This is a genomic window from Microbacterium sp. NPDC090281, assembly GCF_044769635.1.
GTDB lineage: Bacteria > Actinomycetota > Actinomycetes > Actinomycetales > Microbacteriaceae > Microbacterium.
This window is the reverse complement of record NZ_JBIVYH010000001.1, coordinates 1,123,942-1,179,694: the sequence shown is the minus strand read 5'-3', so window position 1 is coordinate 1,179,694 and position 55,753 is coordinate 1,123,942. Positions and strand designations below refer to the sequence as shown.

The following is a 55,753-nucleotide window of genomic DNA, read 5'->3' as shown; positions in this document are numbered from 1 at the left end:
CCTCCTGCGTGAGGGTGTAGGTGATAGGGGCGCAGGAGACCGTCTGGCCGGGCGCGAGCGAGACACCGCCCAGCTCAGCGCAGACCACGGTGCCGCCGAGCATCGCGTCGGTGATCACGGCGTTCTGCAGTGTCGTGGTCCCGTTGTTGGTCACGGTGAACGTGTAGTCCACGGTGTCACCGGCGCCGACGGCCGAGTCGCCGTCCACATCGACGACCGTCGCGGGCGTCTTGGCGAGGTTGATGCTGTTGGTCGCCGCGATCGTGACGTTCGCCTCGGCGTCGTCGCTTGCGGGTCCCTGTGTCGACTGCGCCACCACCGAAGCGGTGTTGTGCACCGTTCCGGCGTCCACGTCCGCCTGGGTGAGCGTGTACGAGACCGGAGCGCAGGTGACCGAGCCACCCGGCACGAGCGGTGTGGCGAAGGCGGCGCAGGCCACGGCGCCGCCCAGGAGCGGGTCGGTGATCGCGGCGCTGGTCAGGGTGACGTCGCCGGTGTTGCGGATGGTGAAGGTGTAGGCGACCGTGTCACCCGCGCCGATCCGACCATCAGCGTTGCTGTCGATCGGGGTGCCGACGCTCTTCACGAGCTCGACCTGCGGGGTGCCTGACACCGGGACCGTCACGTTCGACGTGTTGTCGCTCGGGTCGGGGTCGGGAGTCGTCGAGGTCACCGTCGCCGTGTTCGACAGCGTCGTGCCCGCAATCGACGGATCGACCGTTCCACTCACGGTCGCCGTGAAGGTCGCGCCGACAGCGAGGGTGGGCTGGGTGCACTCGAGCTGCGAACCCGTGATCGTGCAACCGGGGGTGGTGCTCGTCGGGCTCAGCAGTCCTGCGGGAAGGGAGTCGGAGACCGCGACGGCTGAGGCGATGCTCGGCCCGTTGTTGGTCACGACGAGCGTGTAGGTCACGAGACCGTTGAGCGGCGCCGGGTTCGCCGAGATCGTCTTCACGATCGCGAGGTCTGCCGACGGGGTCACGGTGACGGTCGCCGTGTCGGTGTTGTTGGACAGGTCGGGATCCGGCGTCCGCGAACTCGCCGTCGCGGTGTTCGTGAGCGCCCCCTCCAGGTGGACGGATGCCGTCACCGTGATCATCGCGGATTCACCGGGCAGGAGGGTGCCGACGGTCCAGCGTGCGTCCTCCGCAGACCAGGTGCCGATGGACGGGGTGGCGCCGGTGAGCATGAAGCCCACGGGCAGGAGATCTTCGACCACGACGCCGGCAGCGGCCGAGGGTCCGCCGTTGGTCACGGTCACCTCGAACGTGGCCACACCCCCGAGCGGCACGGTCGGGGTCGACGTGGTCTTCACGACACTCACATCGGCGTTCGGAGCGAGGGTCACGTTGACCGTCGAGGTGTTGTTGCCGGTGTTCGGATCGGGCGTCGACGAGGTGGTCGTCGCCGTGTTCGAGACGACGCCGGTGGCCGTCGTGCTCCACGTGCCCGTCACCTGGACGACGACGGAGCCGCCCGGAGCGATGTCACCGAGTTCGCATCCGACCGTTCCACCGACGATCGAGCAACCGGGGTCGTTGACGGTGGCATCGAGGAAGCCGGCCGGGAGGGTGTCGGTGAGCGAGGCGCCGCGAGCGACGGACGGACCGCCGTTCGCGACCGTGAGCGTGTAGGTGAAGGCGCTGCCGGGTTCACCGGTCGCGGGTGCCGTCTTCAGGATGCTCAGGTCGGCGCTCTGGACGACCTCGACGTCGACGGAGCTCGAGTTGTTCGTGGTGTCGCGGTCAGCGGCGGGAGCAGCCACCGACGCGGTGTTCGTCACGGTGCCGGCGGGGGCGTCAGCGGCCACGACCGCATGCACGACGACGTTCGCCGGACCGCCGACCGGGAACGAGGCCCAGTTGCACATGATCGAGGTTCCGGTGGAGGTGCAGTTCACTCCGGGCGGACCATCGACACCGGTCACGCTGAATCCGGCGGGCATGGTGTCGACGAGCGCGACGTTGACAGCATCCGACGAACCGAGGTTGCGCACCGCGAGGGTGAAATCGATCGTGTCGCCCGCGGAGACCTGGGCCGCAGATGCGGTCTTGACGACGGCGATGTCGGCGATCACGTCGGGCTGGAAGCTGACCGACGACACGTTGTTCGCGGGGTTCGTGTCCGTGGTGCTCGTGGTCACCGTCGCGGTGTTCTGGAGAACGGCGGTGGCACCGGGGTTGATCTCCACCACGACGAAGGTCTCGACGGAGCTCGCCCCTGGAGCGAGCGTGCCCACCTGACAGGTGAGCATCGACGCCTGGGCTGTACACGTTCCCTGTCCAGGGTCGGCGCTGATGAAGGTCGTGTCCGGGTCCAGCGGGTCGGTGACCACGACGTTGCGCGCTTCGGACGGCCCGGCGTTGAAGACCGAGAGCGTGTAGGTCACCTGCTCGCCGGCGACCGGGGTCGACGGGGAGAAGGTCTTGACGATCGAGACGTCGGTCACGGCCGACATCGTGCTCATGACGCTCGCGGTGTTGTTCGCGAGGTTCGGATCGGTGCGGGTGCCGGAGACCGTCGCCGTGTTCGACAGCGCGGCACCGGGGTTGCCCGAGGGCGACAGCGTGCCGGTCACCTGGATCTGCACACTCTGCCCGACCGCCATGTCGGGAACGGCACAGGTCACCGTTCCCGTGACGGTGCAGGTTGCGCCGGGCGAGGTGGCGGTGACGTTCGAGATGCCGGCGGGCACGGGGTCGGTGACCGTCACACCGGTCGCCGTCTGCGGGCCGATGTTGGTGACGCCGATGGTGAAGTTGACCGGCTGTCCTGCGACGATCGGATCGGTGTCGAGCGACTTCGTGATCGCGAGGTCGGCGGCCGCGTTCACCGGCGTCTGCGTCTCCTGGCTGATCGAGGTGCGGTCCTGGCCGACGACGTTGTCTCGGAACGCGACCCGCGCCTCGTTGATGATCGTCCCTGCCGCGGCCGAGAGATTGACCTTCGCATCGAAGGTGTAGCTGGTGCTCGCTCCTACCCCGATGGATCCGCCAGCGGTGGCGGTACCACCGTCGCCGAGGCGCACCTGCACCGTGCGGTTGCCCGATGTGTAGGAGCCGCGGTCGTCGCCGGCGGCATCGGTGAGGTTGCCGGTGCCTGCGCCGCTGATGATCTTGAGCGAGCCGGGGACGAAGTCGATCCCGCTCGCGAGGATGTCGGACGACACCGACTGCAGGGCGGGGTTTCCGCCGCCGTTGTTGGTCGTGACGGTGTAGCGCAGCGTATCGCCGACCTCTGCGGTCGTGCCGGCGCGGTTGAGGTTGGTCACCGACTTGGTGGTGATGAGGCAGGGGCCGGTACCGAACGTGATGTCGTCGAGGAAGTTGCCGACGGACGCATTGCCCCCAGCCGAGCTGACCGCCTCGAACCCGAATCGTGTCACTGTCTGGCCCGCCGGGACGGTGTAGGTGCCCGTGTGGGTGCCCCAGGCCGCCGTGCCGTCTGAGAGGTTGGGGCCGTTCTGGACGAGGGTGCCCGTGGGAGTTCCGATCACGACGCGCATGACATCGGTGCCGGCACGTCCGCGGTGCTTGAGCGACCAGGAGAGCGTCTGCCCCGGCGTCGTCGCCACATCCTGAAAGAGCCTGCTCGGACTGTAGGCGTTGAGCTCGGCGAACTGTCGGCCTGCGGCTGCGCTGACACCGTTGAACCCGCTGCTCCAGATCTCGATGGCGCTCTGCGTGTCCGTCGTGAACCACGCGGGGACCTGAGACTGGTTAAGCAGCGACACCGAGGCGTTCGGGATCACCGGCGCCTCGAAGCCACCGTTCTGAAGCGCGACCGTTCCCTGACAGCTCGTCGGATTCTGCGCTGCCGATGCCGATATCGGTGCGACCACTTCGGTCACCACCGTGAGGCCTGCTGCCAGCAACAGTGCTGATGTGGCCCCGGCGATTGCACGACGGATGGACAGACGTGTGTTCGCACGCATGTGAAGACTCCCCGGTTACCGGAAGGCTCCCCGCCTCCCCCGTTGGCAGGGTAACCCGATTCGGAGGTAATCAGGTAGCCCGAGCCGGAGCCCGAGCCCGAACCGTGACCGCGACTACGCTCGAAGGACCGCTGTTCCTGAGGAAGGTCTCGACATGCCCGTCACCCCCACAGCCCTCGCCCACGCCGAGGATCTCGCCGACTTCGTCGCCGCTTCGCCGTCGAGCTACCACGCGGCCGCCGAGGTCGCACGACGCCTCGAGGAGACCGGGTTCACCCGCCTGCACGAAGAGGACGGCTGGCCCGCTCCGAACGGCGGTCGATACGTCGTCGTCCGCGACGGCGCGGCGATCGCCTGGGTCGTGCCGACGGATGCCGCAGCGATCACCCCGGTGCAGATCTTCGGAGCGCACACCGACTCCCCCGGCTTCAAGCTCAAGCCGCAGCCGACCACGGGTTCGCGCGGCTGGCTGCAGGCAGCGGTCGAGGTGTACGGCGGACCGTTGCTGAACTCGTGGCTCGACCGCGAGCTGCGTCTCGCCGGGCGACTCGCGCTGGCCGACGGCCGTGTCGTGCTGGCTGACACCGGGCCACTGCTGCGGCTTCCGCAGCTGGCGATCCACCTCGACCGCGGCGTGAACAACGGCCTGGCCCTCGACAAGCAGACCGAGACGCAGCCGGTGTGGGGGCTGGGAGACCCGACCGAGGCCGACATCCTCGCCGAACTCGCCTCCTCCGCCGGCGTCTCGGCGTCGGACATCCGCGGCTACGACGTGGTCGTCGCCGACTCCGCACGCGGAGCGGTGTTCGGCAAGGACAACGCGTTCTTCGCCTCGGGCCGCCTCGACGACCTCGCATCCGTGCATGCCGGAGTCGTGGCCCTCGCGGGGCACGAGCCGAAGGCCGGAGGTCCGATCGCCGTGCTCGCCGTCTTCGACCACGAAGAACTGGGCTCGGAGTCGCGCTCCGGCGCGGCGGGCCCCTTCCTCGAAGACGTGCTCGAGCGGGTGTATGCCGGGCTCGGCGCCGACGGGTCTGCGCGTCGCCAGGCCTACGCCTCGTCGTGGTGCCTGTCGAGCGACGTCGGCCACTCCGTGCACCCCAACTACGCAGCCAAGCATGACCCCGTGGTGCAACCGGTGCTCGGCTCGGGTCCGATCCTCAAGATCAACGCCAACCAGCGGTACGCGACGGATGCCATCGGCACGGCATCGTGGCGGAACTGGTGCGAGCGCGCCGGGGTAGCGACGCAGGAGTTCGTCTCGAACAACAGCGTGCCGTGCGGCTCGACGATCGGGCCGATCACCGCGACCCGCCTGGGCATCCGCACGGTCGACGTCGGCATCCCGATCCTGTCGATGCACTCGGCGCGCGAGCTCGCCGGGGTCTCCGACCTGCACGACCTGACCCGCACGACGCAGTCGTTCTTCGCCGGCTGACCGGTTCGGCCGTCATCCGCCCTGCGAAGTCCGCGCGGCGGCGGCGCGGCAGTGCCAGGATGTCAGCATGACGGACATCAAGCCGGGCCTCATCGAGCGCGCGGGCATCGAGATCATCCCCGAGTCGGAGCGCACCGCGAAGCCTCGAGACCTCTTCTGGCCGTGGTTCGCCGCCAACGTGTCGGTCTTCGGAATGTCGTACGGGTCGTTCGTGCTCGGTTTCGGCATCTCGTTCTGGCAGGCGACGGTGGTGTCGGTCATCGGCATCGTGGTGTCGTTCCTGCTGTGCGGGCTCATCGCGATCGCCGGCAAGCGCGGCTCGGCGCCGACCATGGTGCTCTCCCGAGCGGCCTTCGGTGTGCAGGGCCAGAAGGTGCCGGGCATCGTCTCGTGGCTGACCTCGATCGGCTGGGAGACCTTCCTCGCGATCCTGGCCGTGCTCGCCACTGCGACCGTCATCACGCAGCTCGGGGGCGACGGCGACAGTGTGTGGCTCAAGGTCGTCGCGACCGCGATCGTCGCCGCACTGATCGTCACGGCATCCGTGCTCGGCTATCACACGATCATGAAGCTGCAGTCGGTGCTGACGTGGGTCACAGGCGCCGTGACCGTGCTCTACATCGTCCTCGCGGCACCGGAGATCGACTTCGCCGCCGTGCTGGCTCGCCCCGACGGCGGCATCGGCCAGGTGATCGGTGCGCTCGTGATGGTCATGACCGGGTTCGGCCTCGGCTGGATCAACATCGCCGCCGACTGGTCGCGATACCAGAAGCGCACGGCATCCGACGGGGCGATCGTCGCCTGGAACACGATCGGCGGATCGGTGGCACCCGTGATCCTCGTGGTGTTCGGCCTGCTGCTCGGCGGCTCCGACGAAGACCTCATGAACGCGATCGCTGCTGACCCGATCGGTGCGCTCGCCTCGATCCTGCCCGTGTGGGTGCTCGTGCCGTTCCTGCTCACGGCCGTGCTCGCGCTCGTCTCCGGCGCGGTGCTGGGCATCTACTCCTCCGGGCTGACGCTGCTCAGCCTCGGCATCCGCATCCCCCGCCCGTCTGCCGCGGCCATCGACGGCGTGATCCTCACGATCGGCACGATCTTCGTGGTGTTCTTCGCGACCGACTTCCTGGGTCCGTTCCAGAGCTTCCTGATCACGCTCGGGGTGCCGCTCGCCTCGTGGGCGGGCATTCTGATCGCCGACATCCTGCGCCGGAAGACGGACTACGACGAGGAAGCCCTGTTCGACCAGAACGGACGCTACGGAGCCTGGGACTGGACTTCGATCGGCACCATGGTCGTGACGAGCGTGATCGGCTGGGGCCTGGTCGTGAACAACTTCGCCGAGGATGCGGCGTGGAACAACTGGCAGGGCTACCTGCTGTTCCTGATCGGCGGACGCGACGGCGAGTGGGCGTACGCGAACCTCGGTGTCTTCTTCGCGCTGGTGCTCTCGTTCGTCGTGACCTACTTCGCCAGGGCCGGGAAGATCCGGCGCCAGGAGGCTGTATGAGCGCTCAGGCGCCTACCGACAGTTGGCTCGTCATCATCGACCCACAGGTGATCTTCGCCTCCCCCGATTCCGCATGGGGCTCGCCGTTCTTCGCCGAGGCGCTGCCGCGCATCCGCGCCCTGGCGGATGCCTTCGGCGACCGCGTGCTCGTGACGCGCTGGATGCCCACCGCCGACCGCACCACCTCCTGGGGCGCCTACTTCGCCGCCTGGCCCTTCGCTGATCAGCCGCCGACCGATCCGCTGTTCGCCCTCGTCCCCGAGGCGACCGGCCTCTCACCGCACCCGAGCATCGACCTGCCGACCTTCGGCAAGTGGGGGGCCGACCTCGAAGCCGTCGTCGGGCACGGAGCCCACGTCGTCCTCGCCGGCGTCTCGACCGACTGCTGCGTGATCTCGACGGCGCTGGCCGCAGCCGACGCGGGCGCTCATGTGACGGTCGCCGCCGACGCGTGCGCGGGCTCGACGGCCGAGAACCATGCGGCCGCGATACAGGTGCTGGGCCTCTATCCTCCGCAGATCACCGTGAGCGACACCGCGGCGGTGCTCGCCGCGCGCTGACCGCTTCAGGCCGCAGCGGAGGCGCGCACGGCCGCCGCGATGTCGGCAGGCGAACCGTGCCAGGGCGCTCCATGCCCCGGCAGCACCCACGACGCCGAGATGGCGCCCAACCGGTCGAGCGAGGCGAGCGCCTCCTTCGGCTCATCCGTGAACGGGGCGGGCTGAGCGCCGGTGCGACCGGTGAGCACATGTCGGGTGGTCAACGCATCGCCCACGAACACGGCATCCACCGCCGGCACGTGCACCGCGATACTCCCCGGCGAGTGCCCCGGCATACCGATGACGACCGGAGCGCCCGGCAAGTCGAGCACGTCACCGTCGGCGACCTCCGTCACCACGGAGACATGCGGCGTCTGCAGCGCGTTCTTGCGGAGACCGTAGGCGAAGAACCCGAGGGTCGGTCCGATCTTGGCCGGCCCCATCGCGGTCTTGGGCTTCTCTCCGGTGCGCACCCGATGGCTGTCGGCGGCGTGGATGAACACCGGAACGCCCGTCTCTTTACGCAGGCGTTCGGCGAAGCCGATGTGGTCGCCGTCGCCATGGGTCAGGACGAGGCCGCGGATGTCGGACAACGGTCGGCCGATCGCCTCGAGTTCCCGCTTCAGGTCATGCCAGTGTCCGGGAAGACCGGCGTCGATCAGGGTGATGCCTTCGGGTAGATCGATCAGGTACGAGGCGACGATGTCGTTGCCGAGGCGGTGCAGGTGCGGGGCGAGTTTCATGGCGGATCCTCTCGGAATGATTGCGATGGCTACGTTACGTAGCTATCATGGCTATTGTCAATAGCCATCCAGGAGGGCCCATGCCGACACCGGAACGCACATCCACCGAGGAGATCGTCGCGGCGGGGCGCGAGATCCTCGAGGTCGCCGGCCCCTCCGGCCTCACGATGCAGGCCGTGGCGGAGCGCGTGGGCGTGCGGGCCCCCTCGCTGTACAAGAGGGTGCGCGATCGAGACGCCCTGCACGCCGCCGTCGCGGCCGCCTCCATAGATGCGCTCACTGCCAGACTCGAATCAGCCGGCGACGACATCGCCGCACTCGCGTACGCCTATCGCCGCTTCGCGCAGGAACATCCGGAGGGCTTCCGGATCATGTTCTCGATCGCGGCTCCGCACGACGCGCTCGAGCGTTCGGCCGCACCACTCATCCGCGCCGCTACCGCCCTGGTCGGCGACGACGACGCGCTCGACGCCGCCCGCCTCTTCACCGCCTGGGCGACCGGTTTTCTGCAGATGGAGCTCTCCGGCGCCTTCCGCCTCGGAGGCGACGTCGACCGCGCCTTCGAGTACGGCGTGCGCCGGCTCACCGCGGGGATGACCGGCTGAGCCCCGTGGCGGTGGCTCGGGCCGCCTTCGAATCGCGCAACTGGTCGCATTCCACCGTGATTTGCGGCAAGTTGCGCGATTCGAACGACGAGATGAGCACCGGAATACTGGCACACTGAGCGGTGGAGGGGTCCATGAGCATCGACGCACACGCCGAAGAATCCGCACGCCCGAAGCACGTCCGACGCCCCTGGCATCGGACGAAGATCGCGGTGGGAGTGGTCGTCGCCGTGGTGGCCGTGGTGGCGATCGTCGGGTCCCTCACCCCGTGGCCATCGGCCATGATCATCCGCGCTGTCTTCACGAAGGGCGGCGAGGAGACCGCTGCCGAGATGGACAAATACGTCTCCGACACGAAACTCACCGAGAAGCTCGACGTCGCGTACGGCGATGACGGTGCGGACACCACGATGGATCTGTTCCGTCCGGCATCCGCCACGGGCCCGCTGCCCACGGTCGTCTGGATCCACGGCGGTGCCTGGATCTCCGGGGCGAAGGAGAACGTCGACCCGTACCTGCGCATCCTCGCCGCCGAGGGGTACACGACCATCGGCGTGAACTACACGATCGGCCCTGAGGGCGTGTACCCGCTCGCCGTGCACCAGCTCAACGAAGCACTCGCCTACATCGACGCGCATGCCGAAGAGCTCGGCGTCGACGCCTCGCAGATCGTGCTCGCGGGAGATTCCGCCGGCGCGCAGCTGGCCAGCCAGATGGCGACCCTGATCACGAGCACCGACTATGCCGAGATCATGGACATCACACCGGCTATCTCATCCGGCCAGCTCGTCGCGACCGTGCTGAACTGCGGCGTGTACGACCTCGCAGCGCTCGCACGGCTGCAGGGCATCGCCGGATGGGGATTGAAGACCTCGATGTGGGCGTACGCGGGCACGAAGACGTGGGCCGAGGATTCGACCGGATCGACCATGTCGACCGTCGACTGGGTCACCGCCGACTTCCCGACGACCTACATCTCGGGCGGCAACGGCGATGGCCTCACCTGGCTGCAGTCGATCCCGATGGCACAGCGGCTCGACGAGCTCGGAGTCGATGTGACGACCCAGTTCTGGCCCGCCCCGCATGAGCCGCAGCTGCCACACGAGTACCAGTTCCACCTCGACCTGCCCGACGCGCAGACCGCCCTGCAGAAGACCATCGACTTCCTCGACGCGCACACCACGCGCTGAGTCGGCGCGGCGCTCCGACGCCCGCCTTCTACTTCATCGTGTCGAGGATTCCGACGAGGTCTTCGAACGTGGTGAGCGGGTTCAGGATCGCGAAGCGCGTGTTCGGACGCCCGGCGTGCGAGCTCGGCACCACGAACGCCCGCTGCGAGTCGAGCAGTGCCGCCGACCACCGGTCGTAGTCGGCGCGCTCCCACCCTTCCCGCTCGAAAACCACGATCGACAGCTGCGGGTCGCGCACCAGACGCAGCTCCGGCCGTCGGGCGATCTCGTCGGCGATCCGTCGGGTCAGTGCGAGTCCTGCGCTCACGGCCTCGCGGTAGGCGTTCACCCCGTAGGTCGCGACCGAGAACCACATCGGCAGACCGCGCGGTCGCCGGGTGAGCTGGATCGAGTAGTCCGAGGGACTGAACTCGTCGACGTCGGTCAGGATGTCGAGGTACTCGGCGTGCTGCGTGTGCGCCCGGCGCCCGCTGTCGGGGTCGCGGTAGATCAGGGCACAGCAGTCGAACGGCGCGAAGAGCCACTTGTGCGGGTCGACGATGACCGAGTCTGCACGCTCGACGCCCTCGAAGATGTGCCGAGCCTCAGGGGCCAGCATCGCGGTGAGGCCGTAGGCGCCGTCGATGTGCAGCCAGAAGTCGAACTCGTCCTTGAGTGCGGCGATGCCCTTGATGTCGTCGACGATGCCGAAGTTCGTCGAACCTCCGGTCGCGACCACCGCACAGATCTCGTCACCGTGCTCGAGGAGGGCCTCGCGCACGCCCTCTGCCCGCAGCACGCCGTCGTCGCCGGCCGGGACCAGCAGCACATCGACGTCCATGATCTTCGCGGCCGACTTGTTGGAGGAGTGCGCCTCGACGCTGCACAGGATCTTCCACCGGGTCGGCAGATCTCTGCCGGCCGCGACCAGACGAGCCTTGGCGGCCTCGCGCGCGGCGACCAGTGCCGACAGGTTTCCGATCGTGCCGCCCTGCACGAACACCCCGCCCGCAGTGTCGGGCAGCCCGAACTCGCTCGCGAGCCAGGACAGCACCTCGTTCTCGGCGTGCACGGCACCTGCGCCTTCGAGCCAGCTGCCGCCGTAGAGCCCGGATGCCGACACGACCAGGTCGAACGCGATCGCGGCCATGGTCGGCGCCGTCGGGATGAACGACAGATACAGCGGGTGGCTCGTGGTCAGGCACGCCGGCGCGAGGACGTGCTCGAACACGCTCAGGGCGCGCGCGGCGCCGAGCCCCGAGTCGGTGATCGTCGGTCCGACGAGACGGTTGAGCTCGGCCTCGGACTGCGGCTTGTCGAGCGGCACGTCGGCTGCGAGCATGCGGCGGCGAGAGTAGTCGAGCACGGCATCGACGATCGCCGTCGATTCGGGCGAGGCCGCGTGCATGCGCACAGCATCCATGGGCGTTCCTTTACTTGTCATCAGATCGGGAGTCATCAAATCGGGAGTCTGTGGATCGGGCGTCTGTGGATCGGGAGTCGGTGGCGAGCGCATCGGACGTCGCGCTGTCGAGCACAGCGGACAGCGCCCGTCTGGCGAGGTCGGCACGGTCGCGAGGCGCCCACTTCACCAGCGAGTGCGCATTCATGCCGTCGACCATCGCGAGCAGCAGCCACGCGGCGGTGTCGGCACGGCCGGCGGCGATCGCGCCTGCGACGGCGGCACGGGCGAAGATCTCCTCGAGCGCGCTCTGCCACCCGTCCATCTCCTGCCGCACGCGCGCCGCGAGCGCATCGTTGCGGGCACCGAGCGCCCAGGCCTGCACCCAGATGAGGGTGACATCGTCGCGGTCGGCGTCGAGCAGGGTCTCGATCAGGCGCAGCAGACCGGCCCGCAGGTCGTCGGCGTCGTCGAAGGCCGTGTCGTCGAAGGCGGCGATCACCTCGTCACGCTCCGCCGCCACGATCAGCCCGAAGACGTCGGCGACGAAGGTGTCCATCCCCGGCCGGTAGTGCGCGACCAGCGCGGGGGTGACCCCGACGCGGGCAGCGACCGCCCGCACGGTGAGGCTCTCGAGTCCGCTCTCGCGGGCAAGACCGAGCGCACCGTCGAGGATCGAGTGATCGCGCTCCTCCGGCGACATCCGCCGAGCGGCGGTACCTGTTGACGTGGTCTTCATCAGGGGTTACCGTAACACCTGTTGATCGCATGTTCAATAGACGAACGGCAACAGCGAGGAGAACACGATGAGCTGGCGCATGCCCACCGAGACCGCCCGTCACGAGCGCACCTGGATGGCGTTCCCGGCCGAGGGCGAGACCCTCGGCGCGAGCGACGCCGAGCGCGAGGAGGGCTACGCCACCTGGACCGCCGTCGCCCATGCGGTCGCCGAGTTCGAGCCCGTGTCGATGCTGGTCGACCCGACCGAGATCGCGAGAGCCCGGCGCATGCTCAGCGGCAGCATCGAGATCGTGGAGGCACCCGTCGACGAGTTCTGGATGCGCGACTCCGGGCCGACGTTCGTGGTCGACGACGAGCGGCCGGGGGTTCTCGGCGCTGTCGACTGGATCTTCAACGGCTGGGGCGCGCCGGAATGGGCCGAATGGCGCAAGGCCGCGCAGCACGCGCGCATCGTCGCCGGTGCCGTCGGAGCCGAGCTCGTGAGCTCCACGCTCGTGAACGAGGGCGGAGGCATCCACGTCGACGGCGAGGGCACTGTGCTGCTCACCGAGACCGTGCAGCTCGATCCACGACGCAACCCCTACGCCGACAAGCAGCGGATCGAGGCCGAGATGGCCCGCACGATCGGTGCGACCAAGGCTGTCTGGTTGCCCCGCGGGCTCACCCGCGACTATGACGACTTCGGCACGAACGGCCACGTCGACATCGTCGCCACGATCGTCTCGCCCGGACGACTGCTCCTGCACGACCAGCAGAACCCCGATCACCCCGACCATGCCGTCACCCGTGAGCTACGCGCCCTGCTCTCGGAGCAGACGGATGCCGCCGGCCGCCGCTTCGAGGTGATCGGGTTGCCAGCTCCTTCGACGCTGAGTGACGACGAGGGTCCTGTCGACTGGAGCTACGTGAACCACCTGGTCACGAACGACGGAGTGGTGGCGTGCGGCTTCGGCGACGAGAAAGCCGATGCCGCGGCGCGCGAGATCCTCGCCGATGCCTATCCCGGACGCCGGGTCGTCACCGTCGATGCGCGCCCCCTGTTCGACCGCGGCGGCGGCATCCACTGCATCACCCAGCAGCAGCCCGCGCTCGACGGAAGCCGCTGATGTTCGACGTGGTCGAGGCGTCCATCGCCGACCTGCGACGCGCCCTCGAGACGGGCGAGACGACCGCGGTCGAGCTGGTCGATGCGTACCTCGCCCGGATCGCCGCCTTCGACGCGCCCGACACCGAGACCGCTCTGAACGCCGTCGTGGTCGCCAACCCGGAGGCACGGCGGGAGGCCACGGAATCCGACGCGCGCCGCGCCCGGGGGGAGACACGGGGTCCACTCGACGGCATCCCGTACACCGCGAAGGACAGCTACCTGGTGCGCGGACTCACCGCCGCCGCGGGGAGTCCTGCGTTCGCGCAGCTCGTGGCCCAGCACGACGCGTTCACTATCGAGCGGTTGCGTGCGGGCGGCGCCATCTGCCTCGGACTGACGAACATGCCCCCGATGGCCAACGGCGGCATGCAGCGCGGCGTGTACGGCCGAGCCGAGAGCCCGTACAGCACCGCCTTCCTCACCGCGCCCTTCGCCTCCGGCTCGTCGAACGGATCCGGCACGGCGACGGCGGCGAGCTTCGCGGCCTTCGGTCTGGGCGAGGAGACCTGGTCGTCGGGTCGGGGCCCGGCGACCAACAACGCCCTGTGCGCCTACACGCCGTCGCGTGGAGTGATCTCGACCCGCGGCAATTGGCCACTCGTACCGACGATGGACGTCGTGGTGCCGCACACCCGCATCATGGCCGACCTGCTCGAGGTGCTCGACGTGATCGTCGCCGACGACGCCGAGACCCGCGGCGACTTCTGGCGCGTGCAGCCGTGGGTGAAGCTGCCCGCTGCATCCGCCGTCCGCCCGAAGTCGTATCGCGCCCTCGCCGCGGGCGCTGCGCGTGCCCTCGTCGGCGCACGCATCGGCATCCCCCGCATGTACATCAACGCCGACCCGGATGCCGGCAGCGCCGAGAGCCCGGGCATCGGCGGCCCCACCGGCCGGCGCATCGAGACGCGCGCCAGCATCATCGAGCGCTGGGAAGCAGCTCGCCGCGACCTCACCGCCGCCGGAGCGACAGTGATCGAGGTCGACTTTCCCGTGGTGTCGAACTACGAGGGCGATCGGCCGGGCGCCCACACCATCGCCACTCGCGGCCTCGTCTCGCCCGAGTACCTGCACCGCGAGATCGTCGACCTCTCAGCGTGGGCGTGGGAAGACTTCCTCGGGGCGAATGGCGACCCGGCCCTGCACTCGCTCGTCGATGTCGACGGGGCCACGATCTTCCCGCACCCCGATGGCGCACTCCCCGACCGCTACACGGGCTTCGACGACGACATCGCCGAGTATCCCGACTGGGTGCGCGTCAATCCCGACGCCTCGTTCACCGACATGCCCGAGTTCGAAGATGGCCTGCGCGGCCTGGAGGAGACCCGTCGCCGCGACCTCGAAGTGTGGATGGACGTACTGCGGCTCGATGCCGTGGTCTTCCCCGCGGTCGCAGATGTCGGCCCGGCCGACATGGATGTGAACCCGGAGTCCGCCGACCTCGGTTGGCGCAACGGCGTGTGGATCGCGAACGGCAACCTCGCCGTGCGCCACCTCGGCATCCCGACCGTCACCGTGCCGATGGGCCTGATGAGCGACATCGAGATGCCGATCGGCCTGACGTTCGTCGGGCGGGCCTACGACGACACGAAGCTGCTCGGTCTCGCGGCAGCCTTCGAGGCTGTCGGCAGCCCGGGAACCCGTCGCACGCCACCGCCGCGCACTCCCGCGCTCTGAAACTCAAAGCAGAATTCCGGGTCCGCGCCCTAGGTTGATCGCATGGACAACGGCGCGATCTTCTATGTGCTGCTCTTCGGGCCGATGCTGCCGCTGGTCGTGATCATCGCGGCCGTGGTGCTGTTCGGCGTGGGATTCGCGCTCCATGGACTGACCGGCGCGGTGATCCGCACGATCGACGAGACGAGTCGACCACACCGCGAACGTGCGTACGTCAGAAAGCACCAACGTGACATAACACTCCTGTGACGATCGCCACGAAAGTGATATGTTCGGCACATGCACACCGAGAACGAACGCGCCCTCGAATCCGGCATCGTCACCGACCTCTCGGGCCGGATGACGTACGGCTCGTACCTGGCGCTGGACCAGCTGCTCACGGCGCAGCATCCGGTGAGCGAACCCCAGCACCACGACGAGATGCTGTTCATCATCCAGCACCAGACCACCGAGCTGTGGCTCAAGCAGCTGCTGCATGAGCTGTCCTCGGCCCGCGAACTGCTCGCCCGCGACGATCTGCGCGAGGCCCTCAAGCGCATCGCCAGGGTCAAGCGCATCCAAGACGTGATGACGCAGCAGTGGTCGGTGCTCGCCACCCTCACCCCCACCGAATACGCGCAGTTCCGCGGTGCTCTGGGCAACTCGTCCGGGTTCCAGTCCGTGCAGTACCGGGCGGTGGAGTTCGCCCTCGGCAACAAGAACGAGAAGATGCTGAGCGTCTTCGCCGACCACCCCGCCAACCTCGCCCTCCTCACCGCCGAGTGGGAGAAGCCGACGCTGTACGACGAGTTCCTGCGCTTCGCCGCTCGACGCGGGCTGCCGATCCCGACCGAGATCCTCGAACGCGACGTGCGCGAGCCGTACCGGGAGACCCCGGAGCTGGTGCCCGCGATCCGCGAGATCTACCAGGACCCGAGCCGGTACTGGGACCTGTACGAGGCGTGCGAAGACCTGGTCGACCTCGAGGACAACTTCCAGTTCTGGCGCTTCCGGCACCTCAAGACCGTCGCCCGCACGATCGGCATGAAGGTCGGCACCGGCGGCTCCAGCGGCGTCGGGTTCTTGCAGCGCGCGCTGGATCTGACCTTCTTCCCCGAGCTCTACACCGTGCGCACCGAGATCGGCCGCTGATGCACGCCGCGACGTTCTTCGACGGGTTCGGGTGGCGCGAGGGCGTCGTCGAGCTCGTCGACGGGCGTGTGCGGCTGCGCGAAGAGGTCCCGACCGCCGGACTCTCCCGCATCGAAGGCGTCATCATCGGAGGGTTCACCGACCACCACGTGCACCTGCAGCTGGTGGATCACGCCCTGTTGGCGGGCTCCCGTCTCGGCCGCGTGGTCGACCTCGGCGGAAACCCCGAAGTGCTGCGCCGGCTCGCCGTGCACAACTCCGGAGGAACACCCTCCGACCGGTCCGCCACGGGCGAATCCGGCCCGGCCTGTGCTCGTGCTCCTGAGATACCAACGCGGCAGGCGGTAGAGATCGACTTCGCCGGCGCGTTCCTGACCGCTCCGGGCGGTTATCCCTCCGACCGTGACTGGGCGCCAGACGGTTCGGTGCGTGAGATCGCCGACGTGGATGCCGCGGTCGAAGCCGTGGCGGAGATGGCGGATGCCGGCGCCTCCTGTATCAAGGTCACCAGCAACAGCACCGCAGGACCTGTCTTCACCGACGACCTCTTCCGCCGGATCGTCGGACTCGCCGCCGACCGCGGCCTCCTCGTCGTCGCGCACGCCGAGGGTGCGGGCGAAGCGCAGCGCGTGGTCCGTCTCGGCGCGGCACGTCTCGCCCATGCCCCGTTCACGGAGCGCCTCGACGACGACGAGATCGCGCGCCAGGCGGGCTCCGCCTCATGGATCTCGACCCTGGCGATCCACGACGACCCGGAACGTGCGATCGCGGTCGACAACGTGCGCCGCTTCCACGCCGCCGGCGGCACCGTGCTCTATGGCACCGACCTGGGCAACGGGCCGATGCCGGTCGACCTGAACTCGCTCGAGGTCGCCGCCCTCCGCGAAGCCGGACTCGACGACGCCGCTCTCCTGCGAGCGCTCGCCCCCGTGGACCCGCTCGACCCCACCTCCGCTCTCCTGCTGCTTCCCGACGGAACCCCCTCGTCGGCCGATCCGCTCGACGCCCGCCCCCTCACCCCCGCAGACCTGAAGGTGTGACATGACCACGACGCCCGCCGACTCCCTCCTCGAGCATGCCCGCGCTCTCGACGCGGCCGACCCGCTGCGCGCGCACCTCGATGCATTCGCCGATGCCCCCGGCGTCACCGCCTACCTCGACGGCAACTCGCTCGGTCGCCCGCTGCGGGACATTCCGGAGAAGCTCGCGGCCTTCGTGCGCGACGACTGGGGCACGCGGCTGATCCGTTCCTGGGACGAGCAGTGGATGGCGCTGCCGATGGAGCTCGGGGATCGCATCGGACGGGTCGCGCTCGGCGCGGCTTCGGGTCAGACCGTCGTGGCCGACTCGACCAGCGTGCTGATCTACAAGCTCATGCGCGCCGCCGCGGCAGCGGACCCTGACCGGACCGAGCTCGTGATCGAGGCGGGCAACTTTCCCACCGACCGGTTCCTGGCCGAGGGCGTGGCCGCCGAGACGGGGATGACCCTGCGCTGGCTCGAGCCCGACCCCGTGCACGGGGTGACGATCGCCGATGTCGAGGCCGTGGTCTCCGCACGCACCGCGCTGGTGTCACTGAGCCACGTCGACTACCGCTCCGGCGCCCTGGCCGACATGCCGGGCATCACCGCGGCCGCGCACGAGGCCGGCGCCCTGATGATGTGGGACCTGTGCCACTCGGTCGGGGTGATCCCGATGCAGCTCGACGAATGGGGCGTCGACCTGGCCGTCGGCTGCACCTACAAGTACCTCAACGGCGGACCGGGCTCCCCCGCCTTCGCCTACCTCCGCCACGGACTCCAGGGTGTGCTGCGTCAGCCGATCCAGGGCTGGTGGAGCGCGGCCGACATCTTCGCGATGGGGCCGGAGTACGTGCCGTCGGGTGACATCCGCCAGCTCCTCAGCGGCACCCCGCCGGTGACCTCGATGCTCGCGATGCAGGGGATGCTCGACCTGATCGAGCAGTCCACGATCGAGGGCGTGCGGGCGAAGTCGCAGTCGTTGACCGATCTCGCCGTGCGCGCCTACGACGAGGTTCTCGCTCCCCTCGGCGTGCGACTGCTCAGCCCGCGCGATGCGGATCTCCGCGGCGGCCACGTCACGATCGGTCACCCGGACTTCCGTGATGTCACGCGGCGGCTGTGGGCCGACGGCATCATCCCGGACTTCCGGTTCCCCGATGGCATCCGCCTCGGGCTCTCCCCGCTGAGCACCTCGCACGTCGAGACGATCACCGGCGTGCTCGCGGTGCGCGATGCCCTGGAGTCCGGTGACTTCTGATCTCACGGCCGCCCCCGTGCTCGACGACATCGATGCGCGCCCCGGCAGCACCGCATCGCTGCTGCGGACCTTCATCGGTGTGTTCCTGCGCCCGCTCGGTGGCTGGATCTCGGCGGCCGATCTGGTCGCGCTCACCGGAGACCTCGGCATCGATACCGGCCCGGCGCGCACCGGCATAGCCCGCCTCAAGCAGAAGGGGATGCTGCTCGCCGAGCGCGAGGAGCAGATCGGCTACCGTCTCAACCCGGCAGCGATCGGGATGCTGGAACGCGGCGACCGTCGCATCTTCGAGATGCGGGAGATGACGGATGCCGCCCACTGGTGCCTCGTCTCGTTCTCTATCCCAGAGAGCGCGAGGAGCGTGCGCCATCAGCTGCGTCGACGGCTGCAGTGGATCGGCGCCGGCGTTGTGTCGCCGGCGCTGTGGATCTGCCCCGGTCACCTCCAGGACGAGGTGCTGCAGATCCTCGATGAACTCGATGCGCGCAAATGGGCGACCCTGTTCCAGGCATCCGCTCCCCTCCCCGACGGCTCTCTGATCGAGGCCGCGGCGCAGTGGTGGAACCTGGAGGCTCTGCGCGCGGAGCACGTCGCCTTCCAGGCCTCGCTCACCACCCTTCCCGCCGAGCCCTTCGCTGCCTACGTGCAGCTCATCGACCGCTGGCGGGTGCTGCCCTACACCGACCCGGGGCTTCCTCCGTCGATGCTGCCGGCCGATTGGCCCGGCCGTCGCAGCTTCGACGAGTTCGCCCGCCGGTCGACGGAGCTGAGAGCACCCGCCTGGGCGCACGTGCGCGCCCGGATCGCCTGACCTGGCTGCCCCGAGCCCCTGTTCCGGTCGCACTTCCTGTCGCCTTCGCGACCCGCGAGCGGCAGGAAGTGCGACCGGAGCAACAGCAGTCGGGATCAGCCGGCGACCTCAGCCAGGAAGCCGGCGACGTGCTCCTGCAGTCTCAGGATGCGCAGGTCGCGTGCGAACTCGCGGTCGAAGCCCTGGTAGGCCAAGGGCGGCAGGATCCGCACGTTCCGATTGCAGCCGAACTCGGCGCAGGTGAGCACGCCGATGGAGTCGCCCTTGCGGCCGGCGGCTCCGGCCTTGCGGGCCACGAACAACTGCACGTCGTTGCGGAGAGCGACATCTTCGCACCACGAGCACTGTGCCCTGGCGATCACGCGCTGCTCGGCGCGCTGCAGGAAGACGCCGACCGGGGCGTCGTCGACCCACGTGACGACGTACGCCCGGCGGGGCATCTTCGGGTCTGCCCAGCCGAGGAAGTCGAGGCGATCGAAGTCGATCTCGGCGAAACCGGGAGGCAGGGTGAGGTCGGAGACCTCTTTGCGGGAGGCGTTGAGGAAGGAGGCGCGGATGGCGCGCTCATCGATGGGGCGCATGAGAGAAGTGCTTTCGGAGTGGTCGCCGCGAAGGCGAGTCGATCGGAGGAAGGATCCCGGACGCAGACGCCGGGTACGACACGACACCGGGGACGGGGGTTCCGCCTCCGGTGAGTCTTCAGCCTCTGTCTGCGGCGCGGAAGGCGCCTGCAGCTCCGCTCTGCGCCCCGAGGGCGCTCATCGACGACAGCACCCGGCGAGCCTACACCCGTTTGTTTCACTCCGTGTCGGTGGGCCTCGGCGCCACCGAGAAGACGACTTAGTCTTTCCGGAACGTCGAACCAGAAGGAGACCATCGTGTCCACGCCGCTGAACCGCCTTTCGCCCCTCCCGGTGCGTGAGCGTGCGGCGTGCATGTGCAGCGAGGGTGGCCGGTGCTCCTCGTTCGCTCCCGGACACGCGCTGCATCTGATCCAGGCGCGCATCGCCTCGGCGACGCCATCGGAGTGGGTCGACGCTCTGGTCGATCAGGCCGACGCGGTCTCCGGAGACCTGGTCGTGCGCACGCTCGACGGCGAGGCGCATGCCCTGTGGAACGGAGCCGGTGCCGCGCTCGAAGCCGCTCCCGGCACGCCCGTCGCACTGCACGCGCGCTACGGAGTGCTCGCCGTGGGCAGCACCCAGTTCAACGTCGCCGCGGTCTGAAGCCAGCTTCTGAGGAGACCCTGAACCCGAGCTGCGGGTCAGGCATTCACCATCAGCATGTCCTTCATCGCGGTGCAGGCATCCATGCAGGCCTGGCACGCCTGAGCGCACATCCGGCAGACATCGCTCTCGTCCGCGTGCCGCACGCACGCGTCCATGCACGTCTTGCACATCGCGATGCAGGCGTTGAGCATCGCCATCATCGACGCCGGGGTCATGCCCTGCATCCGCATCATCGACCGCATCATGGTGTTGCACATGTCCGCACAGTTCATGCACGCGGGCGAACAGTCCATCATCTGCGTCGAGCACACCGTGCAGGCTTGCTCGCACGCGGCGCACGCATCCATGCAGGCCTGCATGACGGACATGTCCATCATGCCCATGTCGGGCATCGACTCCATGTTCTTCGACATGGCGCCCATCATCATCGAGTCCATCGCACACCGCTTCCTTGGTCGAGGTCCGCGGGCAGGACCACCCGCCTGGCGCCAGGCTAGTCCTTCGGGAGGCCCGAGTCGATGGGGCGGAACGTTGACATGACCCGGCCGGATTGTCAATCCCGTGGCCCCTTCGACGGCCGCGTGAAAGGGTCGGGATCAATCGAATCCGCCCACGAGAGGAGCAGAACATGAGTGCTGCAGACGACATCAAGAACGCCGCTGAGAAGGCTGCCGGAAAGGTCAAGGAAGGCGTCGGAAAGCTCACGGACAACGAGCGCCTCGAAGCCGAGGGCCAGGCGGATCAGGTCAAGGCCTCCGCCAAGCAGGCCGGCGAGAACGTGAAGGACGCCGCGGGCAAGGCCGGCGACAGCGTCCGCGACGCGTTCGACAAGAAGTAGCCCCTCAGACACAGAAGAGGTGAGGCCCGCCGATCGGCGGGCCTCACCTCGATGGGGTCAGACGAGCTGTGTCGTCAGACCTTGCGGCTGCCGCTGATCGCTCGGATCAACCAGGCGATCACTGCGATCGCGAGGAGGACGAGCCCGACCCACAGGAGGAACTGGAGCGACTGCACCAGTCCTCCGGTGATCGCAAGGATCACTGCGACGACGATGACGATGATCAGGAGGATGTTCATCGGTCTTTCCCTTCTTTCGGGGCGCGAACGCCCGACTGCGGTGCCCCCACGCTAGCCGCGGGGGCTCATCTCTCCGAGGGGGTTGACTTCCACCCTCCGAGTGCGCGAAGGAGAAGAAACATGCCAGGACGACGCAACAATTCGCTGAAGGATCCCGAGCTGTACGAGGAGCTCCGGGACGACGGCGCTTCCAAGGAGAAGGCCGCGCGCATCTCGAACGCTGCGGCCAAAGAGGGGCGCAGCACGGTCGGACGCCGCGGCGGTGAGCACGGCGACTACGAGGAGTGGACCGTGCCCGAGCTGCGCAAGCGCGCGAAGGAACTGGGCCTGACCGGGTACAGCGGCAAACGGAAATCCGAGCTGATCTCCGCGCTCAGGAACCACTGAGGCTCCGGATGACCCGCTTCGGCATCGAGGAGGAGTTCCTCTTCCTCGATGTGCATTCGCTGGTGCCTGTGACGCTGGCCGCCGGCACTCGCGAGCGCATCACGCGCCTGCGCACCGGCGGTGAGGTCACGAAGGAGTACCTGACTTCGCAGATCGAATGCCTCACCGAGCCGGTTTCGACCGCCACGGACGCCGAGGCGCAGCTGAATCATCTGCGCGCGCTCATCGGCTGGCACGCCCAGGAGCAACGCGCGATCGCAGCGGGAACCGGCACGCCTTTCGCCACGACACGCTCCTCGGCGGTCTCCCCTTCACGTCACTATGACGACGTCGCCGCGCAGCTCGGGCACCTCACTCGCGATCACGAGGTCAACGGCCTCCACGTGCACATCGAAGTGGACGACGACGAGGAGAGAGTGCGGGCGATCAATCGCGTGCGAGGCTGGCTGCCGACACTGCTCGCGCTCACCGGCAACAGCCCGTTCGTCGACGGCCGGGACTCGGGGTATGCCAGCTGGCGCAGCATCCTGATCCGTCGCCTACCGGCGTCCTGGTCCCCACCGCGGTTCCACGACTTCGATGACTACCGCACCCAGGTGCGACGTCTCATCGACCTGCAGGCGATCACCGAGGCGTCATCGCTGGCGTGGGCCGTACGGATCTCGGAGCGCTATCCCACGATCGAGGTACGGGTCTTCGATGCACAGCTGACCGCGGAGGACTCCGTGCTCGCCGCACTGCTCTCACGAGCGATCGTGCTGACCGACGACCAGCCTCAGGTGGACGTCGGGGTCGACGGCCTCGACGCGTCGCTGTGGACGGCGGCTCGCCGAGGGATGGATGCGCGCGTGATCGATCCGACGACCGGCGACATCGACGACGTCCGGGCGGTCGCCGACCGAATGCTGACCATGATCGCTCCCGCACTTCGGGAACTCGGCGACGAGGAACGAGTCGGCGCGGGCATCGAGCGGCTGCGCACGGTGGGTACCGGTGCCGACCGACAGCGCGGCTCCATCGACGAGGAGGGAACACCCGGACTCGCACGACTGCTCCTGGCCGGGACACCGGCGCCGCACCCCGCCCCGCCGCCGTCGCTGCCGACGGGCTGACCGGCATCGGCCCGCACCCTCCCGCCCCGGGAGTAGGGTCGGGCTGTGGCAGCATCTTTCGCCCCGCTCCAGCGGCTCGTCATCTCGATCGCGGTGCTCGCGTCGTTCGTGACCTTCCTCGACGGCACGGTGGTGAACGTCGCGCTGCCCGCGATCAGTCGTGAGCTCGGCGGCGGCATCACCACCCAGCAGTGGGTCGTGGATGCGTATCTGATCACCCTGAGCGCCCTGATCCTGCTCGCGGGATCGGTGTCCGACGCCTACGGACGCGTGCTGGTGATGCGCATCGGACTGATCGCCTTCGGGGTGGCATCCATCGCGGTCGCCGCAGCGATCGATCCCCTGATGCTGATCATCGCCCGTGCCGCGCAGGGAGCGGCCGGAGCACTGCTGGTGCCGAGCTCGCTCGCGCTGATCACCGCGACGATGCGCGCCGACGTGCAGTCCAGGGCGATCGGGGTGTGGACCGCCTTCACCACCGGAGCCCAACTGGTCGGCCCGCTGCTCGGCGGACTGTTCGTCGACTACCTCTCATGGCGCTTCGTCTTCCTCATCAACGTCATCCCGATCGGGATCACCCTCCTGCTCCTCGCCCGCCTGCATCTGCCGGAGCATCCGCGCGGCATCAAGGTCGACTGGTGGAGCGGGGCTCTGTGTGCGATCGGTCTCGGCGCTGTCGTGTTCGCACTCATCGAGCAGCCCAACATGGGGTGGCAGTCGCCCGCCATCTGGATCCCCGCTGTCGCCGGTGCTGCACTGTTCGCGCTGTTCCTGTGGCGACAGCAGCATTCGACGTCGCCCCTCATGCCGCTGTGGCTGTTCCGCGTGCGTGACTTCGGCTGGGGCAACCTCGCCACCTTCTTCGTGTATGCCGCGCTGTCACTGAACGGCTTCGTCGTGGGTGTCTATCTGCAGCAGGGGGCCGGGCTCAGCGCCACGGCCGCAGGACTTGCGAGTCTGCCCATGACGATCCTGATGATCCTCGTCAGCTCGCGCGCCGGCCAGTGGGCAGGCAAGTGGGGGCCGCGCATCTTCATGACGGTCGGCCCGCTGCTCATGGCCGTGGGCGCCCTGATGCTCCTCTTCGTCGCCGCCGACTTCGACTACTGGTGGCAGGTGCTGCCCGCCATGATCGTGATGGGGCTCGGGCTCTCGCTCACTGTCGCCCCGCTGACCGCCGCGATCCTCGGGGCGATCGATGAGAACCACTCCGGTATCGCCTCAGCCGTGAACAACGCCGTGTCCCGCGTCGCCGGCCTGCTCGTCGTCGCGATGCTCTCGACGATCGTCGGCGGCACCCTCGACCTCGACGGATTCCACAGCGCGGCTTGGGTCACCGCGACGCTGCTCGTGATCGGCGGCGTGGTGTCGTGGATCGGCATCCGCCGCAATCCCGCCGAGCCCGTGCCGGCCGACGTCGCCGCGTCCGGCCCCGACCCGCATTGACCGTGTCGGCGGCCGCGCGCAGACTGGACGCACCGTCGCTCAGCAACCGGAGGTCATCGTGAGCACAGGACAGACAGCCCTTCCGCCGGTCGTCGACGCCGAGACATGGCGCCGCGAGCTCGACGCTCTGCGAGTGCGCGAGAAGGCAGCGACCAGGGAACTCGATGCCATCGCCGCGCAGCGACGCCGTCTGCCCATGGTGGAGCTGCCCGAGTACACGCTCGTCGGCGCCGACGGTCCGGTGCGTCTCGCCGACATCTTCGACGGCGCGTCGCAGCTCATCGTCTACAACCACATGTGGTCGGACGGCAGCGAGTGGCAGTGCCCCGGCTGCACCGGCTTCACCTCGCAGTTCACGCGGCTCGACGTGCTCGAGCGCTACTACGACGCCCGCTTCGTGATCGTGACGAACGGTCCGATCGATGAGGCTCTGGCCTACCGCGACCGCGTGGGCAACCGGATGGCCTGGTACTCGAGCGCCGACAGCACGTTCGGAGCCGACGTGGATGCCCCACCGAACGCGGGCTTCGGGGTGAACGTCTTCCTGCGCGACGGCGACACCGTGTACCGGACCTGGCACACCGAGGGCCGTGGCACCGAGCGGCTCAGCTACCTGCAAGGACTCGTCGATCTGCTGCCGTACGGCCGGCAGGAGGAGTGGCAGGACGTGCCGGAGGGCTGGCCCCAGCACCCGACCTACTCCCAGGGGATGGGCTCGAAGGAGATCGCGGAGCTGTACGGGGCGACACACTGAACCGGATGCTCCGCGGCGCGCTGCTCCCCGCCGTCGCGGCGCTGCTGCTCGTGCTCGGCGGATGCGCGGCTCCGGCGGAATCGTCACCATCCGACTCCGTATTCGACCTCCCGCCCGCCGGTGCTGTCCCCGACTATCAGCTCGGCGGCGCCTACGACCCGGCGCCCGAGGTCGGCATCGTCGGCCGTGACCGTGGCGCACCGCCCGCACCCGGGGTGTACTCGATCTGCTACGTCAACGGCTTCCAGACCCAGCCGGGCGAGCTCGACTCCTGGCCGCAGGAGCTCCTGCTGCACGCGGACGGCGAGGTCGTCTTCGATCCGGACTGGCCGGACGAGGCGCTGCTCGACACGTCGACCGCCGAGCGCCGTGACCGAATCGCCGCCACCGTGGCCCCGTGGATCGCCGGCTGCGCCGACGACGGCTTCGACGCGGTCGAGTTCGACAACCTCGACTCGTACACCCGCTCGACCGGGGCGCTCTCCCTCCAGGACAACCTGACTCTGGCCACCCTGCTCGTCGATGCCGCCCACGCCGCCGGACTCGCCGCCGGGCAGAAGAACGCCGCCGAAGATGCGGCCGTGCTTCGTGAACAGGCCGGCTTCGACTTCGCGGTCACCGAGGAGTGCGCGGTCTACGACGAATGCGGGGCGTACACCGACGTCTACGGCGAGCACGTGATCGACATCGAGTACACGGATGAGCTGCCGCGTCCGTTCGCCGAGATGTGTGCGGACGACGACTCCCCCGCCTCGATGGTGCTGCGCGACCGCGACCTCGTCACGCCCGCCGATGACGGCTATGCGTTCGAGGTCTGCCGCTGATCCGACCGGAGGATCACTGCGGCGTGAGCACGATCACGCGACCGCCGATCACCCATTCCGACACGGCGATGGCCCCCGACGCGTCGACCGCGATGCCGTGCGGGCTCCGGAAGACGCCACCGACGAGCTCGGACCGCTCCAGTTCATCGCCGACGATCGTGTTCGGCCAGCCTGGTGCATCCGCTCCCCCGGTGTCGCCCAGTCGGGCAGCGACCCGCTCGTCGAGCCCGAACGCCACGATCGCGCCGTGCAATTCGGTGACCCACACGAGGTCGCCGTCGAACGCGAACCCCGAAGGACTCGTCAGCTCGCCTTCGCCGTACGAGCGCAGGAACCGGCCGTCCGTGCCGAGCACGACGATCCTCTTGTTGCTCCGATCGGCGACCAGCAGCTCCGGTGCCGACCTGCGTGTGTCGAGGATGATGGCATGCGGCGAGGCGAAGGCCATTCCGCCGTCGCCGCCGTCGCTCGTCCAGAGCGGTTCTCCACCGCGGCCGAAGCAGTGCACCCGGCTGCGGCCGTAGCCGTCTGCGACCCAGATGCGCCCGCCATCCGCCTCGGACTCGCTCGTCACTCCGGTGGGGCGCCATCCACGGGATTCTTCGTCGAGCGCACTGTCGTCGATGACCTGCTGGGTGTGCCCGTTCACGTCGACGCGCACGACCCGTCCACGACGATCGGTATCGAGGTGGTCTCCGCGCTCCCGGTGGTCGTACTTCGTGCCGTTGTCGGCGATCCAGATGGCATACTCCGCGCCGAAAGCGTCGACACTCATGCCGTGGCACTCGGTCACCGGGAGGTCGGCCGTGCGCCGCCCGCGTCCGTCACGGAGGTGCACGAGAGCCCGACCATCCGGCGACGCCGTCACGAGACCCGCACCACCGGGACCGACGACCACGCCGTGGTGCGCCCATCCCCTGACGATCTCCCGGCTGGTCAGGAACTCGCGCCAATCGTAGCTCCGGCCGCCGATGTCCACGGTCGTCCGCGCATCCACGTTCTCGGCGTCCCAGATCCCGGTGTCCATGTCGTCCTTCATGTCGTCCTTCATGTCGCTCACAGACCGTCGTCCTCGTGCCAGTGCTCCTGCCAGCGCCAGTCGATGGGCTCGGACGCCCGCTGGTATCGGATGTCGGTCGAGAGCCGGATGCGGTCCAGCGGATCGACGTTGTCGGTGCTGGCGTGCACCACGTACGACGAGTGGACCATCACGTCGCCGGCACGGTAATTCGCCAGCAGCCAGCGGGCGTCGTGCTTGTCCGCGAGTCCGGGGAGGTCTGCCGTGATCGAGGCGGCAGGGCGCTTGTCACCCCGCGCGCGTTCCTCCGCCAGCGACCAGTGATGGCTGCCCTCGAGGTAGGCGAGGCCGCCCTGCTCAGCGGGGCAGTCGCCGAGCGGGATCCACATCGAGAGCACGCGCTCGCTTCCCTCGCGCAGGTAGACGAGGTCGTAGTGCGCCTGCGTCGCGGTGCCGATCCCCGACTCCCCCGGTCGGATGTGTCGGATGATCTTCCGCTTGTGCAGATGCACGTCGTCACCGAGGAACCACTCGAACCACCCGCGGACGTCGGGATGGCCGGTCAGCGCCGCATAGCGCTCACCGGGCACGATGTCGTCGAACAGCGCGGAGCGGATCTTCGCCCTGTCGATCTCGCCCTGCGCGCCGATGCCGACAGCGGGATCGGAACCGGGTGCCACGATCCCGGTGTCCGACATCGCGGTGAAGTAGTGCTCGCGGAACGCCGTGACGACCTGAGGGTCGAGCTGCTGCGGCAGGAACAGATACCCGTCTCGGCGCAGCCGGCCCCACAGCGCAGCTTTGTCGGTGCGGATGGCGTCGGGCACCGGCTCCATCCAGCCCAGCCGTGACGGCGAGTCGTCGAGCGTGTATCCGTTGGACGTGAACATGACTCCATGTTCGGCGACGCTTGGACTTCAGTCCATGGACTTTAACGCGGGATTGTTGGATTTTCCGCGGCGATTTCCGGGCGGATTGGATGATTCAGTCGAGCTGTGTGCGCGCCTGCTGCCGCCGGAACGTGGTGGGCGAGACTCCGGTTCGCCGACTGAAGATGCGCGAGAAGTAGGCGGCGTCGTCGTAACCGACCCGCGCGGCGATCTGACCGACGTCGAGTCGCGTCTCCGCCAGGAGGGCCTGTGCTCGGGACAGACGCACCTCGATCACGAAGTCGTTGACCGTGAGCCCCGTCGCTGACCGCACCGCCTCGCCGAGCTCGCGTGTCGTGAGACCGACCTCCGCCGCACGGTCGGTGACCGAGAGCGAGCGGGCCGCGCTTCGGGCCACCAGGTCGACGACGGTCGCGCCGTCGACTCCCGCCTCGGCCGGATCGACCGCATCGAGGATCGCGAGCAGAAGGGCCTGCGCGCCGACCGACGCGGCGATCTCCGACCGTGGCCCCACCGCCGAGACCGCAGCGCGCAGTGTTGCGAAGAGCTCCTCCGCATCATCGACGGGACGGGCCAGCGGCTGCACCGGGCGATGACGCCCGCCCAGCCCGCTCGCCTCGAAGGCATCGTAGAGCTCGCCCTCGAACAGCACCCAGTGCTCCGACCAGCCGGCGGCATCCGAACCGTATCCGTGCGCGACTCCGGGCGTGAGCCAGATCACCGCAGGGCCCTCGACCGGCAGCTGCAGGCTCCGCGGCGCATACTCCTCGTACGTCCCGCGTCCTTCGGAGATGTAGACCAGACCACGGGTCGGCAGCGTCCGCCGACTGAACGGCGGCTGGCGCCCCGACTGCTCCCCGGCGCCGTGGCACGAGATCAGGAGCCGCCGCATCGCATGACGCGGTGACGCGTAGTGGGACCAGGTAGCCGGCGGGGACATCGTCGTCAGCCTAACGGCGCGGGTGCGCGCGCGTTCCGCATCGAACAGATCTCCGCGCGTGGCACATGCCCGGCGTTCGGGTCCGCGTCAAGTCCCTGTACCCCTCTCTTTCCGCCGAGCAGGATCGAGTGTCCGCAACGATTGGGAGCCCGACACATGACCGCATCCGCACCGGTATCCGCCGCCACCACGTCCCTCGCCTTTCGCGACCGCGGTCCCGTGAGTCGCGCGGTCATCGCGCACCTCACGGGCGGGGAGGCGTCCGACCACACCACTCTCGCCGTCGAAGCCGTCCCGGCGAGCGCCGACATCGCGCGCGACGACGACCTCCAGCTCACGCTCTTCGTCCTCTACGCCTCCGCCTACGGGTCGCTGCCCTCGCTGGATGCCGACCTGGAGTGGGATGCGGCGCTGCTCGCCACCCGGCGTGTCCTGGAGGAGGCATTCGAGCGGTTCCTGCGGGAGAACGTGCGGACGCCGGAGCCGCCCGAGCCGACCGTGGACGCTGTCGGCCGTGCCCTCTTCGCGCTCGCTGAGGTCGACGCGGGGCCGAGCCTGTCGCGGTACTTCGCGAAGAAGGCCACCAGAGAGCAGGCGGCGGAGATGCTCATCCAGCGCTCGACCTACACGCTGCGCGAAGCGGATCCGCATTCCTGGGCGATCCCTCGACTGGAAGGGCGCGCGAAGGCGGCGCTCGTCGAGATCCAGTCCGACGAGTACGGAGGCGGGCGACCGCAGCGCGTGCACGCCGTTCTGTTCGCCCGTGCGATGCGGGCGGCGGGTCTCGACGACACCTACGGCACATACGTCGACGACGTGCCGGCCATCACCCTCGCGTCACTCAACATGATGTCGATGTTCGGACTCAATCGCCGTCTGGTCGGATCGATCGTCGGGCACCTGGCCGCTTACGAGATGACCTCGTCCATCCCGTGCCGGCTGTACGCCGACGGCCTGCGCCGCCTGGGCTTCGACAAGGAGGTCGCGGAGTACTTCGACGAGCACGTCGAGGCGGATGCGGTGCACGAGCAGATCGCCGCGCGCGATCTCGCGGGCAGTCTCGCCGAGGACCACCCGGAGCTGCTCCCCGACATCCTCTTCGGCGCGGCCGCATGCCTGACCGTCGACGGCTGGGGCGGCGCGCACATCCTCGAAGCGTGGTCGGCCGGTGTCTCGTCGCTCCGCCCACGGGACGCGTCGTGAGCGACCGGCCGGAGCGGGCGACCATCACGCCCTACCCCGACGGCCCGCTGCTCGTTCGCGGCGACATCGACCTGCGCACGACCGACGGGGAGCAGATCGCACCGCGCCGCCGCACCGTCGCCCTGTGCCGCTGCGGGCTCTCCGCACTCAAGCCGTTCTGCGACGGCACCCACAAGGCGGCAGGCTTCCGCACCGACGACTGAGCAGGCGCGAGCTTTCCGGCGAGCGCGATCTCACCGAGCGAGGAGCGGATCGACCCCGACCGCGATGAACAGCACCGCGAGGTAGATGATCGACGCTCGGAAGACCAACATCGGCCGCAGCTCGCCACCTCGTCGATCGCGCACGCGCATGCGGTGCGCCGAGAAGAGGAAGCCCGCGCCGGCTGCCAGCGCCGCCGCCCCGTACAGCCAGCTGACCTCTGCGACGAACGGGAGCACGAGGGAGCAGACGACCGTCGCCCAGGCGAACCCGATCACCCGCACGGCGACGTAGCCGGCATCACGCGTCGCACCGAGCATCGGCACACCTGCTCGACGATAGTCGTCGCGGTAGCGGATCGAGAGCGGCCAGTAGTGGGCGGGGGTCCAGAAGAAGACCACCAGGAACAGCACGATCGCCGGCCACTCGACACTGCCGCGCACTGCACTCCAGCCGACGAGGACGGGAACGCACCCGGCGATGCCACCCCAGACGATGTTCTGCTCGGTGCGACGCTTCAGGAGCAGCGTGTAGAAGACGACGTACAGGACCAGACCCGCCGCCGAGAGCGCCGTGGGGAGCGGTCCGACCGTCACGAGCATCCAGATGACGGATGCGGCGGCGAGCACCCATGCGAAAGTCAGGCCCGCCCGCGGCGAGATGACCCCGGTGACCAACGGGCGCTGCGCCGTGCGCTCCATCAACGCATCGCTCTCCCGCTCGATGTACATGTTGAAGGCCCCTGCCGAGCCCGCACTCAGCGCGCCCCCGAGGAGCACTGCGGCCATCAGGCCGAGGTCGGGCAGTCCGTCGGCTGCGAACACCATGACCGGGATCGTGGTGACGAGCAGCAGTTCGAGGATCCGGGGCTTGGTGAGTTCGAGGTACGCACGCAGGATCCTCAGCACGTGCGCTCAGGCCTCCGGCCAGTAGTAGCTGTCCGGCAGTGCGCGGGCGCCGAAGATCGCTTGTCCGACGCGCACGCAGGTCGCGCCCTCCTCGACGGCGATCTCGTAGTCGCCGGACATTCCCATCGACAGCTCGCCTGCGCCGATCAGGTCGGGCGCGTCTTCTCTGGCCTGATCGCGCAGCGTGCGCAACAGCGAGAAGCACTCCCGCACACGCGCGTCGTCCGGAGTCAGGATGGCGAGAGTCATCAGGCCCCGCACGCGAAGCGTCTCGTAGGAGGGCATCGCCTCGAGGAATGCGGGAAGCTCTTCCGGCGGCATGCCGAACTTGGAGTCCTCCGCCGAGGTGTTCACCTGCACGAACACGTCGAGACTGCGCCCCGCAGCCTGGAGTCGGCGGTCGAGCGCCTCGGCGACCCGCAGTCGATCCAAAGCCTGGAACTCGGTCGCGAACGCGGCGACATCTCTGGCCTTGTTGGTCTGCAGGTGTCCGATGATCGACCAGGACACATCGAGGTCGGCCGTCTCGCTGTTCTTGCGAACGGCTTCCTGCACCTTGTTCTCGCCCAGCAGGCGCATGCCCGACTGGATCGCGACACGAACCCGGTCGGTCGGCACGGTCTTGCTCACCGGGAGCAGCGTCACATCTTCCGGCGAGCGGCCCGCCCGCCGTGCGGCCGCGGAGATGCGGGCCTGGACGCCGGCGATGTTGTGGCGGAAGTCTTCAACCGTGAACGCAGTGGGGTAGCGATCGTCAGCCTCGATCGACTCTTCCATCTTTGACATAGGTCAAAGACTAACATAGTCTTAGGCCGATTCTGCCGAACAAAGGAGCCATCATGCCCACCCACGTCGCGCTTCCCGACCTCTCGTCGGCTCCGTCCGTGCGCACCGAGATCCCCGGCCCGATCAGCCGCGCGATCCACGAGCGGCGCATGCGAACGGTCGCGCGCGGCGTCGGCAGCGTGCTGCCCGTCTACATCGAGCACGCCGACGGCCCCTGGGTCACGGACGTCGACGGCAATCGGTTCCTCGACCTGGGAAGCGGCATCGGCGTCACCACGATCGGACATGGAAACCCTGCGGCGACCGCTGCCGCCGCAGCACAGCTCGAGATGGTGACGCACACCCTCTTCACCGTGACCCCCTACGAGGGGTACGTACGGTTGGCCGAACGACTCGCGGAGAAGACCCCCGGCGACCACGAGAAGCGCTCGGTGTTCGTGAACTCGGGCGCAGAGGCTGTGGAGAACGCGGTCAAGATCGCCAGGAGGTACACCGGTCGCCGTGCAGTGGCAGCCCTCGACCACGCCTTCCACGGGCGCACCAACCTCACCCTCGCGATGAACCACAAGGCGGCGTATGGCACCGGCTTCGGCCCGTTCGCCCCGGACATCCATCGGGTGCCCAACTCCTACCCCTACCGCGACGGCCTCACCGGCGAGCAGGCGGCGCAGCGCACGATCGCTCACCTCGAGCAGCGCATCGGCGTCACCGACCTTGCCGCCCTCATCGCCGAACCGATCCAGGGCGAGGGTGGATTCGTCGTCCCGGCCGAGGGCTACCTGCCCGCGCTGCAGGAATGGTGCACCCGTAACGGCATCGTCTTCATCGCGGACGAGATCCAGACCGGCCTCGGGCGCACCGGCACCTGGTTCGCGAGCGAACGCTTCGGCCTCGTGCCCGATCTGGTGCTCACCGCCAAGGGCATCGCCGCTGGACTGCCCCTGGCCGGAGTCACCGGCCGCGCCGAGATCATGGATGCGCCCGATCCGGGCGGGCTCGGTGGGACGTTCGGCGGCAACCCGGTGTCCATCGCGTCCGCCCTGGCGGTCTTCGACGAGCTCGAGCACGGCGACTACTTCGCTGAAGCGCTGCGCATCGGAGGTCGACTCCAGCACCACCTGACCGACCTCGCCTCACGCCACCCGCTGATCGGCGACGTCCGCGGCATGGGCGCCATGTACGCATTCGAGCTGAGCGAACCGGGCACTTCACTCCCGGCAGCCGGCGCCGCCTCCGCGATCGCCGCGTTCGCCGCGCAGCACGGCCTCCTGCTGCTGACCGCCGGCAGCGATTCGAACGTCATCCGCTTCCTGCCGACGCTCACAACCACCGATGACCAGATCGACATCGCGATGGACGTGATCGACCGCGCACTGACGACGCTCGGCTGATCGACTGATCGACTGACCGGCTGACCGGCTGACCGACTCAGCCGAGCGCGGCGGCCGCGTCGACGACGAGGACTCCGGCACGCCACCGCACGCTGCGGAGATCGGCGACGATCAGGTCGGGGTCGCCGTCGGCAGACCCCGCCCCCACTCCGATCACGACACCGACACCTGCCGCTCGCGCTGCCCGGATTCCGGGAACGGAGTCCTCGAACACCACGCAGTCCTCCGGAGCGCGGGCCAACCGGTGCGCGCCGAGCAGATACGGGTCGGGCTCGGGCTTTCCCCGCAGCACGTCTTCGGCGGCGACGAGGACCTGTGGGCGAGCGATGTCCGAGCTCCGCAACCGCGCCATCGCGACGGCTCGATTGCTGCTCGTCACGACGGCCCAGGCGTCGCGGGGCAGCGCGGCGACCAGTCGTGCAGCGCCCGGGATCTCACTCGTATGCACTGCCGCCTCGATCTCGAGCGCGATCAGCTCGGCGGTCGCATCGATCGCGGCCTCAGGGCCGACGAGGCCGGCGACGACCTCACTCGGTCTCATGCCGTGCGGCGCATCCCGCAGGAAGTCGAACGACGGAGCGTGCCTGCTCGCCCACGCAGCCCACGCCGGTGCGGCGGCAGCTACCGAGTCGACCAGCACGCCATCGCAGTCGAACAGCAATCCGGCTCCCGTGAACTCCCAGGATTCCCCGTTCCGCACATGTGATAATTTTGGCATAGGCCAAAAGTATCATCCGGCACGGGGGGACCGCGCCGCGGAGGGGAACACCATGCCAACGAGAATCGCCGTCAATGGACTCGGTCGAATAGGTCGCAACCAGCTTCGGCTGCTGCTGGCGCGCAGATCGGATCTGGAGCTCGTCGCCGTGAACGACCCGCGCGGCACGCGCGCCATCGTCGAGCAGCTGAAGCGAGATGGGGACAGCGGCCCATCGACACGAGGAGTGCGGCACGACGAGAACCACCTCTTCCTCAACGGCCATGCGCTCCGGATGTTCTCCGAGCGTGATCCGGAGCGCCTGCCCTGGGCGGAGCTCGGCGTCGACATCGTGATCGAGGCCACCGGCTCCGACACCCGCGCCGACGTCGCCAGGAAGCACCTGATCGCCGGAGCGAAGAAGGTGATCATGACGGCTCCCTCCGCGGGCGACGACGGAACCTTCATGCTCGGCGTGAACGAGCAGGCGTACGACCCGGACCGACACCATGTCATCTCCAGCGCCTCGTGCACCACGAACTGCCTGGCGCCGGTCGCGAAGGTCTTCCACGAGGCGTTCGGGATCGACGCGGGCCTGCTCACGACGATCCATGCCGACTCGACGGACCAGCTCTTCCCCGACGTCCCGCACACCGATCCTCGCTCGACGGCGAAGAGGCACGGGAAGATCACCTCGAGCAGCGCGGGCGTGGCACTGGCCATCGGCCGCGTCCTTCCCGAGCTCGACGACGGTCGCCTCGACGGCTACGCCGTGCGGGTTCCTGAGATCAGCGGCTCGATCACGCACCTCACCGTCACGGCTTCCCGCCCCGTGACCGCCGCCGAGGTCAAGGCCGCGTATGAGACGGCTGCCGACGGCTCCCTCAAGGGGATCCTGCGGTGCGCCGACGACGAGATCGCCGTCACCGACACCATCATCGACCCGCACTCATCGATCCTGGATGCCGGGCTGATCCGGGTGATCGGATCCCAGGTGAAGATCTCCGCCTGGTACGACGACGAATGGGGATACTCGCACCGTCTCACCGAACTCGCCGAATTCGTGGCAGAGAGGCTGTAAAGCATGACGACCCTCGACACGCGTCCGCGCACCGCGCTAGCGTTCCGGCATGTCCATTTCGAAGACCTGGGGATCATCGAGCCTCTGCTGATCGAACGCGGATACCGAGTGGAGTACACCGACCTCGGTATCGAGGCCATCGACATCGAGCAGGTGGACGAAGCCGACCTGCTGATCGTGCTGGGCGGTCCGATCGGCGTGAGCGACACCGACGGCTATCCCTTCCTGCACGCGTCGAAAGAGGCCGTCGCGCACCGCCTCAGCAGTGGCCGCCCCCTTCTGGGAGTCTGTCTCGGCGCCCAGCTCATCGCCGAGGCACTCGGGGCCGACGTGCGCCCGACCGGAGCCGTGGAGATCGGGTATGCGCCGCTGGAGCTCACCGACGAGGGGCTCAATTCACCGCTCGCACCGCTCGAGGGGATGCCCGTGCTGCATTGGCACGGCGACGCCTTCACGATTCCGGAGGCTGCCCGGCACCTCGCACGCACTCCTGGGTTTCCGAATCAGGCGTTCAGCACCGACTCCGTACTCGCCTTCCAGTTCCACCTGGAGGCCGACCACCGCACCATCGGACGCTGGCTGATCGGCCACGCGCACGAACTGCATCACAACGGCATCGACCCGCGAACGATCCGGGACGACGCTAAGCGCTACGGTCCGCAGCTCGAAAGTGCGGCGCGCACCACGATCGGGGCCTGGCTGGATGGACTCGGAAACGCGACTCCGATCGCCGCCGGCTGAGCACCGGCGTCGACGACGAAGGGCCGGGCCCGCATGGACCCGGCCCTTCGTGTGAGCGTCAGCTCGCGCGGCGCAATGCCACGCTCGGGAAGTCGATCGGGACGTCCAGCGCGATGTTCACGTAGTTCGTGAACAGGTTCAGCGCGACCTGGCCGATCGTCTCGACGATCTGCTCGTCGTTCCAGCCCTGGGCACGGACGGCGTCGACATCGGCCGACGACACCTGGCCGCGTTCGTCGACGAGCTTCAGCGCGAAGGCGAGCAGCGCCGCCGTGCGCGGGTCGTCGGACTCGCCGCTCTGCGCTGCAGTGAGGGTCTCGCGTGTGAGACCGGCCTTCTTGCCGAGCGCGGTGTGCGCTGCGAGGCAGTACTGGCAGGAGTTGCGGTCGGCGACGGCCACGGCGATCTGCTCGCCGAGGGCCGGGCCCAGAGTGCCACCGCCGAACGCGCCGAACGCGCCCCACATGCTGGTGAGAGCAGCGGGAGAGTTGGCGACGGCGCGGAACATGGCCGGGACAGCTCCGAAGGCGCCAGCGATCTGGTCGAGCTGCTCCTTGACGTTTCCGGTGGCGTTTTCGCGGTCGATGAGAGGGACGTTGGGCACGAGATGCTCCTTCGATGATGGGATGAGGCCCGGTTCGGCCACATCCCCAGTCTGACGAAATCTCTCGGACGATACGCACCAAAGAGTCTTGCTTTCATGACAAATCGTCCAGATAATGGAGGCATGCCTTCGCTCGACCGCCTCTCGCCACTTCTCGAGCGCTTCCGTGTGCGCACCCGCCTGTTCCACAGCGGGCCTCTGTGCGGAACGACCGTCTTCCCCTCGAGCGGCGGACACGGCTTCCTGCACGTGCTGCGGCGCGGAGAGATGGAGGTCACTCATCGCCGCGCCGACGGCAGCACGGAGCGCGAGGTGATCACGCGACCGAGCCTGCTGTTCTTCCCCCGCCCGCTCGATCACTCCTTCATCAACGCGCCGACCGACGAATCCGACTTCGCGTGCGCGACGCTCGACTTCGACGGCGGGGCCACTCATCCGCTGGTGCGCACACTGCCATCGGTGATCGTCCTGCCCCTCGACGAGGTGGCGACGCTCAGCCCCGCACTCGACCTGCTGTTCTCAGAAGTCGACAACGTCCGCTGCGGGCGCCCCCTGGTGGCAGACCGGATGTTCGAGGTCATCCTGATCCAGCTGCTGCGGTGGATGCTCGATCACACCGAGCGGCTCGAACTCCCGCCGGGCCTGATCCCCGGGCTCGCAGATGAGCGGCTCGCCCCTGCGCTGGTCGCGATCCACGAAGCCCCCGGCGACCCCTGGAATCTGGATTCCCTCGCACGCACGGCCAACATGTCTCGAAGCGCGTTCGCCGCCCGCTTCAAAGAGGTGCTCGGACGCTCGCCCGGCGACTACCTCACGGAGTGGCGGCTCACGATCGCACAGGAGCAGCTGCGTGCGGGCATGTCGGTGAGCTCTGTAGCGGCGGAGCTCGGCTACGCGAGCGCTTCGGCGTTCTCGCGGGTCTTCGCTCAGCGCGTCGGCCACTCGCCGCGGGCGTGGCTGGCGCTGGCCGCCTGATCTTGCCTGGTCTGAGGTGGAGGCAGGATTCGAACCTGCGTGCACGGTCTTGCGGACCGCGACCTGGCCACTCGGTCACTCCACCGGGTCGGATGCGTTCAGCGCCGCGGCGGTGAGTATCCGTTCAGGAACACACCGAAACGTCGAATCGCGTCGGTGAGCACATCGGCCTCCGGAAGGAACGCGATCCGGAGGTGGTCGGGGGTGTTGAGGTTGAATGCCCTGCCGTGCACGAGCAGGATCCGCTCCGCGTCGAGAAAGTCGAGCACCAGCCGCTCGTCGTCGTCGATGCGGTGCACGTCGGGATCCAGGCGCGGAAAGAGATAGAGGCCGCCACCGGCCGGCTGCGTGTCGACGCCCGCAATCGCATCGAGGGCGGCGAGCGCAGCATCCCGTTGCCGCGTGAGCCGACCGTCGGGTGCGACCAGGGCCTCGAGCGAGGTGTCCTGCGTCAACGCCGCGGTAATGGCGTGCTGCGCCGGCACCGACGCACACATCCGCATCGAAGCCAGCAGGCGCACGCCGGAGAGGAACGGGTCGTCCGGGTGGAAGCCGGTCGTCGTCATCCACGCGGCACGGTATCCCGCGACGCGGTGCGTCTTGGAGAGTCCGGCGAATGTGACGCACGGGACATCGGGCGCGACCTGCGCCATCGAGACGTGCTCGAACCCGGGGTAGATGACACGGTCGTAGATCTCGTCCGAGAGCAGGAGGAGCCCGTGACGTCTGGCGAGCTCGGCGATCTGCTCGAGCACCGCGCGTCCGTAGACCGCGCCCGTCGGGTTGTTCGGGTTGATGACGACGATCGCCACGGTGCGCGGACCGATCAGCGACTCCATGGCAGCCAGATCCGGCGTCCAGCCGTCGGACTCGACGCAGGGATAGTGCACGGCTCGGCCACCGGCCAGCACCGTCGACGCCGTCCAGAGCGGATAGTCCGGACTCGGGATCAGCACCTCGTCGCCCTGCTCGATCAACGCCTGCAGAGTCAGACCGACGAGCTCGGAGACGCCGTTGCCGACCGTGATGTCGTCGATCCCGAGAGCGGGAAAACCGGCACGAAGCGCGTAATGCCCGCTGATCGCCTCGCGGGTCTCCGGAAGACCTGCGGACTCGGAGTATCCGTGTGCGTGCGGGAGGGCTGACCTGAGCGCCTCGACGATGGCATCCGGAGCCTCGAATCCGAACGGTGCCGGGTTGCCGATGTTGAGACGGAGGATGGATTCTCCGCGCTTCTCCAGTTCAGCCGCGCGCTCTGCGACGGGTCCGCGCAGGTCGTAAAGCACACCCTCCAGCCGCGATGAACGTCCGATCCGATGCTCGGCGCCCCCTGGCCGAGGCGGGGTCACGCCGCTGCTCCGAAGGGACTCGCACCGCCGACGACAGCGATGAGGTCGTCGACCAGTCGCTGCATGTCGGCGTCATCGAGGTCGTGCACGGTCAGGCGCAGATGGGTCGAGCCGGGAGAAGTCGCAGGATCGATCGCGAACTCGGTGCCGGGGCGCACGAGCCATCCGCGCGGAGCGAGGCGACGGCTGACCTCGGTCGCGTCTTCGCGAGCGTCGACCCACACGTTGAGACCGCTGTCGCTCTGCACCTGCAGCCCGTGTGCGACGAGCTTCGACACGAACACGGCGTTGCGACGCGCGTAGTGCTCTCCTGCTTCGACGATCAGCTTCTGGGTGGCTTCATCGCGAAGCATCCCCGCGGCGAGCCGCTGCATCACATGACTCACCCACATGGTGCCGGGGCTGAGCCGCAGTGCCAGCCGGTGCGCGGTGACCGGATCGGATGCCGTCACCGCGAGGCGCATGTCGGGGCCGAGGAACTTCGACACCGAGCGCACCAGTGCCCAGCGCTGGTGCGTCGGCGCGATGATGCTCGAATACGGCGTCGGGTCGAGCAGCGAGAAGTGGTCGTCTTCGATGAGCAGCACGTGCGGATGGTCGACGAGGACCTCGCGCAGCTCCAGCGCGCGCGCAGCGCTCGTGCCGACACCGGTCGGGTTGTGCGCCCGCGGCGTGCAGACGATCGCGCGCGCACCGCTCTCGAGGGCGATGCGCAGCCCTTCGACCGTCATCCCCTCCCTGTCGACGGGGATCGCCACCGGGACGTATCCGGCGAGCCGCGCGGTGTGGATGCTGGAGAGGAAGCACGGGTCTTCGAGCCCGACCCGGTCGCCCTGCACCAGGGTCTGTGCGAGCAGACGCTCGACGGCATCGACCGCTCCGGCCGTGATCGACAGGCGGAACGGGCGTGGGTGATCTGTGGCGATCCACTGCGTCGCCCACTCGGCGAGGTCGGCGTCGATCACGGATTCGCCGTACAGCACGTGCGAGGGCGTGACCGAGGCGAAGGCTGTGGCCAGGTCGGGGAGGTGCGCGGCGTCGGGGTTGCCGCTGCCGATGTCGCGCAGCACCGACCCGGGCGTGAACCCCTCGTCGGGGTTCTGCTCCGGGCCGAGCACGGTGGTGCCGGTGCGGCCGCCCGTGACGGCGATCCGCGCGGTGACCAGCGAACGGTAGGCGGCCAGCACCGTGTTGCGATTGACGCCGAGGCGGGCGGCAAGGGAGCGCACCGAGGGAAGCTGGTCGCCGGGTGCGTATGCCCCGCGCTCGACGAGGTCGCGCACACTCTCGGAGATCTCCGCTGCAGTCGACCCGGAGATGCCGGCCGAGACGTCTTCGCGATCGGTTGCCTGAGCCATGGTTCGACCGTATTCGATCTTTTGACCTATGTCAAAGATTCACGCGGCTTTTCATGGCGATCCGGGGGTGCGCGTCGGAGGCACGGTGCACGATGAGAGCATGACCGACGGCTATGACCCCGACTTCCTCGGAACAGGACTGCCCATCCCCCGTCCCGCCCAGGTTGTCCGCCCGCTCCCTTACCCGCGTTTCACGGTTCTGCTCGACCCCAGGCGGCGGCTCGCGGCGGTGACAGCGGTGAACATCGACGGTGCCGGCCTGCAGAACCTGCCGCGCACCGGAGAGTGGCGACTCGACGAGCGGGTCGCCGCTGACGAGCAGACCGGACCCGCTGTGTACGCGCGGAACGACCTCGACCGCGGTCACCTCGTGCGCCGACGCGACCCGGGATGGGGCTCGGTCGCGGATGCGCGCCTGGCGAGCGAAGCGACCTTCTTCTACCCCAACGCCGCGCCCCAGGCCGCCGGCTTCAACCAGTCCAAGGAGCTCTGGCTCGGCCTCGAAGACCATGTGCTCACCTACGCGGAGGCGACCGATCAGCGGGTGTCGGTGTTCACGGCCCCAGTCCTCGCGGAGGACGACCCCGCGTATCGCGGCATCCGGGTGCCGCTGCGCTTCTGGAAGATCGCCGCCTGGCGGAGTCAGGATGCCCTCGCCGCCGCCGGCTTCGTGCTCGATCAGTCCGAGCTGATCGACACCGGCGGTGAGACGATCGCCGTCCCGCCACTCGGGGCCTTCCGCACGTTCCAAGTGCCGATCGCCGACATCGCCGCTCTGACGGGTATCGACTTCGGCGCACTGGCCGAGGCCGACGTGCTCGTGCGACCGGGCGCTCGCGAGTCCGAATGGCGGACCCTCGGCACTGCGGATGACATCGTGCTGTGAAGCGGGTCCGAGCCCACCGCACCGATTCCGCGCGCGGCGAGACAGATCCGGGATTCGCGCTGTAGATTAAATATAACAATTCGGTGCAGGGGGACGGTCAACAGTGCTCTACAAACAGGTGTACGAGTCGTTGCGCGAAGCGATCGCGCAGGGAACATACCCCGTCGGCGACAAGCTGCCGTCCGAAGCCGAGCTTTCGAAGCGATTCGACGTGAGTCCGATCACCGTGAAGCGTGCACTCGAGCTGCTCCGTACCGACGGAATGATCATGCGCCGCCCCCGCATCGGTACCGTGGTCACGAGTTCGACCCCGACGGCCGCTCGCGCCGGGGCTAACCCCGAGAACTCGGCGCATCTGATCGGCTGCGTGCTGACGAGCTTCGACGACACCTTCGGGAACAAGGTCATCGAGGGCATCCTCGCGGCCGCCGGCGCCGACACGCACATCATCATCAAGCGCTCCGGAGGCGATCGCTCCGAGGAGGACGCCTGCATCCGCGCCCTCGTCGACGCGGGCGTCGAGGGGATCATCCTCCTGCCCAGTTCGTCGGAGTACATTCCCCCGGCCGCGCTCGAACTCGTCACACGACGATTCCCCGTGGTCATCCTCGACCGCCTCTTCGACGGCATCCCGGTCTCTGCGGTCTGCTCGGACAACCTGAGCGGCGGCCGCACGGCGACCGAGCACTTGCTCGGGCTCGGACACCAGACCGTCGGCTTCGTGAGCTCGGCGAGCCACGTCTCGTCGAGCGACGATCGACGAAACGGCTACATCCACGCGCACGCGACGAACCACCTGCCGCTCGAGAACCGCGCGGAGCTGCACACCATCGGCTCCACCGTGCCAGGGAGCACGGACACGGTGGAGGACGACATCGAGCGGCTGGTCGAGTTCGTGCGGGAGCATCCGGACATCACCGGATACGTCGCCGCGGAGTACAACATCGCGCTCATGCTGCGTGAGGCCTGCGACCGCATCGGCCTGCGTATCCCCGAAGACATCTCCGTGGTCTGCTTCGACCACCCAGACGCGTTCTTCGACACCGGGATCTTCCGCTTCACGCACATCCGTCAGGCGCAGCGCGATCTGGGCGTCAAGGGCGTGGAGTCCGTGCAGCGCCAGATCGCCGCGCCGCACGCGATCGAGAAGATCGTCCTGCCGACCGAGCTCGTGCTCGGCGCCTCCACCGCCGCGCCTCGCCCCTGACGCACGATGCCCACCGGGCTGCGGGTGCAGCGCGATGGGCATCGGCGAGGCGAACGAGGCTACTCGGCGGCGTGACCCGCCCCTACCGTCACAGCCTCCGCGCCTTCAGCGCGGGCCTCGAGCCGCGCACGCTGCTCGACGGCGAAGATCGCGCTGAGCGCCGTGGAGTACGGAACCCACTCCGCCGGCGCCTCGGACCAGTCGTTCCCGGGGCGCAGCAGACCATCGACCTGCCCGTTCGCCCACAGGGCGTCGGTGCTCGCGCGCAGGAAGCCCTCCAGCACCGCGCGCTCGTCTTCGAAGCGGTCCTCACCCGGCAGTACGGCCAGAAGCTCGCCGAGATAGCGGTAGTACACGCCCTTGAACAGCCCCTCGTCACCGCCGTCGCCCTCGTCGCGGAACACCGATCCGTCGCTGAGCTCCCGCACCGCGGTCACCGCCGTCTGCACGGCGCGGTCGAGGTAGCGGCGCTCCCCCGTCGCGGCATACAGCTCGACGGCCGCGCCGACATAGAGTCCCTGGTTGTAGGTGAACCGCCACTGCGAGTCGACGGCGCCGTCATCGTTGCGGTTGATCCCGTCCTCGACGAAGCCATCGGCGCCGACGAGATTCTCCGTCAGCCAGTCGAACGCCCGTTGCGCGTAGGTCAGGAAATCGCGGGAGGCGTCCAGGCGACTGAGGCGCACCCCCAAGATCACGAGCGGCCCGTTCGCAGGTGTGTTCTTGTATGCGAGCTGCTGCTTGCGCCACGCGAGGCTCCAGCCCAGAGTTTCGTTCCACCCCTCCGCGACGACATGCTCCCAGATCGCGATGGCCTCATCGAGGTACCGCTGCTCGCCTGTCGCCGCGTGCATCCGCTCGAGCGCGAGCGCGAACCAGAGCATGTCGTCGAAGTAGTCGTTGAAGAGCTGATCGCCGTTGCGCTCGATGATGTTCGCCCTGGCGCGGTCCGCCTGCTCGAGCCACGTGCGATCCGCGGTCCGCGCCCAGGCATCGACCCGCCCATCGATCACGTGAGCGAGCCACCAGTAGTTGAAGACCTCGGTGTTCCCGCGGTCGTGCGGGTGGCTGTTGGCGAGATACTGCGTGCCTTCCACGCCGAAGAAGTGGTCGAGGCTGCGCTGGGCGACGTCCGCATGTGCGGACCAGGTCTGCGCGGGAGTGCTGGTCATGATTCCTTTTCCTGTGTCGCAGGAGCGACGTTCGGGGATGGTCGGGCGAGCGGATACCGGCCTAGCGGTTCTTCGCGAGGATCTGATCGCCCTGCGTCTGGGCATCCGACAGCGCCTGCTCCGCGGAGATCTCACCGGAGAGGAAGCGCTCGAGCGCCGGCACGAGCGCCTTGCCCTCGACATCAGAGAAGCCCTGCACGTTCGGTCGGGCCTGGGCGTAGTTCATCGTCTCGATGAAGGCGGCGTAATGCTCGTCTTCCGTGAAGAACGGGTCGTTCGCGGCATCGATGTTGGCAGGGATCCAGCCCGAGATCTCACCGAAGGCGACGCCGTTCTCGGCCTCGGTGGTCCACCACTTCATGAACTCCCATGCGCCTTCGGCGTTCTTCGCCCCCTCCGGGATCACGAGGCCGAAGCCGCCCATGTACGCACCGGTGTCTCCGTCCGGGCCCGCCGGGGGCTGGGCGACGCCGTACTCGAGCCCGTCGACCTGGTCGAGAGTTGACAGCGCCCACGGTCCGTCGAGCTTCATGGCCGTGCGCCCCTCGGCGAAGGCGTCACCGGTGTCGCCGAAGCCCTGCTCGTACACGCCCGCGTCGAGCAGGCTCTGCCAGAAGTCGAGGACCTCGAGCCCCTCTGCGCTGTTGAACGCGGTCTTCGTCTCGTCGTCGTTCAGCAGCTGTCCGCCCGCCTGGGCCAGGTACATGCTGAACAGGCCGGGGTCGCTGAGGTCGAAGCCGGCTTGGGTGAGCTTGCCACCATCGCGCACGGTCATCGCCTCGGCAGCCGTTCGCAGTTCGTCCCAGTTCGTGGGCGCGGTCACACCGGCTCCGTCGAGAAGCGACTGGTTGTAGATCAGCGAACGGTTGTCGACCAGCAGCGGCAGGCCGTACAGCTTTCCGTCTACCTCCATCTCACCGAGCGCCGGCTCGTAGAAGACGCCGGTGTCGATGTCGTCCTCCTTCACGAAGTCGTCGATCGTCGCGAGCGCGCCCTTCGGCGCATAGAGCGAGGTCTGATAGCGGTCCCAGAGGACCACGTCGGGCACCTGCCCGCCAGCGAGAGCGGTGAGCAGCTTCTCCTCGACGAGCTCCTGCGGCACGTAGCTGACCTCGTAGTCATCCTGCGAGTCGTTGAATCGTGCAGCCTGCTCTTCGAGCTGCTTGACCTGGTCGCCGGACCAGGACCCCCACATGACGACGGGCTCGGGCCCGTCGCCCGCGCCGGTGTCGCCGGCCGAGCAGCCGGCCGCGGTCACCGCCAGTGTCGCCACGCCCAGCAGGGTAAGGGCTCGCAGGTGCTTCTTCATCGAAATCTCCTTGGTGGTTCGGATGGTGTTCGGGTGTGCTGAAGGAAAGTGCGGACAGGAATGCCGGCGCTGCGGACGAGAACTACTTCGCGCCCACGTGGGCGACGCCCTCGATGATGTAGCGCTGGGCGAAGAGGAAGACGAGGAGCACGGGGAGGCTCGCGACCACGGTGCCGGCCATGAGCGGCCCGAACGCGGTCTCGTAGTTGTTGACGAACGATGCGAGTCCGACCTGGACAGTCATCATGTCCTGACTGTTGAGCACGATGAGCGGCCAGAGGAAGTTGTTCCACCCAGCCTGGAAGCTGATGATGCCGAGCACCGCGAGACCCGCCTTCGCGAGGGGGAAGTAGATGATCGCGAAGATCCTGAACTCACTGGCGCCGTCGATCCGCGCGGCTTCCCCGAGCTCGTCGGGCAGGGTCTCGAAGAACTGCTTCATGAAGAAGACGGCGAACGCGCCGGCGGCTCCGGGGATGATGACGGCCCAGTAGGTGTTGATGAGGCCGAGGCCCCCCTGCCCGAAGACGTCGTTGCCACCCGCGAACGGGATCGACCGCAGGATCAGGAACGACGGGATCATCGTGATGATGCCGGGGATCATGAGTGACGAGAGGAACACCGCGAAGACCGCCCCGCGGCCACGGAACCGCAGCTTCGCGAGGGCGTACCCGCCGAGAGCTCCGAAGAAGATGTTCGTCGCCGCGCCGCCGACACCGAGCACGAGGGAGTTCACGAAGTAGCGCCCGAACGGGACCTCCTCGAACACCTGGAGGTAGTTCTCGATGGTCGGGTTCGCCGGAATGAGGTTCAGGGCGCCGGACAGGATCTCGCTCGCCGGCTTCAGCGATGTCGAGATCGTCCACACGAGCGGTGCGACCGTGACGATGCTGATCAGCACCACGCCGACGTACCAACCGATAGTGCCGAGGCGCTGCCGCGGGGTCTTGCGCCGGGTCGCGGGGATCGGACGCATGGCGGTGCTCGCCGCGAGCGCCGTCTCCAGCGCCCGACCGCCATTGAGCGTGTTGGTCATCAGACGTCCTTCCTGTTCGTGATCTTCGCGTTGAGCAGGGAGAAGATGAGGATGATGAGGAAGAGCACGAACGAGAGGGCGGACGCGTAGCCCATCTCGAGGGCGCCGAATCCCTTGTTGTAGATGTAATAGACCATCGTGACGGTCGAGTTTCCCGGCCCGCCCTTGGTCAGGACATACGCCTGATCGAACACCTGGAAGGCGCCGATGATGAGGAGCGTCGACACCAGGAACGTCGTGCGGGTGAGCGATGGCAACGTCACGTACCGGAACTGCTCCCAGGCGTTCGCACCGTCGATTCGTGCCGCCTCGTAGAGCTCGCCGGGCACCCCCTGCAGTCCCCCGAGGAAGATGATCATGTTCGCACCGAAGCCGGCCCAGACACTCATCATGACGATCGCGATCATCGCCCACTGCGATTCGTAGAGCCAGGCGGGACCGTCGATGCCGAACCAGCTCAGGACCACGTTCAGGAGCCCGTTCTGCGGGTTCAGCATCCAGAACCAGATGGTGGCTGTCGCGACCGTCGACGCGACGACTGGGATGTAGAAGAGCGTGCGGAAGAGACGGACGGCGCGGTGTCGTCGGTTCAGCAGCATCGCAGTGCCCAACGCCACGACGAGCCCCGCCGGCACGTAGAGCACCGTGTAGTAAGCCGTGTTCCGCAGGGCTATCCAGAAGAACGGATCGACGGCGATCTCGGCGTAGTTCTCCAGGCCGAGCCATTCGAAGTCGCCGACGATCGCATAGTCGGTGAAGCTCAGCACCAGCGCCATCACGATGGGCAGCGCCATAAACACGACGAAGAGGACGCCGGGAACGAGAAGGAAGAGCCAGGCGTTCCACGTCATCTGCCTCGCGGACGGATTGCCGCGCCTGCGGCGTCGAGGCGGTGCGGTCTCGGTCGGAGGCTTCGGCGAGGCCGCCGGTGCGGGCCGCGGCGGAGTGGCAGTCGGCGCGCTCATGCCGATCGCGCTTCCGTGAGTGGGCGACGCACCACGGTGCGAAGCCCGGCGACGTCGAGCACGAGCTCGCAGAACATCGCATTGGCCCAGGAGAACCAAGGACGCGTATAGACCTCCGGGTCGGTGGCGAGGAACGACTCGTGCATCAGGCCGGTGCCGGCATCCGTCTCGAGCAGCAGCTGGATGATGCGCGCCTTCTCGTCTCGGTCTCCGGTGGTGAGCCCCTCCACGCAGAGCGCGATCGGCCAGATATGGCCGTCCGGTGTGTGCGGGCTGCCGATGCCCCGTGCGATGGTTCCCGATGCGAGCGCTCCGGACACGTAGGTCAGGTTCGCCGGGCTGAGGAGGAATCCGCGCGTGGCGAGGTAGAGAGGATCATCTGTTCCGCACCAGCCCAGAAGAGGCAACGAGAGCAGGCTGGGCACGTTCGCGTCGTCGGTGAGGAGCACCTCGCCACGGCCGTCGATCTCATAGGCGTAGACGTCGCCGTGGCCCGCGACATCGGTCACTGCGTGCTCGGCGATGCCGCGCTCGATCTCGGCGCGGAGGTCACGCGCGCTCTCGGCGAGATCGCCGTCGTCGAGGACCTCCGTCGCGATCGCCTCGATGTGGGAGAGCTCCACCGCGGCGAACATGTTGCCGGGAACGTTGTACCCGTGGGTGCACGCGTCGTCGCTGGGGCGGAAGGCCGACCACGTGAGCCCCGTCGGCACGGTCTCCTCTCCGAGGCCGTCGCGGACGAGGGTGTCGCTGGGCGGGCAGTCGAATCGCTGGAACCGATAGCGCGACCGAGCGTCATGGTCCTGCTCCGTGCGCCAGAGCGCGATGATACGACGGGCGGCGTCGGCAAACGCCGCACCGAGATGGTCGGTCCTTCCGGTTGCGCTCCAGAGGTCGTGAGCGAGCTGCACCGGATAACAGAGCGAGTCGACCTCGTACTTGCGCTCCCACACCCACGGCGACTGCTCGGTCAGGTCGGACTGGTGCCCGTTTCCGTTCGGCTCCGCGTTGAAGGCGTTGGCATACGGGTCGAGTCGGATGTACTCGATCTGGCGACGGGACACGGCAGCGATCATGTCGGAGATGCCGGAATCCTCTGCGGCGAAGTGCAGATAGGGCGTGAGCTGCGCCGTCGAATCCCGCAGCCACATCGCCGGGATGTCGCCGGTGAGCATGAAGAGCGTTCCGTCCGGCATCTCGGTCAGCGTCGTGCCCAGAGTGTTCGCGAAGCAGCGCGCGAAGACGGCGACGGTCGCCGCGTCCACTCGTTCTCCGACGCGGTCGACGACGGATTGGACGAAGGCCGAATGGGTGTGAGCCACGGTGCTCCTCGGTAGGTGTCAGGACTCGCCCTGCACTGGGCGACACGGCCGAGTATAGGACGGAAATCGGAATCCGTCTATTAAAAGCTTTAAATATGTGGATTGCGACGCCTCAAGCGCTGAGAGGCTTGTGCTCCCGACAAGACGGGGATAGCTTGACCGCATTCAATATGTTTATTCCTGGAGGAGAGATTTCAATGAAGAGACCCACCGTCCTCGCCGGTACCGCGCTGCTCGTCGGCGCTCTCCTGGTTCCCCAACCGGCCCAGGCACTCACCGCGCCGCAGGCCGCCGACTCGTTCAGCGACTTCGTCGACGTCTACTGGGACGACAGCGCGAACTATTTCTTCACCTACAGCGACCATCAGATCCACCCGGAGCACGCGCACGGACCCCAGAGCGGCCTCTATACCGACTACTGGTGGGAGGCGCAGCTCTGGGAGATGGTGATGGACGTGTACGAGCGCACGGGCAGCACCGAGTCGAGGCAGATGATCGACGACGTCTACGACGGCTTCCAGACGCAGTACCCCGACTTCCGGGACAACGACTGGAACGATGACATCGGCTGGTGGGCCCGCGGCGCCATCCGGGCCTACGAACTGACCGGCGACGTCGAGTACCGCGACGACGCGATCGAGATGTTCGACTTCATCTACCAGTACGCGGATGCCACGTACGGCGGCGGCATCTGGTGGAAGAACGTCGACATCGGCGACGGCGAACGCAACGAGAAGAACGTCGCCACCAACGCGACCGCCGTGTACACCGCGATGAGGATCTACGCCGCCACCGGCGACATCGCCTACAAGACCAAGGCCCAGAGCCTGTTCAGTTGGCTCGACTCGAACTTCTACGCGAACGGGAAGCTTCGCGACCACATCGAGGGGACGGGACAGTACGTCGACTGGGACTGGACCTATAACCAGGGCAATTACGCGGGCGCCGCACTCGAGATGTACCTCGACTCGGGTGACCCGACGCAACTGGCACGGGCGGTCGCAGCAGTCGACTGGGCGGTCGACAACCTGACCTCGTCTGGCACTTTCCTGCGTGAGGGAGTCGATGACACCGGCGGCTTCAAGGCGATCCTCACGCGCAACATCCGCGCGCTCATCGACGAGGGCGGACAGACCCAGTACGAGCAACTGCTCACCGACAACGCGACGCAGGCGGCGAACCACCTGAACTCCGCGGGCATCGGCGCCTATGACTGGACGGCCCCCGCTCCGGAGCTGAGCATCTCGGCCACGCAGAGCCTCGCGGCAGCCGCGAGCGTCGCCATCATGCACCAGGCCGCGCCAGACGGTTACACCGGCGCCATCGAGGGCACGCGCACCTACGAGGCGGAGAACGCCGAGCGTTCAGGGGTCATCTCGGAGAGTGGCCAGAGCGGATACAGCGCCCGCGGCTACATCGGCGGCTGGATCGGCGACGGCTCCGGCGTCGCTTTCCATGCGAACGTCGTCGACGCCGGTACCTACGACCTCCAGTTCCGCTACACGGCGGCGGCAGGCAACGCCGTCAGAGCGCTGACGGTGAACGGGACCCCGACGTCGGTGTCGTTCCCCGGAACCTCGAGCTGGGGCGACTGGCAGACGAAGACGGTCAGCGTCACGCTCGCCGCCGGCTACAACCGCATCGATCTGCGGATGGACACGGGCACCGGCAGCACGAACTACGTGAACCTGGATCGGATGATCGTGGCCGACTGATGATGCTGCGCGGAGGGCCGACCCCGGGGGATCCTGGACGGCTCTCCGCGGAGCAACAGGAATCCCCACGCAGCCGCACCCGCCACCCGATACCCCTGCGGCCCGCGTGTACGTGGGCCACACTGGATCGATGGAGTTCAGCGGACACCTCCCCACCGACGCCCCCGACCCGAGCATCGAGTCAGAGGCCCGAGTGCGGAGCCTTCGGTTCCCCGTGTTCGAGCTCAGACCACAGCAGACACTCACCCGCGTGCCGATCGCCGGGTTCATGGAGAGCACCGGTGCGCCGGGACTCGAAGAGGTGTCGACGTCGTTCAGCTACACGCTGTGGCGCTATCCCGGCAACCACGCCGATCCGCGCAACGAGGTCGAACTGGATGAGGCGACGAGGCGTTCCCTCGAAGAAGAACCTCCGTGGGAACGCCCCGCCTGGCTGATCGAGCAGGTGAGGCTCTTCCGGTACCCGATGCTGTGGGAGGCGATCCGCACCTCCTGGCATGCTTCCCCTGGCCCCGAGCGGAGCTCCCTCTCCGAGCAGCTCGTCGCCCACACCAACCACATCCTGCGCAACCAGTTCCGCGAGGAGCTCGGGCTCTCGCCCGACCCGCGGTTCGACGCCGATGAGGCATGGGAAGCCACGACCACCGCGGTATCGCGCGCCTCGCTCGACGTCGACGGGGAGGACCACCCTGCCCTGCAGATCGACACCGACCCGTTCGTCTACAGCATCGGATTCCGCGTCGACGAACAGGTCGTGTGCACGATGGTCATTCCGCGGGACGCGCTGCCCTTGGTCGACCTCGCCGTCACGCGCCTCGCGCCGCGCCCTCAGACGCCGGCGCGCACCGACTCCAGCGACGGGTAGTCGCTGTACCCCTCCGCGGTGCGACCGTAGAACAGCTCGGGCCGCGGATCGTTGAGCTCCGCTCCCTGGATCCAGCGCTCGACCAGGTCGGGGTTGGCGATCACGGGGCGGCCGGCGGCGACGGCATCCGCCCATCCGTCCGCGACGAGTGCCTCGGCGTCTTCCCTGGTCGTCTCGAACGCGAAGCCGGTGTTGACGATCAGCGGAGCGCCCGCCGTGCGACGGATGTGCTGCACGAGCTCTCCCGCCGGGTCGGCATTGAGTACATCGATGAACGCGAGGCCGAGCGGGGCGAACCCCTCGGCCACAGCAGTGTAGGTCGCGCGGACGTCGGCGTCGTCCTCTTCGAGCACACCCTGGATGTTGTGCTGCGGCGAGAGCCGGATGCCGGTGCGGTCGGCTCCTACTGCGGCGGCGACGGCCGCGGTGACCTCGATCGCGAAACGCGCGCGGTTCTCGGGCGATCCGCCGTATCGGTCGTCGCGGATGTTCGACACCGGAGACAGGAACTCGTGCACGAGGTAGCCGTTCGCACCGTGCACCTCGACGCCGTCGAAGCCGGCGGCGATCGCGTTGCGCGCTGCCTGGGCGAACTGCTCGACGACCTCAGGGATCTCGTCGAGGGTGAGCGCGTGCGCGACCGGCAGGTCGGCCTTGCCCTCGGGTGTGCGCGTCTGTCCGGGGGCTGCGAGCGCGCTGGGGCCGACGACGCGCGCCGCCCCGGAGATCGCGGGGTGCCCCACGCGTCCGCCGTGCATGAGCTGCATGACGATCGTTCCGCCGGCGTCGTGAACCGCCGCTGTGATCGGCTTCCACGCCTCGATCTGCGCGGGCGTCACGATACCCGGCTGCCCGGGGTACGACTTGCCCTCGGCCACCGGCCAGACGCCCTCGGAGATGATGAGCCCTTGCCCCGCGCGCTGCCGGTAGTACTCCTCCATCGTCGCGGTGGGCACACCGTCGTCGTCCGCACGGGTGCGGGTGAGGGGCGCCATGACGACGCGGTTGGACAGCTGCAGGGCGCCGAAGGCGGCCGATTCGTAGAGAGTCACAGAGGGAGGTAAGGCACGAGCGGAGCGCCGTATTCCCCTCAGCCGCTCCCCTCAGCCGCCGAGGCCCGCGAGCAGGTCGGCGAAATGGTCGAGGTCGGCGGCGGTCCAGTTGCGCAGGCGCTCGCCGATGCGCCCCTCGTACTGGGAGCGGGCGAGCGCCACTCGCTCCTGCGCGAGGTCGGTCGCCACGAGCACGCGGGCCCTGCGGTCTTCCGGGTCGGGCACACTCTCGACGAGGCCCAGCTGCTCGAGCTGTCGCACCTGACGACTCACCGCCGACTTGTCGGTCTGCAGCCGTTCGATGATCGCACCGGCCGATGTCGCCTTGCCCGTCGCGATGGAGGTCAGCACCTGATAGCCGAGGGGCTGCAGGTCGGGGTGCACGGTGGCCGCGGCCTCGCGCCACCCGATGCGGATCCGCGCGAAGAGCCGCCCCAGCTCCTGCTCGACCCTGGTGACGGCCTGGTCGAGCTCTCCGTCTCCCAACCGGTCGGAGGAGTCGGCGGATGCCGGGGTCACGGCAGGGGCATCGGAAGGGGCGTCGGGCGAGGCGCTCATGCTCGCCAGTGTACGGCGAAGCCCCGCTGTCGATCGTGACAGCGGGGCTTCGGGTCAGACCTCCGCGAGCAGCCGGAAGACCTTGGATGCCGCGTGGATCTCGTCGGGAGTCAGCTCATCGACGACGGCCCGCAGGCGCGTACCGTACTCGCGGCGGACCTCGGCGAGGGATGCACGTGCGGAGACGGTCGCCGTCAGAACGCGGAGCCGACCGTCGCGTTCGTCGGGGTGCGACTCGAGAAGCTCCAGCTCCTCCAGCATCCGCACCTGACGGCTGATGACCGACTTGTCCATCTCGAAGCGTTCGGCGAGCTCATGGGCGTTGGCGGTGCCGGCCCGATCGATGAAGGTCAGCAGCTTGTAGCCACCCACCTGCAGCTCGGGATGAACCCTCGCCGCCGACTCCTTCCACAGCGACCTGGTCCTCGCGAAGATGAGGTTCAGGTGCGCCTGGAGATCGCCGAGCGCGCTGTCGACATCCGTCGGCACGACCGCTGCGGAGGTCATGGTCTCAGCGCTCCCCGTCCTGCTCCTCGGGCTTGCGCTCACGCTCGAGCACGGTCACCGAGCCCGTCGTGGGAGCGGGCCCCACGCCCTCGAGCCGGATGGTTCCGGTGGAGAGCGAGCCGCCGACCTCGGCCTCGGCGACCTCGATCACCGATTCCTCAGCCTGCTCGAGCATCTGCTCTGCGGCGTTCTTCGTCGACAGCGGCTTGTTCTTGATGAACGCGATCGCGATGATGGCGAGGACGGCGAGCGGGATCGCGATGATGAACGAGTCCGCGATGCCGTGACCGTACGCGCTCTCCACGATCGCGCGGATCGTGTCGGGCAGCTGTCCGACCTTCGGCACGTCGCCGGATGCGAGGTGCTGCAGCGCGTCGATCTCATCCGGCGTCGTCGGCGTGAATCCCTTGAGGGCGTCGGTCATGTAGGTGGCGACGCTGGTCGACAGCAGGGATCCCATGACGGTGACGCCGATGGTGCCGGCGATCGTGCGGAAGAAGTTCACGTTCGACGAGGCGGCACCCAGCTGCTGGGGCGCGGTGTCGTTCTGCACGATGAGGGTGAGGTTCTGCATGACCATGCCGAGGCCTGCGCCGAGCACGAACATGTAGACGGCGACCAGCGGGAACGGGGTGTCGTAGCGGAGGGTGGCCATCAGGCTGACGCCGATGGTCGCGAGGACCGAGCCGGTGAGCATCCAGCCCTTCCACTTGCCGAAGCGGCTCACGAGCTGGCCGATGATGATCGACGCACCCATCTGGCCGATGATCATCGGGATGGTCATGAGGCCGGACTCGGTGGGCGTGGCGCCACGGGCGAGCTGGAAGTACTGTGCGAGGAACACCGAGGTGGCGAACATCGAGACGCCGATGGCGATCGAGGCGATCACTGACAGGGTGAAGGTGCGGTTGCGGAACAGCGACATCGGCACGATCGGTTCCTTGACGAAGAACTCGACCGTGATGAACGCGGCGATCGCGACGCCTGCGGTGACGGCGAGCATGATGCTCGTCGAGGAGTCCCAATCGAACTGGTTGCCACCCATCGAGACCCAGATGAGGAGGGTCGAGACGCCGACGGCCAGAAGCACGATGCCGAAGTAGTCGATCGACACCTTGGTGTCGCGCTGGGGCTTGGGCAGGTGCAGCGTGAACTGCAGCAGCACGAGGGCGAGGATCGCGAAAGGCACGCCGACGAAGAAGTTGGAGCGCCAGCCCCAGACGTCGGTGAGGAGTCCGCCGAGCAGCGGGCCGCCGATGGTGCCGAGGGCCATGATGCCACCGACGACGCCCATGTACTTGCCACGCTCACGCGGGGAGATGATGAGGGCGACGGCGATCATGACGAGCGACATCAGGCCGCCGACGCCGATGCCCTGGATGACGCGGACAGCGATGAGCATGTTCGTGTCGGTCGAGAAGCCGGCGATCACGGTACCGACCGTGAAGAGGATGAGGGAGATCTGGACGAGCACCTTGCGGTCGACGAGGTCGGCGAGCTTGCCCCAGATGGGGGTCGAGACGGCCGTCGCCAGAAGGCTCGCGGTGATCACCCAGGTGTACTGGGACTGGGTGCCGCCGAGGTCGGCGATGATGACCGGCATCGAGGTCGACACGACCGTGCCCGAGAGCACGGCGACGAACATGCCGACGACGAGGCCGGAGATCGCGGTGAAGACCTCGCGTGCCGAGCGCGTCGTCTCGGGGGCTGAGGATGGGGTGTTTGTCACTGGGGAACGCTCCTGCGTAGAAAGTTGATCGAGGTCAACCATACGCCGTTAGTTGCGAAAGTGCAACTAAACCCGATTCGCTCCCGATCCGCGCCTCACTCCGCCAATCTCGCGGCGATCTCGTCGACGCTCAGCGCCGTCTCGATGATCGCTACGCTGCGTCTGGTCGGCAAGGCGGACGAGTCGGACTGCAGCAGCCGGATGCCCGCCCTCAACCGCTCGACCGCGGGAATCGCGGGATCGGCGAGCCAGTCCCGGAGCGTGACCCGGACGGCGGCGACGATGGACGCCGACAGCATCTCCGCCTCGAGGGACGTGGTGTCCCCCTGGGGCTGGGTGAGGAACTCCGCGAGAGTGGACTGGTAGAGCAGGAACCAACTGCTCTCCTCGGCGACCAGGGCATCGTCGGAGTTCACGATCGCGGCACGGACCACCGCATCGGAGTGCACCGCGGTGAGACCCTCCAGAACGAGTTGGGCAGCCTCGGCCGCTCGCGCGAGCGTGCGGTCTCCGTCGCTGCGCAGAAGGTAGCCGCACACCTCGTCGTAGTACACGCCGTGATCGGACGAGACCACCTGATGCTTGCCCGCGAAGAGACGGAAGAAGGTGCGGCGCGAGATCCCCACCCTGGCGACGATGTCATCGACCGTCACCTCGGAGAAGCCTGCGTTCGACATGAGGTCGACGGCGGCCCGACGGACCGCGGTGCGGTCGGCCACCTGTCCGTTCTCATACCCGTCGTCCGGACCCTTGACGGGACGGATGATCAGAACCATGGAGCCCTCTCTCGCAGCCAGGTCTCAGTATGCCACCGCGGTTTCCGGAGAGCCCCGCCCGAGACCGGGCTCTCCGGCGCGCTCAGACGGACTGGATGACGCGGTGCCGGTCTTCCCACGACCGGCTGCCGACACCACTTGTGGGCGCCAGCCGATCGAACGCGTGCGGCACCCCCGGCCGCATATGCAGCTCGGTGGAGACGCCCGCACGTACGAGCCCGAGAGCGTAGGCGAGACTCTCGTCGCGGAAGATGTCGAGCTCCCCCACATCTATGAAGGCCGGGGCCAGCCCCTCGAAGTCCGTGAGCCGGGCCGGCGCGGAGCGGGGCGTCACGGCATCCGTCCCGCGCGCATCGCCGAGCAGGGCGTTCCATCCGGTGAAGTTGTTGTCGTAGGTCCACGTGGCGAACGGCTGGATCTCGGGATCGGGGATGACGTTCCGGTCGTCGAGCATCGGGTAGATCAGGATCTGCTTCGCGAGGGCGATCCCGGCATCACGGGCCGCGATGGCTACGCCGGCGGCGACGCCTCCCCCGCCTGAGTCGCCCATCACCGCGAT

56 protein-coding genes and 1 tRNA gene (2 of these 57 running past the window's edge) are annotated in these 55,753 nt (G+C 68.2%); 29 read left to right on the top strand and 28 right to left on the bottom strand.

Going from position 1 to position 55,753, the window contains the following annotated elements:
• Positions 1-3,934: the 5' portion of a hypothetical protein gene (locus ACIQTX_RS05595; RefSeq protein WP_402969958.1), read on the bottom strand. Its footprint begins 1,607 nt before the window's first position; 3,934 of the gene's 5,541 nt are visible here — the first part of the coding sequence; its start codon is at positions 3,932-3,934; its stop codon lies off the left edge, out of view.
• Positions 3,935-4,088: 154 nt separating this feature from the next.
• On the opposite strand from ACIQTX_RS05595, the gene ACIQTX_RS05590 reads away from it, so the two are divergent.
• The 3 genes from ACIQTX_RS05590 (at position 4,089) to ACIQTX_RS05580 (ending at position 7,442) form a co-directional block, all read left to right on the top strand.
• Complete coding sequence (locus ACIQTX_RS05590) at positions 4,089-5,372, top strand: M18 family aminopeptidase (RefSeq protein WP_402969955.1); 1,284 nt, start codon at positions 4,089-4,091, stop codon at positions 5,370-5,372.
• 67 nt (positions 5,373-5,439) lie between these two features.
• Entirely contained in the window at positions 5,440-6,882 is a 1,443-nt protein-coding gene (locus ACIQTX_RS05585) for a purine-cytosine permease family protein (protein ID WP_402969952.1), read from the top strand.
• Positions 6,879-7,442 carry a cysteine hydrolase family protein gene (locus ACIQTX_RS05580; RefSeq protein ID WP_402969949.1) on the top strand — a complete coding sequence of 188 codons (564 nt, stop codon included), beginning with the start codon at positions 6,879-6,881 and terminating at the stop codon, positions 7,440-7,442. Before ACIQTX_RS05585 ends, ACIQTX_RS05580 begins: the two co-directional genes overlap by 4 nt.
• 5 nt (positions 7,443-7,447) lie before the next feature.
• Here the strand turns inward: ACIQTX_RS05580 and ACIQTX_RS05575 are convergent, their stop codons facing one another.
• Positions 7,448-8,164, bottom strand: a complete 717-nt coding sequence (locus tag ACIQTX_RS05575; protein WP_402969946.1) for an MBL fold metallo-hydrolase — start codon at positions 8,162-8,164, stop codon at positions 7,448-7,450.
• 80 nt (positions 8,165-8,244) lie between these two features.
• Here ACIQTX_RS05575 and ACIQTX_RS05570 point away from each other — a divergent pair, with 80 nt between their 5' ends.
• Both ACIQTX_RS05570 and ACIQTX_RS05565 read left to right on the top strand, forming a co-directional pair.
• Entirely contained in the window at positions 8,245-8,769 is a 525-nt protein-coding gene (locus ACIQTX_RS05570) for a TetR/AcrR family transcriptional regulator (RefSeq protein ID WP_402969943.1), read from the top strand.
• Positions 8,770-8,903: 134 nt separating this feature from the next.
• Complete coding sequence (locus ACIQTX_RS05565) at positions 8,904-9,959, top strand: alpha/beta hydrolase (RefSeq protein ID WP_402969940.1); 1,056 nt, start codon at positions 8,904-8,906, stop codon at positions 9,957-9,959.
• Positions 9,960-9,987: 28 nt separating this feature from the next.
• On the opposite strand, the gene ACIQTX_RS05560 is transcribed toward ACIQTX_RS05565, so the two are convergent.
• Both ACIQTX_RS05560 and ACIQTX_RS05555 read right to left on the bottom strand, forming a co-directional pair.
• Complete coding sequence (locus tag ACIQTX_RS05560; RefSeq protein WP_402969937.1) at positions 9,988-11,361, bottom strand: pyridoxal phosphate-dependent decarboxylase family protein; 1,374 nt, start codon at positions 11,359-11,361, stop codon at positions 9,988-9,990.
• A 10-nt stretch (positions 11,362-11,371) separates the two neighbouring features.
• Positions 11,372-12,079: a TetR/AcrR family transcriptional regulator gene (locus ACIQTX_RS05555; protein WP_402969934.1), complete on the bottom strand. Its 708-nt coding sequence runs from the start codon at positions 12,077-12,079 to the stop codon at positions 11,372-11,374.
• A 67-nt stretch (positions 12,080-12,146) separates the two neighbouring features.
• Here ACIQTX_RS05555 and ACIQTX_RS05550 point away from each other — a divergent pair, with 67 nt between their 5' ends.
• From ACIQTX_RS05550 to ACIQTX_RS05520, 7 genes are read left to right on the top strand one after another with little or no spacing between them, the layout of a single operon-like run.
• Complete coding sequence (locus tag ACIQTX_RS05550) at positions 12,147-13,187, top strand: agmatine/peptidylarginine deiminase (RefSeq protein WP_402969931.1); 1,041 nt, start codon at positions 12,147-12,149, stop codon at positions 13,185-13,187.
• The gene (locus ACIQTX_RS05545) at positions 13,187-14,902 is read left to right on the top strand and encodes an amidase (protein ID WP_402969928.1); all 1,716 of its coding nucleotides are present in this window, start codon (positions 13,187-13,189) and stop codon (positions 14,900-14,902) included. Before ACIQTX_RS05550 ends, ACIQTX_RS05545 begins: the two co-directional genes overlap by 1 nt.
• A 42-nt stretch (positions 14,903-14,944) precedes the next feature.
• Positions 14,945-15,151 (top strand): hypothetical protein, encoded by a 207-nt coding sequence (locus ACIQTX_RS05540; RefSeq protein ID WP_028502586.1) that lies wholly within the window; start codon positions 14,945-14,947, stop codon positions 15,149-15,151.
• Between the two features lie 30 nt (positions 15,152-15,181).
• Entirely contained in the window at positions 15,182-16,033 is an 852-nt protein-coding gene (locus tag ACIQTX_RS05535) for a tryptophan 2,3-dioxygenase (RefSeq protein WP_105526331.1), read from the top strand.
• The gene (locus ACIQTX_RS05530; RefSeq protein WP_402969923.1) at positions 16,033-17,073 is read left to right on the top strand and encodes a hydrolase; all 1,041 of its coding nucleotides are present in this window, start codon (positions 16,033-16,035) and stop codon (positions 17,071-17,073) included. Before ACIQTX_RS05535 ends, ACIQTX_RS05530 begins: the two co-directional genes overlap by 1 nt.
• Before the next feature lies 1 nt (position 17,074).
• Complete coding sequence (locus ACIQTX_RS05525; protein WP_402969921.1) at positions 17,075-18,313, top strand: kynureninase; 1,239 nt, start codon at positions 17,075-17,077, stop codon at positions 18,311-18,313.
• Positions 18,303-19,124: a PaaX family transcriptional regulator C-terminal domain-containing protein gene (locus ACIQTX_RS05520; protein ID WP_402969918.1), complete on the top strand. Its 822-nt coding sequence runs from the start codon at positions 18,303-18,305 to the stop codon at positions 19,122-19,124. Before ACIQTX_RS05525 ends, ACIQTX_RS05520 begins: the two co-directional genes overlap by 11 nt.
• A gap of 95 nt (positions 19,125-19,219) precedes the next feature.
• On the opposite strand, the gene ACIQTX_RS05515 is transcribed toward ACIQTX_RS05520, so the two are convergent.
• Positions 19,220-19,705 carry an FBP domain-containing protein gene (locus tag ACIQTX_RS05515; protein ID WP_028502588.1) on the bottom strand — a complete coding sequence of 162 codons (486 nt, stop codon included), beginning with the start codon at positions 19,703-19,705 and terminating at the stop codon, positions 19,220-19,222.
• A gap of 297 nt (positions 19,706-20,002) precedes the next feature.
• On the opposite strand from ACIQTX_RS05515, the gene ACIQTX_RS05510 reads away from it, so the two are divergent.
• Entirely contained in the window at positions 20,003-20,350 is a 348-nt protein-coding gene (locus ACIQTX_RS05510; protein WP_402969916.1) for a hypothetical protein, read from the top strand.
• A gap of 38 nt (positions 20,351-20,388) precedes the next feature.
• Here the strand turns inward: ACIQTX_RS05510 and ACIQTX_RS05505 are convergent, their stop codons facing one another.
• The gene (locus tag ACIQTX_RS05505) at positions 20,389-20,766 is read right to left on the bottom strand and encodes a hypothetical protein (RefSeq protein WP_402969913.1); all 378 of its coding nucleotides are present in this window, start codon (positions 20,764-20,766) and stop codon (positions 20,389-20,391) included.
• A gap of 215 nt (positions 20,767-20,981) precedes the next feature.
• On the opposite strand from ACIQTX_RS05505, the gene ACIQTX_RS05500 reads away from it, so the two are divergent.
• A complete protein-coding gene (locus ACIQTX_RS05500; protein WP_105528702.1) occupies positions 20,982-21,191 on the top strand; it encodes a CsbD family protein in 210 nt (69 codons plus the stop codon).
• Positions 21,192-21,265: 74 nt separating this feature from the next.
• Here ACIQTX_RS05500 and ACIQTX_RS05495 read toward each other — a convergent pair whose 3' ends face one another.
• Positions 21,266-21,430 carry a hypothetical protein gene (locus ACIQTX_RS05495; RefSeq protein ID WP_017201713.1) on the bottom strand — a complete coding sequence of 55 codons (165 nt, stop codon included), beginning with the start codon at positions 21,428-21,430 and terminating at the stop codon, positions 21,266-21,268.
• 120 nt (positions 21,431-21,550) lie between these two features.
• Here ACIQTX_RS05495 and ACIQTX_RS05490 point away from each other — a divergent pair, with 120 nt between their 5' ends.
• Genes ACIQTX_RS05490 through ACIQTX_RS05470 form a run of 5 tightly spaced genes read left to right on the top strand, consistent with a single transcriptional unit; the run spans position 21,551 to position 25,953 of the window.
• Complete coding sequence (locus tag ACIQTX_RS05490) at positions 21,551-21,817, top strand: Rho termination factor N-terminal domain-containing protein (RefSeq protein WP_028502592.1); 267 nt, start codon at positions 21,551-21,553, stop codon at positions 21,815-21,817.
• A gap of 8 nt (positions 21,818-21,825) precedes the next feature.
• The gene (locus ACIQTX_RS05485) at positions 21,826-22,929 is read left to right on the top strand and encodes a YbdK family carboxylate-amine ligase (protein WP_402969908.1); all 1,104 of its coding nucleotides are present in this window, start codon (positions 21,826-21,828) and stop codon (positions 22,927-22,929) included.
• A 45-nt stretch (positions 22,930-22,974) separates the two neighbouring features.
• Complete coding sequence (locus ACIQTX_RS05480; RefSeq protein WP_402969905.1) at positions 22,975-24,375, top strand: MFS transporter; 1,401 nt, start codon at positions 22,975-22,977, stop codon at positions 24,373-24,375.
• A 55-nt stretch (positions 24,376-24,430) separates the two neighbouring features.
• On the top strand, positions 24,431-25,129 hold the full coding sequence (locus tag ACIQTX_RS05475; protein WP_402972967.1) for a DUF899 domain-containing protein: 699 nt from the start codon (positions 24,431-24,433) through the stop codon (positions 25,127-25,129).
• Between the two features lie 5 nt (positions 25,130-25,134).
• Positions 25,135-25,953 (top strand): endo alpha-1,4 polygalactosaminidase, encoded by an 819-nt coding sequence (locus ACIQTX_RS05470; RefSeq protein WP_402969902.1) that lies wholly within the window; start codon positions 25,135-25,137, stop codon positions 25,951-25,953.
• A gap of 13 nt (positions 25,954-25,966) precedes the next feature.
• Here ACIQTX_RS05470 and ACIQTX_RS05465 read toward each other — a convergent pair whose 3' ends face one another.
• The 3 genes from ACIQTX_RS05465 to ACIQTX_RS05455 all read right to left on the bottom strand — a co-directional run bounded on the left by ACIQTX_RS05465 (position 25,967) and on the right by ACIQTX_RS05455 (position 28,801).
• Positions 25,967-27,013, bottom strand: coding sequence for a hypothetical protein (locus ACIQTX_RS05465; RefSeq protein WP_402969899.1), 1,047 nt, complete (start codon positions 27,011-27,013; stop codon positions 25,967-25,969).
• Positions 27,010-27,861 carry a phytanoyl-CoA dioxygenase family protein gene (locus ACIQTX_RS05460; RefSeq protein ID WP_028502597.1) on the bottom strand — a complete coding sequence of 284 codons (852 nt, stop codon included), beginning with the start codon at positions 27,859-27,861 and terminating at the stop codon, positions 27,010-27,012. The genes ACIQTX_RS05465 and ACIQTX_RS05460 overlap by 4 nt, the downstream gene beginning before the upstream one ends.
• A 94-nt stretch (positions 27,862-27,955) precedes the next feature.
• Entirely contained in the window at positions 27,956-28,801 is an 846-nt protein-coding gene (locus ACIQTX_RS05455; protein WP_402969896.1) for a helix-turn-helix domain-containing protein, read from the bottom strand.
• 156 nt (positions 28,802-28,957) lie between these two features.
• Between ACIQTX_RS05455 and ACIQTX_RS05450 the strand changes: the two genes are divergently transcribed.
• Both ACIQTX_RS05450 and ACIQTX_RS05445 read left to right on the top strand, forming a co-directional pair.
• Positions 28,958-30,004, top strand: coding sequence for an iron-containing redox enzyme family protein (locus tag ACIQTX_RS05450; RefSeq protein WP_402969893.1), 1,047 nt, complete (start codon positions 28,958-28,960; stop codon positions 30,002-30,004).
• The gene (locus ACIQTX_RS05445; protein WP_402969890.1) at positions 30,001-30,207 is read left to right on the top strand and encodes a CDGSH iron-sulfur domain-containing protein; all 207 of its coding nucleotides are present in this window, start codon (positions 30,001-30,003) and stop codon (positions 30,205-30,207) included. Before ACIQTX_RS05450 ends, ACIQTX_RS05445 begins: the two co-directional genes overlap by 4 nt.
• Before the next feature lie 30 nt (positions 30,208-30,237).
• Here the strand turns inward: ACIQTX_RS05445 and ACIQTX_RS05440 are convergent, their stop codons facing one another.
• A complete protein-coding gene (locus tag ACIQTX_RS05440) occupies positions 30,238-31,113 on the bottom strand; it encodes a heme o synthase (RefSeq protein WP_402969887.1) in 876 nt (291 codons plus the stop codon).
• A 6-nt stretch (positions 31,114-31,119) separates the two neighbouring features.
• Entirely contained in the window at positions 31,120-31,899 is a 780-nt protein-coding gene (locus tag ACIQTX_RS05435) for a YggS family pyridoxal phosphate-dependent enzyme (protein WP_402969884.1), read from the bottom strand.
• Positions 31,900-31,952: 53 nt separating this feature from the next.
• On the opposite strand from ACIQTX_RS05435, the gene gabT reads away from it, so the two are divergent.
• Positions 31,953-33,290 (top strand): 4-aminobutyrate--2-oxoglutarate transaminase, encoded by a 1,338-nt coding sequence (gene gabT, locus ACIQTX_RS05430; RefSeq protein ID WP_402969881.1) that lies wholly within the window; start codon positions 31,953-31,955, stop codon positions 33,288-33,290.
• 37 nt (positions 33,291-33,327) lie between these two features.
• Here gabT and ACIQTX_RS05425 read toward each other — a convergent pair whose 3' ends face one another.
• Positions 33,328-34,008: an HAD-IA family hydrolase gene (locus tag ACIQTX_RS05425; RefSeq protein WP_402969879.1), complete on the bottom strand. Its 681-nt coding sequence runs from the start codon at positions 34,006-34,008 to the stop codon at positions 33,328-33,330.
• A gap of 52 nt (positions 34,009-34,060) precedes the next feature.
• On the opposite strand from ACIQTX_RS05425, the gene ACIQTX_RS05420 reads away from it, so the two are divergent.
• Positions 34,061-35,068, top strand: coding sequence for a type I glyceraldehyde-3-phosphate dehydrogenase (locus ACIQTX_RS05420; protein WP_402969876.1), 1,008 nt, complete (start codon positions 34,061-34,063; stop codon positions 35,066-35,068).
• Positions 35,069-35,071: 3 nt separating this feature from the next.
• Positions 35,072-35,809 (top strand): glutamine amidotransferase, encoded by a 738-nt coding sequence (locus ACIQTX_RS05415; RefSeq protein WP_402969874.1) that lies wholly within the window; start codon positions 35,072-35,074, stop codon positions 35,807-35,809.
• A 58-nt stretch (positions 35,810-35,867) separates the two neighbouring features.
• Here ACIQTX_RS05415 and ACIQTX_RS05410 read toward each other — a convergent pair whose 3' ends face one another.
• The gene (locus tag ACIQTX_RS05410; RefSeq protein WP_402969871.1) at positions 35,868-36,413 is read right to left on the bottom strand and encodes a carboxymuconolactone decarboxylase family protein; all 546 of its coding nucleotides are present in this window, start codon (positions 36,411-36,413) and stop codon (positions 35,868-35,870) included.
• Between the two features lie 123 nt (positions 36,414-36,536).
• Here ACIQTX_RS05410 and ACIQTX_RS05405 point away from each other — a divergent pair, with 123 nt between their 5' ends.
• Positions 36,537-37,388, top strand: coding sequence for an AraC family transcriptional regulator (locus tag ACIQTX_RS05405; RefSeq protein ID WP_402969868.1), 852 nt, complete (start codon positions 36,537-36,539; stop codon positions 37,386-37,388).
• A 14-nt stretch (positions 37,389-37,402) separates the two neighbouring features.
• Here ACIQTX_RS05405 and ACIQTX_RS05400 read toward each other — a convergent pair.
• From ACIQTX_RS05400 to ACIQTX_RS05390, 3 genes are all read right to left on the bottom strand, one after another.
• A tRNA-Cys gene (locus ACIQTX_RS05400) sits at positions 37,403-37,473 on the bottom strand.
• Positions 37,474-37,486: 13 nt separating this feature from the next.
• Positions 37,487-38,737, bottom strand: coding sequence for an aminotransferase class I/II-fold pyridoxal phosphate-dependent enzyme (locus ACIQTX_RS05395; protein WP_402969865.1), 1,251 nt, complete (start codon positions 38,735-38,737; stop codon positions 37,487-37,489).
• Complete coding sequence (locus ACIQTX_RS05390; RefSeq protein ID WP_402969862.1) at positions 38,734-40,095, bottom strand: aminotransferase class I/II-fold pyridoxal phosphate-dependent enzyme; 1,362 nt, start codon at positions 40,093-40,095, stop codon at positions 38,734-38,736. Before ACIQTX_RS05390 ends, ACIQTX_RS05395 begins: the two co-directional genes overlap by 4 nt.
• Positions 40,096-40,195: 100 nt before the next feature.
• Here ACIQTX_RS05390 and ACIQTX_RS05385 point away from each other — a divergent pair, with 100 nt between their 5' ends.
• Both ACIQTX_RS05385 and ACIQTX_RS05380 read left to right on the top strand, forming a co-directional pair.
• A complete protein-coding gene (locus tag ACIQTX_RS05385) occupies positions 40,196-40,981 on the top strand; it encodes a DNA/RNA non-specific endonuclease (protein WP_402969859.1) in 786 nt (261 codons plus the stop codon).
• Positions 40,982-41,084: 103 nt separating this feature from the next.
• The gene (locus ACIQTX_RS05380; RefSeq protein ID WP_402969856.1) at positions 41,085-42,188 is read left to right on the top strand and encodes a GntR family transcriptional regulator; all 1,104 of its coding nucleotides are present in this window, start codon (positions 41,085-41,087) and stop codon (positions 42,186-42,188) included.
• A gap of 59 nt (positions 42,189-42,247) precedes the next feature.
• Here ACIQTX_RS05380 and ACIQTX_RS05375 read toward each other — a convergent pair whose 3' ends face one another.
• From ACIQTX_RS05375 to ACIQTX_RS05355, 5 genes are all read right to left on the bottom strand, one after another.
• Entirely contained in the window at positions 42,248-43,360 is a 1,113-nt protein-coding gene (locus ACIQTX_RS05375) for a glycoside hydrolase family 76 protein (protein WP_402969853.1), read from the bottom strand.
• Between the two features lie 61 nt (positions 43,361-43,421).
• Complete coding sequence (locus ACIQTX_RS05370; protein ID WP_402969850.1) at positions 43,422-44,669, bottom strand: ABC transporter substrate-binding protein; 1,248 nt, start codon at positions 44,667-44,669, stop codon at positions 43,422-43,424.
• A gap of 82 nt (positions 44,670-44,751) precedes the next feature.
• A complete protein-coding gene (locus ACIQTX_RS05365; protein WP_402969846.1) occupies positions 44,752-45,705 on the bottom strand; it encodes a carbohydrate ABC transporter permease in 954 nt (317 codons plus the stop codon).
• On the bottom strand, positions 45,705-46,670 hold the full coding sequence (locus ACIQTX_RS05360; RefSeq protein WP_402969843.1) for a carbohydrate ABC transporter permease: 966 nt from the start codon (positions 46,668-46,670) through the stop codon (positions 45,705-45,707). Before ACIQTX_RS05360 ends, ACIQTX_RS05365 begins: the two co-directional genes overlap by 1 nt.
• On the bottom strand, positions 46,667-47,992 hold the full coding sequence (locus ACIQTX_RS05355) for a glycoside hydrolase family 125 protein (RefSeq protein WP_402969840.1): 1,326 nt from the start codon (positions 47,990-47,992) through the stop codon (positions 46,667-46,669). Before ACIQTX_RS05355 ends, ACIQTX_RS05360 begins: the two co-directional genes overlap by 4 nt.
• 197 nt (positions 47,993-48,189) lie before the next feature.
• Between ACIQTX_RS05355 and ACIQTX_RS05350 the strand changes: the two genes are divergently transcribed.
• Together ACIQTX_RS05350 and ACIQTX_RS05345 are read left to right on the top strand one after the other, a co-directional pair.
• Positions 48,190-49,707, top strand: a complete 1,518-nt coding sequence (locus ACIQTX_RS05350) for a glycoside hydrolase family 76 protein (protein WP_402969838.1) — start codon at positions 48,190-48,192, stop codon at positions 49,705-49,707.
• A 130-nt stretch (positions 49,708-49,837) separates the two neighbouring features.
• The gene (locus ACIQTX_RS05345; protein ID WP_402969835.1) at positions 49,838-50,572 is read left to right on the top strand and encodes a hypothetical protein; all 735 of its coding nucleotides are present in this window, start codon (positions 49,838-49,840) and stop codon (positions 50,570-50,572) included.
• Here ACIQTX_RS05345 and ACIQTX_RS05340 read toward each other — a convergent pair.
• From ACIQTX_RS05340 to ACIQTX_RS05315, 6 genes are all read right to left on the bottom strand, one after another.
• Positions 50,536-51,624: an alkene reductase gene (locus ACIQTX_RS05340; protein ID WP_402969832.1), complete on the bottom strand. Its 1,089-nt coding sequence runs from the start codon at positions 51,622-51,624 to the stop codon at positions 50,536-50,538. The two genes, ACIQTX_RS05345 and ACIQTX_RS05340, sit on opposite strands and share 37 nt — an antisense overlap.
• 51 nt (positions 51,625-51,675) lie before the next feature.
• Positions 51,676-52,182 (bottom strand): MarR family winged helix-turn-helix transcriptional regulator, encoded by a 507-nt coding sequence (locus ACIQTX_RS05335; protein WP_105528401.1) that lies wholly within the window; start codon positions 52,180-52,182, stop codon positions 51,676-51,678.
• A gap of 54 nt (positions 52,183-52,236) precedes the next feature.
• On the bottom strand, positions 52,237-52,689 hold the full coding sequence (locus ACIQTX_RS05330; RefSeq protein WP_402969829.1) for a MarR family winged helix-turn-helix transcriptional regulator: 453 nt from the start codon (positions 52,687-52,689) through the stop codon (positions 52,237-52,239).
• A 4-nt stretch (positions 52,690-52,693) separates the two neighbouring features.
• Complete coding sequence (locus ACIQTX_RS05325; protein ID WP_402969826.1) at positions 52,694-54,418, bottom strand: DHA2 family efflux MFS transporter permease subunit; 1,725 nt, start codon at positions 54,416-54,418, stop codon at positions 52,694-52,696.
• Between the two features lie 95 nt (positions 54,419-54,513).
• Entirely contained in the window at positions 54,514-55,194 is a 681-nt protein-coding gene (locus ACIQTX_RS05320) for a TetR family transcriptional regulator (RefSeq protein ID WP_105528404.1), read from the bottom strand.
• Between the two features lie 82 nt (positions 55,195-55,276).
• A protein-coding gene (locus ACIQTX_RS05315) for an alpha/beta hydrolase (protein ID WP_402969823.1) crosses the window boundary here: on the bottom strand, positions 55,277-55,753 show its 3' portion. It continues 471 nt past the right edge of the window; only the last 477 of its 948 coding nucleotides appear in the window; its start codon lies off the right edge, out of view; its stop codon occupies positions 55,277-55,279.

Coding starts and splice junctions, on each gene's coding strand:
- ACIQTX_RS05385 (WP_402969859.1), top strand. CDS start 40,196: ATGACCGACGGCTATGACCCCGACTTCCTCGGAACAGGACTGCCCATC.
- ACIQTX_RS05330 (WP_402969829.1), bottom strand. CDS start 52,689: ATGACCTCCGCAGCGGTCGTGCCGACGGATGTCGACAGCGCGCTCGGC.
- ACIQTX_RS05580 (WP_402969949.1), top strand. CDS start 6,879: ATGAGCGCTCAGGCGCCTACCGACAGTTGGCTCGTCATCATCGACCCA.
- ACIQTX_RS05365 (WP_402969846.1), bottom strand. CDS start 45,705: ATGACCAACACGCTCAATGGCGGTCGGGCGCTGGAGACGGCGCTCGCG.
- ACIQTX_RS05425 (WP_402969879.1), bottom strand. CDS start 34,008: ATGCCAAAATTATCACATGTGCGGAACGGGGAATCCTGGGAGTTCACG.
- ACIQTX_RS05585 (WP_402969952.1), top strand. CDS start 5,440: ATGACGGACATCAAGCCGGGCCTCATCGAGCGCGCGGGCATCGAGATC.
- ACIQTX_RS05535 (WP_105526331.1), top strand. CDS start 15,182: ATGCACACCGAGAACGAACGCGCCCTCGAATCCGGCATCGTCACCGAC.
- gabT (WP_402969881.1), top strand. CDS start 31,953: ATGCCCACCCACGTCGCGCTTCCCGACCTCTCGTCGGCTCCGTCCGTG.
- ACIQTX_RS05390 (WP_402969862.1), bottom strand. CDS start 40,095: ATGGCTCAGGCAACCGATCGCGAAGACGTCTCGGCCGGCATCTCCGGG.
- ACIQTX_RS05565 (WP_402969940.1), top strand. CDS start 8,904: ATGAGCATCGACGCACACGCCGAAGAATCCGCACGCCCGAAGCACGTC.
- ACIQTX_RS05575 (WP_402969946.1), bottom strand. CDS start 8,164: ATGAAACTCGCCCCGCACCTGCACCGCCTCGGCAACGACATCGTCGCC.
- ACIQTX_RS05420 (WP_402969876.1), top strand. CDS start 34,061: ATGCCAACGAGAATCGCCGTCAATGGACTCGGTCGAATAGGTCGCAAC.
- ACIQTX_RS05450 (WP_402969893.1), top strand. CDS start 28,958: ATGACCGCATCCGCACCGGTATCCGCCGCCACCACGTCCCTCGCCTTT.
- ACIQTX_RS05320 (WP_105528404.1), bottom strand. CDS start 55,194: ATGGTTCTGATCATCCGTCCCGTCAAGGGTCCGGACGACGGGTATGAG.
- ACIQTX_RS05500 (WP_105528702.1), top strand. CDS start 20,982: ATGAGTGCTGCAGACGACATCAAGAACGCCGCTGAGAAGGCTGCCGGA.
- ACIQTX_RS05490 (WP_028502592.1), top strand. CDS start 21,551: ATGCCAGGACGACGCAACAATTCGCTGAAGGATCCCGAGCTGTACGAG.
- ACIQTX_RS05590 (WP_402969955.1), top strand. CDS start 4,089: ATGCCCGTCACCCCCACAGCCCTCGCCCACGCCGAGGATCTCGCCGAC.
- ACIQTX_RS05570 (WP_402969943.1), top strand. CDS start 8,245: ATGCCGACACCGGAACGCACATCCACCGAGGAGATCGTCGCGGCGGGG.
- ACIQTX_RS05470 (WP_402969902.1), top strand. CDS start 25,135: ATGCTCCGCGGCGCGCTGCTCCCCGCCGTCGCGGCGCTGCTGCTCGTG.
- ACIQTX_RS05515 (WP_028502588.1), bottom strand. CDS start 19,705: ATGCGCCCCATCGATGAGCGCGCCATCCGCGCCTCCTTCCTCAACGCC.
- ACIQTX_RS05460 (WP_028502597.1), bottom strand. CDS start 27,861: ATGTTCACGTCCAACGGATACACGCTCGACGACTCGCCGTCACGGCTG.
- ACIQTX_RS05540 (WP_028502586.1), top strand. CDS start 14,945: ATGGACAACGGCGCGATCTTCTATGTGCTGCTCTTCGGGCCGATGCTG.
- ACIQTX_RS05530 (WP_402969923.1), top strand. CDS start 16,033: ATGCACGCCGCGACGTTCTTCGACGGGTTCGGGTGGCGCGAGGGCGTC.
- ACIQTX_RS05485 (WP_402969908.1), top strand. CDS start 21,826: ATGACCCGCTTCGGCATCGAGGAGGAGTTCCTCTTCCTCGATGTGCAT.
- ACIQTX_RS05375 (WP_402969853.1), bottom strand. CDS start 43,360: ATGACCAGCACTCCCGCGCAGACCTGGTCCGCACATGCGGACGTCGCC.
- ACIQTX_RS05550 (WP_402969931.1), top strand. CDS start 12,147: ATGAGCTGGCGCATGCCCACCGAGACCGCCCGTCACGAGCGCACCTGG.
- ACIQTX_RS05495 (WP_017201713.1), bottom strand. CDS start 21,430: ATGAACATCCTCCTGATCATCGTCATCGTCGTCGCAGTGATCCTTGCG.
- ACIQTX_RS05505 (WP_402969913.1), bottom strand. CDS start 20,766: ATGTCGAAGAACATGGAGTCGATGCCCGACATGGGCATGATGGACATG.
- ACIQTX_RS05405 (WP_402969868.1), top strand. CDS start 36,537: ATGCCTTCGCTCGACCGCCTCTCGCCACTTCTCGAGCGCTTCCGTGTG.
- ACIQTX_RS05560 (WP_402969937.1), bottom strand. CDS start 11,361: ATGGATGCTGTGCGCATGCACGCGGCCTCGCCCGAATCGACGGCGATC.
- ACIQTX_RS05415 (WP_402969874.1), top strand. CDS start 35,072: ATGACGACCCTCGACACGCGTCCGCGCACCGCGCTAGCGTTCCGGCAT.
- ACIQTX_RS05345 (WP_402969835.1), top strand. CDS start 49,838: ATGGAGTTCAGCGGACACCTCCCCACCGACGCCCCCGACCCGAGCATC.
- ACIQTX_RS05555 (WP_402969934.1), bottom strand. CDS start 12,079: ATGAAGACCACGTCAACAGGTACCGCCGCTCGGCGGATGTCGCCGGAG.
- ACIQTX_RS05370 (WP_402969850.1), bottom strand. CDS start 44,669: ATGAAGAAGCACCTGCGAGCCCTTACCCTGCTGGGCGTGGCGACACTG.
- ACIQTX_RS05350 (WP_402969838.1), top strand. CDS start 48,190: ATGAAGAGACCCACCGTCCTCGCCGGTACCGCGCTGCTCGTCGGCGCT.
- ACIQTX_RS05360 (WP_402969843.1), bottom strand. CDS start 46,670: ATGAGCGCGCCGACTGCCACTCCGCCGCGGCCCGCACCGGCGGCCTCG.
- ACIQTX_RS05335 (WP_105528401.1), bottom strand. CDS start 52,182: ATGAGCGCCTCGCCCGACGCCCCTTCCGATGCCCCTGCCGTGACCCCG.
- ACIQTX_RS05455 (WP_402969896.1), bottom strand. CDS start 28,801: ATGTCCCCGCCGGCTACCTGGTCCCACTACGCGTCACCGCGTCATGCG.
- ACIQTX_RS05545 (WP_402969928.1), top strand. CDS start 13,187: ATGTTCGACGTGGTCGAGGCGTCCATCGCCGACCTGCGACGCGCCCTC.
- ACIQTX_RS05525 (WP_402969921.1), top strand. CDS start 17,075: ATGACCACGACGCCCGCCGACTCCCTCCTCGAGCATGCCCGCGCTCTC.
- ACIQTX_RS05435 (WP_402969884.1), bottom strand. CDS start 31,899: ATGTCAAAGATGGAAGAGTCGATCGAGGCTGACGATCGCTACCCCACT.